Source organism: Collinsella sp. AF15-51, from assembly GCF_003462845.1.
Classification (GTDB): Bacteria; Actinomycetota; Coriobacteriia; order Coriobacteriales; family Coriobacteriaceae; genus Collinsella.
In genome coordinates, this window is sequence record NZ_QRYG01000012.1 from 1 (window position 1) to 57671 (window position 57671).

The following is a 57671-nucleotide window of genomic DNA, read 5'->3' on the forward strand; positions in this document are numbered from 1 at the left end:
CCCCCAAACAGTTAGAGCCATCTAACTATAACACACGAATCATGCAGTAAGATAAGGCTAACCTTATTTTCTTGGCTAAGACGCATCTCTTCGGTTTTGCTTATAACGGTGTGAGTCAGATACTAAGCTGGAGCTGAAGAAGGAGCTTGGCGGACAGGTAGGTCGATACCGGTTCCCGGAACGGTGATCCAGCCAATTACACCAGGGCTCTAGTCATGCAGGTAAACCCAATCCATGACGGGAAATAGGTCCTTTTCTCTAGCTCGACGTCTTTCGGAGCTTGACGATTTGGACTGATGGAGGTGAGAAGTCCCTCACTGCGCCAATACCAGAAGATTGCGCTATAGACATCTCTCCGACCCTTTGAATCACCCCTTTTCACGCCACCCGCTACGAACCCCGGCGGAAACTAGGGAGTGATTAAAAAGGCGACCTGCGGTTTTGCGAATCAATTGAGTCATTCACAAAATCGCGAATTAAGGGCCTGATTCGCCCAAATTGCGCACGAATTGGCCCTTAGGCGGTACGACGCGACACGCATCGACAACACTCGGCCTGGATTAGTCACTGAGCGGGAATAGCGGGAACTGGCTTTTGAACTCGCGTTTTGATACCGTCGAGTACCGCCTGATGCTGTTTCGGCGCCGCCATAGAGTAAAGCCACCAGCGAAATAACGGGAATAAAAGCCTCCGGACCCTCTGGTTCGGAGGCTATCTTTTTGCATATCTGCCTAAAACGACTCCTTGCCAAAGCCCCTTGAGCATCGGGCGGCATTATTGAGTGTGGGCGTTATCGTAGGTATCTTTGATTTCTTCTGGCAAATTATCGGGAATCAGCGCCTTCACTCTATCCTCGTTGCCATCTTGGATTGCCTGCTCGTAGTACCAGCATTTGAACTTCAGCATGTCGAGCGCGCGGTTCATGTTCACGATCTCCGACTCCATGTGGGCCTTGCGCTCCTCGAACATGGCCTTGCGTTTGGGGTATGTTGAGGGACCCTCTGCGCACCATTCCATGAACAGCCGGATGTCCTTGATCTCCATTCCAGCCTTCTTTAGGCATTCGATGACCCGAAGCGCTTCGAGTTCCGTATCGCTGAATCGGCGAATGCCGGATGCCCGCTCCAGCCCCGGGAACAATCCCTGCTTGTCGTAATATCACAGCGTTGAAGCGGGCAAACCGAACATTTCCGCCACCTGTCCGATTGTGTACATGGCTCCTCCGAAACAATGTCGAATTCATTCCTTGACCTAAAGTCAGGTTTAGGTATTACCTTCATTCTCGTCAATGTAAATCGGGAGCGCAAGGGGTATTCCGTAATGGGCAAAACGGTTTTGATAGTTTCTTCAAGTCCACGAAAGAATGGCAATTCCGAGACGCTGGCGGAGGCTTTCGCCAACGGCGCGCGGGAGGCAGGTCACAGCGTTGAGACCGTGCGTCTGCGCGAGAAGCAAATGGGCTTCTGCAGGGGCTGCCTTGCCTGCTTAAAGTTGGGGCGTTGCGTCATCCAAGACGATGCCGTGGAAATTGCCGCCAAAATGCACGATGCGGATGTGCTGGTGTTTGCAACGCCCGTCTACTACTACAGCGTCTGCGGCCAGCTCAAAACCATGCTGGACCGCGCTAACCCGCTTTTTGGCTCCGATTATGCATTCACCGAGGCATATCTGTTGGCGACGGCGGCGGAGAACGGGCGCTCGACCTTCGACGGGGCGAAAAAGGCGATGCAGGGATGGGTTGACTGTTTCTCCCGCTGCACGCTCGCTGGAACGGTTTTCGCCGGCGGCGTGAACGGCGTGGGCGAAATCGCCGGGCATCCCGCTCTGGAGCAGGCGCGGCGAATGGGCATGGGAATCTAGCCGGGCTGTTTGGCCGCGCGGAAACAGATTTGTGCCAAAACTATCGACAGGAGGAAATCGATCATGGCAGTTAAACAGACGGCAGGCAGAGACGCCCTGGGGGAGTTCGCTCCCAAATTCGCACAGCTCAACGACGACGTGCTGTTCGGCGAGGTGTGGAGCCGAGAGAGTGAGCTCTCCCTGCGCGACCGCAGCGTGGTGACGGTGGTTGCCCTGATGTCGCAGGGGCTGACGGACTCTTCGTTCAAATATCACCTGATGTCCGCAAAGAACAATGGAGTGACCAGGACGGAGATAGCGGAAATCCTTACGCACGCGGCGTTTTATGCGGGTTGGCCCAAGGCGTGGGCTGCCTTCCGCATGGCGAAGGAGGTCTGGGCGGCCGACGATGCCGCCGACGCAAGGGCTCAGCACCAAAACGAGATGGTTTTCCCCATCGGTGCCCCCAACGACGCCTTCGCGAAGTACTTTATCGGGCAAAGCTACCTCGCGCCCCTTTCCACCGAGCAGGTCGGTGTCCACAACGTGACGTTCGAGCCCGGCTGCCGCAACAACTGGCACGTCCATCACGCCAAAAGCGGCGGTGGGCAGATCCTCGTCTGCGTGGCTGGTCGAGGGTTTTACCAGGAGTGGGGAAAGCCGGCACAGGAGCTGCGCCCCGGCGACGTGGTCAACATCGCCCCGGGGGTGAAGCACTGGCACGGCGCCGCGCCCGACAGCTGGTTCTCGCATCTCGCGTTGGAGGTTCCGGGCGAGGAGACCTCCAACGAGTGGCTGGAGCCCGTGGGCGACGATGCATACCTTAAAGCGACCAACAAGGAGGCTTAAGCACCGTCGCCCGTCCGCGCCGCCGAGAGCAGCGCGCCCAAATCTGCCTGAATCGCCTCTGCCTTGCTTCCGAGCTGCAGCGGAGCCGAGCCGTTCGAGATGTTGACGCTCAACAGGTGCGCATCCGGCAGCTTTGCGGTCATGCTCCAGAACGGGAGTGTGATGATACCAGGAGTCATTTCGCCCACGCCGAGCTCCAGCAACAGCACGCGGCCACTGCTGCGCTCGCGCACAAAGCGTTCGTATCGTTCGAGGCTCTCGCGCCATGCTCCGCCTTGCAGAAACGTGTCGTCGCGCACCCACGGCACAAGCTGCCAGCCGCAATGCGGGCATCGGGGGATATCCTCGCTGAGGACCTCGAACCCCGCCATGCCCGCGAGCATGCGTTCGACGTAGGGCTCGCGTCGAAGAGCTCGTCACAGCATGGCTGCTTGCACTGAAGGTGCGCGAAGCTTCCCTGATAGTTACAGGTTCTCTCGTCGGGAAACGTCTTCTCGGCCTGGGTGTCCACATTGGTGCTCAGGATGAAGTAGTCCTTATGGCCGATGAGGGACCGTAGGTCGAGATAGGGCTGCGAGGCCAGCTCGCGCAGCATGAAGTCGATGTATCGCGCATAGTATGCCCACTGCTGCTCGAGGCTGGGGTAGAGGTGGTAGAAGCCGTCGAAAAGGCTCTTGACTACTTTCGATTGATGCTCAGTGCCCATTGTATTCGCTACGATTAAACTCGGCACAGGGGATACTGGTTTTCCGTGCGAAAACGCTCATGCCGCTAAATTGAGCGACCGCCTGTACTGCAGCGGGATCATCCGCCCGAGCGATCCCTTAATCCGTCGCCCGTTGCGCCAATCGGCAGAAGCCACGCGTGGACGCTAATCGCTCGAGCGAATCGTCGTCGGTTTCCGTTTAACGATTTCTTTTTCCGCTATTATCTGACCCTCGGACTTCCTCGTGATAGAAGTAGTCCACGATCACCGGATGCCCCTGGGGGACTCTGCCATAAGGCATTTCGTTGTCCACAAAGGGGCAATCGTACTTCTTGGCCATTTCCTCGGCTTTTACTTCAAGCGCTTCAAAATAGCTACGGTTGCGCTTGTTATAGATCTCATCGTAAAGCGGTACGAGATTGGGATGTTTCTCGGCGATATAATCCAGGATCGTTTTTTTGAAACCACCCCGAAGATTGAGATTTTCGAGCCAAAACAAATCGCACCGATCCTTTACTCGCTCAAAAATCATCTCAAAATCCGTGATGCCGGGAAATACCGGGGACACGAAGCAGATCGTACGGATACCTTCGTCATACACCTGCTTCATAGCAGCGATACGACGCTCGATGCTCGACGCGGAGTCCATATCGTTCTTGAAGTTCTCATCCAGCGTGTTGATCGACCATGAAACGGTCACTCGTCCAAGCCTCTTCAGCAGATCGATATCCCGTACCACAAGATCGGACTTTGTGCAGATCAGAATATCTGCATCGCTGCCAATCAGCTGCTCCAGGAGTTTCCTGGTATTCCCGAATCGCTCCTCCTGTGGATTGTAGCCATCCGTCACAGAACCGATAACCACCCGCTGTCCAGCGTATTTCTTCGGATTCTTGATTTCCGGCCAATGCTTCACATCAAGAAAGGTGCCCCATTCCTCCTTGTGTCCGGTAAAGCGCTTCATAAAGGAGGCATAGCAATACTTGCAGGCATGCGTGCAGCCTACATAGGGATTGACCGAGTAGCCGCCTACCGGCAGGCTGGACTTGGTCATGATGTTCTTTGCTTCCACCTCATTGATGAGGATTCCATCGATCACTTCCGCCATGTTCTCTGCACCTCCAGCACTCTTTCGAATTCTTCCGGCAATTCCTGAATCATGTTTTCGTCCCCTATGACAGAGACGAGGTCTTCCTTCATAAACATTGGAATGCCAAGCGCGTGCGCCTGGTCCGTCAAAGACCATGCCCACTCCGGTTCCGTATGAACCTTCCTGCTCTGCGCCCCGGTCATGGTACCGACGACGATCCAGTTGATTCCGGAAAGGTCGACCGTACCGGGATCGTCGAATAGCGGCTCAAAAGTAACGAAGAAGTGATTTGCTTTGACGTTTTTCCGAAGGGCGTCGATACGCCACAGCTCCGCTTTCCTCGTCACCGTAACGCCGAACCATGCGTTTTCCAGGTCGGTATCTAAATCCAGCAAATCGGGTCTCTTGGTCAGGAACAGGAACTGATGCTGTGGATTCTCATGGATCTTTGCAAATACCTCGTCTCGCCATTCCAGCTTCCACCCGGAGAGATCGCTCATGCCGGTAAGGAGAAAGTTCTGCGGGCGTTTCTTTTCCATCATCTTGAGCTTGCTCGGGAAGAACGCAGGATCAGCGAAGTCGTCAATCATATGCCAACGTTTCACATTGTTACGGGCATAGCAATATGGACACCCCACCGTGCAGCCGATGACGATATTCATATTCTGAATCTGATTTTTGATGCAGATGCTCATAACGCCTGCCTACCTGCCTCTCCCGTAAACACGCAATCAGCCTTCCCCACCTTGCGGGCAAAAGCCTCGATATCTTGCTTGCAAGCAGCAGGCTCGCAATCGCTCAAATCGTATGACGTGCCGCCGTTTCGATAGACGGCCCGATGGGAAAACGATCGGCTGACAAGCCCGATGCCGAGCTTCTCGCACAGGGTCATCCGTGCTCCCTTTCAGCTATAAAAAACAGGTGTCTATAAACAGTATCCTTGTTGATTTTCGCAGGGGCAATGAACAAACGCGTGCACCTGTCGATAAACGAACAGCTACTGGACATTGTCAAACGACTCAGATTGGAGAGGCGATGGGAGAAACCAAGATCGACCGCCGGCGGCGCTACACCCTCTCGGTCATACAGGAGGCGTTCTTCGCGCTGCTGGCCGAGGTCGGCTTCGCGAAGATGACGGTGGCGGACATCTGCCGCCGCGCCGAGATCAACCGGGGAACGTTCTATCTGCATTACGAGGATAAGTACGCGCTGCTCGATGCGCTTATCGACGAGGCATTGGCAGCGGCTCCCCCGCTTGAGGGGGTTGAATCGGCAACGCTTTGCCAGCGTCCGCCGGCAGACGACGATTATCGCCTGCTTTATTCGGACAGCGACTCATACGCTCGCGTAGCCCAGCGCGTCATAGAACGCGGAGCGGAGCAGATGGTTCCCTGGGTCATGGAGAAAACAGGGCTTTCACGCGAAGACGCCTTCCTGCTCTTCGTCCACAACGTCCAGGGCAATCTGGCCGTCAACCGCCTGCTCGGCTGGAGACGAGGCCCCGAGTTCACCCATGCCCAGGAGCTGCTCAACGCCTATTCCGAAGGGGGCTTACTGGCGGTATCCGCTCTTCGCGATTCCGATAACCCATCGTGACCTGCGATTCAGGAATACCAGCCTCCGAGCCCTCTCGTTCGGAGGCTGCGGCTAAAACCTCATTGCGCGTCTACCGCTCCGCGTTACTCGCCACCTGCCCGCGCCACCGAGAGCAGGGCGCCCAAATCGGCCTGGATCGCCTCTGCCTTGCTTCCAAGCTGCAACGGAGCCGAGCCGCCCGAGATGTTTACGCTCAAAAGGTGCGCATCCGGCAGCTTCGCGGTCATGCTCCAGAACGGGAGCGTGATGATGCCGGGGGTCATCTCGCCCACGCCGAGCTCCAGCAACAGCACGCGGCGATCGCTGCGCTCGCGCACGAAGCGCTCGTATCGTCCGAGGCTCTCGCGCCATGCCGCACCCTGCAGAAACGTGTCGTCGCGCACCCACGGCACAAGCTGCCAGCCGCAGTGCGGGCATCGGGGGACATCCCCGCTGCGGATCTCGAACCCCGCCATGCCCGCGAGCATGCGCTCGACGTAGGGGCTCGCATCGAAGAGCTCGTCGCAGCATGGCTGCTTGCATTGAAGGTGCGCGAAGCTTCCCTGATAGTTGCAGATCCTCTCGGTGGGAAACGTCTTCTCGACTTGGGTGTCCACATTGGTGCTCAGGATGAAGTAGTCCTTATGGCCGATGAGGGACCGTAGGTCGAGATAGGGCTGCGAGGTCGGCTCGCGCAGCGTGAAGTCGATGTATCGCGCATAGTATGCCCATTGCTGCTCGAGGCTGGGGTAGAGGTGGTAGAAGCCGTCGAAAAGGCTCTTGAAGCCAAAGGCTTGCTGCCAGTCCGCCATTCCTGCGCGCGCCATGCCCGCACGGTTGTAATGGTTGAACCCGGCGGCGCTCGACATGCCCGAGCCGATGCCGACGATGATGGCGTCGGCATCATCGATAAGGCTTCGAAGCCTACGCGCTTCTCTTTCTAGGGGTGGCATCGGGCGATCTCCTCGAAAGCCGGGGCCATATCGCCGTCAACGAGAATCGTCTCGCACGAAGCGTCGGGCGCCATGGCCTGGCCGTAGTTGAACACGATGTAGGTGGCGTGCTCGCAGGCGTTCGCGATCTGGGCGAGCATGCGCTTTATGACGCCGTTGTGCAGTCCCACGCCAAGTTCGAGGATGGCGACCCTGCCGTTGCGATGGGCTTGCACAAGACGCGCGAGCTCGTCGAGCTGGGCCATGGCGAGGGCGTCTGGATGGGCGAGGCACCGCTCGTCAACCGACGTGCGCGTGCTCCCCTCAGTCTCGAGCACGCGCTCCTCGTCGAACCCGGCGCGCGCGAAGTGCCCGTCGATGTTGCATGTGACCACGAAGGTGTCGGCGTGCTCCGTAAGACGCCGCAGCCCGTTCATGAGCGAGCCGGGCTCATATTCGAGATACTCCTTTTGATGGAACCGCTCGGCCCATCGGCGTCGCACGCTGGCATCCGGGGAAGCGAGCCCCTGCAGTATGCAGCCGATGCCGTCTGCCTGGGCGAGGTCCCCGTACGCCTCTTGGAAATGAGCATCGGCGCAGAAAAGGTTGAGCCCCTCCGCCATGTCGAGTCCGTTGCTAGCGCCGATGATGACAAGATCCGCTTCGGCTAGCGCCCTGCCTATGCGAACTGCTTTCGCCGTCTCCATGCGCTACCTCCCCAGCGTCTTGCGCACGTCGGCGAGCACGTCGGCGATGTCGGCGCGAACGGCGAGCCCCCGATCCTCGATCGCGCGGGGGAGAAACTGCGTCTTGTTGTTTACGGCGATGTAGCTGGCCTGCGGTAACTGCGCCGTGAGGGCCCAGAACGGCTCCTGGATAAACGCGGGCGTCATGCGGCCCACACCCAGCTCGAGGAAGAGGATCCTCTGCCGTGCGTGCGCGTCGAGCCAGTCGGACACCTTGCGGTACTGCTCCTCGTAGAGTTCGCCCTGCAGGAAGTTGCCGTAGCCGCGAACCCAGGGGAACGCCTCTGCTCCGCAGTGCGGGCAGCGCGGCACGAGCTCTGTCGGAACCTCCAGACCGTCTCCCATGGCCTCTACCATGTGGGAGACCGGCTCGACCGCGTTCCACACCTCGTCGGTGCAACAGTGGGAGCACTGAAAGAAGCGGTGGTCGCCTTGGATCTCTGCCACTTTCTCCCAGGGATAGAGCTTCACAAACTGCGTGTCCTGGTTGGTGGTGAGCACGAAGAAATCCTTCTCGGCGAGAATGGTGTCGAGGTCCCTGTAGGGCTTGCGCAGCGGGGCGTTGAGCGTGGTGTCGAGGAAGGTGGCGAGGTATCCCCAGCGCGCCTCGGCGGTGGGCCAGCGGTAGAACGACCCCTCGAAAGCGCCCTTGAAACCGTAGCGCTCGGCGAATTTGCCGAAATGCCTGCGATAGGTTGCGTTGTCCTCGTAATAGAAGTCGCCGCCGCCCGCCGCGGAGAGCCCAGAGGCCCCGCCCACCAGCACGCAATCGGCTTCCTCGATCATGCGGGCGAAGTCCCTGATTTGCTGGTCGTAGGGCTCGGGCTCGCGGTCACTCAGCTCATAGGGCGTGCCGCCGCTGCGGTAGGCGGCCTGAAGGGAAAACGATTGGTTGGTGAGCTCGATAACGAGCTGCTCGTACAGGGTCACTGGATACCTTCTTTCAGCTATTATAAACAGGTGTCTATAAAAAGTATCCATGTCGATTTGCTTAAGAGCAATGAACAGCTTCGGCCTGCTGTCGATAAACGAGCGTTTGCCGGGCATTGTCGAGCGTTGCAATTGGAGGGGTAATGGAAGCGGGGAAGATCGATCGTCGCCGACGCTATACACTCTCGGTCATACGGGAGGCGTTCTTCGCGCTGCTGGCCGAGGTCGGCTTCGCGAAGATGACGGTAGCGGATATCTGCCGCCGCGCCGATATCAACCGTGGCACGTTCTATCTGCACTACGAGGACAAGTTCGCCCTGCTCGACGCGCTTATCGACGAGGCCTTGGCGGCGGTGCCGCCGCTCGAGGGAACGGAGGCGGGTGCCCTCTGCCAGCGTCCGCCGGCAAACGATGACTATTATCTGCTCTACTCGGATGACGACGCGTACGCCCGGGTGGCACAGCGCGTCGTCGAGCGCGGCGCCGAGCAGATGGTTCCCTCGATCATGGAGGAGACTGGGCTTTCGCGCGAGGACGCCTATCTGCTCTTCGTCCACAACGTCCAGGGAAATCTCGCGGTCAACCGCCTGCTCGGTTGGAGGCGAGGGCCCGAGTTTGCCCACGCTCAGGAGCTGCTCAGCGCCTATTCCGAAGGGGGCATGCGGGCGGTATCGGCTCGTCACGATCCCCGTAGTTGATTTTAACCGCAGGCCATTTCGGGCAGGCGACGTTGCTATGGCCCCTCTTTGGTTTTCGATGTTGTATAAGGCAATTGCAATCGCCTTGAGCTTCTTTAGGGAACTTGAGCAAGAGATATGGCCTGCTGGCGATTGATTAACCCCATTTGTTTTGGTTACAAGAAAAAATGCTGCGCGCCTGCAGCATGAAGGAGAGGGAATCCTATGAATATCGTTGTATTGAGCGGCAGCCCGCGTAAGGGCGCCAATACCGATACCATGGTCGAGGCGTTTGCCGAGACCGCGCGTGAGGGCGGCAATACGGTCGAGGTCGTCCGCGTTGCCAGCAAGAAGATCGCCGGCTGCTTGGGATGCCAGTACTGCTTCGCCCATGAGGGCGTCTGCGTGCAGAAGGATGACATGGCCAACGTGATTGAGTCGCTGAAAGACGCCGACATGGTCGTCTTCGCTTCGCCTATCTACTGGTTTGATATCACCGCACAGGAGAAGGCTGTCATCGACCGCCTGTACGCCTTCGGTGCTACGGGCTTCCCGTTCACCAAGACGGCCCTTTTACTCGATAGCCACAGCGAGGGCGTCTATGATGCGGCGATCGCTATGTACAAGTCAACCTGCGCGTACTGCAAGTGGGAGGACCAGGGCATTGTCACCATTAGCGGCATGACCGAGCGCGACAGCATGGCATCCTCGCTCAAGTTGAAAGAGGTGCGAGAGCTCGCTCGCAAGCTCGCCTAAGGACAAGAAGAACGCATGGCAATCAGCGTTGGTGGAAATGCTTGCTATCCTTACCAAGAGATAGGGGTGTATTCCCTCAAGTGCCGTATAGAACAATTTTTAAACGCAGAAAAATAACTGAAAACAAATTAATCCGCGTTAAAATATTGTCAAACAGAAGTTCATGAGGGAAGGTTGCGTATGCGTCGCAAGGCAGACGAGCTCCTTAGGGAATGGCGAGACAGGGCTGATAGAAAACCTTTGCTGGTCAAAGGCGTGCGCCAGTGTGGCAAGACCTATCTGCTCAGAACGTACGCTCAGGATCTTTTCGAATCGGTTGTCTACGTTAATCTTGAGAACGACCGGTCGGCGCGAGCGGATTTTTCGGGCGGTCTTGACCCTCATTCGATTGTACGCGCGATCGAGGCTCGTACGGGACAGCGTATCGTGCCTGGCAAAACCTTACTGTTCATTGACGAGATCCAGGCATGTGAGGAAGCGCTCACTTCCCTTAAATACTTTTGCGAAGATGCTCCCGAGTATTACGTTGCGGCTGCTGGGTCGCTTCTTGGGGTTGCCATTAACCATCAGTCGTATTCGTTCCCCGTCGGAAAGACCGACTTGATTGAGATGACTCCACTCGATTTCGAGGAGTTTCTCTGGGCGATGGGGCACGATCAGCTGGTCGACGAGATACGCTCATCATTCGAGTTTATGGGTCCTCTCGCGCCAAGCCTTCATGAAAAGGCGCTTGGGCTCTATCGGCAGTATCTTGTTGTTGGCGGAATGCCCGAGGCGGTCCAAACGTACATCGATGATCAGTCAATCATTGATGTGGCCGAAAAGCATCGGATTATTCTCGACGGATACTCCGCCGACACTAATAAATATGCTGATGAGCGCTTGAGCGCAAAGACGCGTGCGTGCTTCGATTCCATTCCACAGCAGCTTGCCAAAGAGAATCGTAAATTTCAATACAAGGTAGTGCGAGCGGGGGGCAATGCGTCTCTCTTTGGAGATGCTCTCGACTGGCTTGTATTGTCGGGTACGGTGGCGCGCTGCAGCCTAGTCGGGCAGATCGAAAGCCCTTTAGAGGCCTTCGTTAACCCTTCTGCTTTTAAAATCTATCAGGCGGATACAGGGCTGCTCGTCTCCAAGGCCGGTGCTCAACGCGCCGATATTCTTTCCGGTATCGGCGGCACGTTCATGGGTGCACTTACCGAAAACTACGTTGCCCAACAGCTTTCAGCCATGGGCTATCCGCTGCATTATTGGGCGCGAGATAATCGTGCGGAAATCGACTTTGTAGTAGAGAAGCAGGGATGCTTGTCTGCGATTGAAGTCAAGGCGGGAGAGAACACAAGATCTCGAAGCCTGTCCTCACTTAAAAAGACCCATCCGGGCGTGCGCCGAATCAGGCTATCGACTAAGCCCTTCGGAATGAATGATGGGCTGATGTCTGTTCCACTTTATGCGGCATTTTGTCTATAGGGATGATGCTGCTGTAATGCATGGGGCCCGGAGCGCGATGTTGCTGCGCTCCGGGCCCCGCTGCTTAGTTAAACCATGACGGTTTGGCTGCCGTCGTCCTAGTCAAACAGGCTCGGCATGTCGTTTTCTTTCATGAGGGCACCGGCAGAGGGCAGGCTCTGCGCGGTGAACTTCTCGGCCGAGACGCCGGCACCAAGAATCTCCTCGGTCGTGCCGACGGTGGTGACCGAGCGGCCCTTCTTGGCCGTGAAAGCCTGGACGCCCTGCGTGTTGGTGGTCGTCTTGGTCTTGAGCAGCGAGGTGTTGAAGTTCATCAGGCGGTAGTCGCTCGAGACCAGCGCGAGGTCGCGGTCTTCCTTGAGCACCTGCGCATGCAGCAGCTTGCTGCCGCCGTAGATGGCGTTCTTCAGGCGCTTGCGGTTGGTTTTGGTGACGTATCCGGAAAGTGCGACGCGCACCACGCGGCCGTTCTCAAAGACAAACAGCACGTCGGCCTTGTAGTCCTCGGGGTCGATGACCCAGATGACGCTCTCGTCGGGTTCCATCTCAAGATCGGTCGGCAGGTACGAGCCCAGCTGGGCCGACTTGGTGTCCTCAAACGCCGCAACCTTGCACTTGTACACCTGGCTCTTGTTGGTAAAGACCAGCAGCTCGTGGGTGTTGGAGGACAGGAACTCGATAAAGGGTTTGTCGCCGTCCTTGTACTTGAGCGTGGTCGCCTTTTTGAGCACGCGGTCCGTCATCTTCTTAAGGTAGCCATCGCGCGAGAGCATGATGGTGACCGGGTACTCCTCGACCTCGGGCTCCAAGCTTACCTCGATAACCTCATGGGGCTCGATCCTGCCCGTGCGGCGCGGCATCACGTACTTCTTGTTGACCGCGGCCAGCTCGTCGCTGATGACCTTCTTGATGTTCTCCTCGCTGGAGAGGATCTCCTCAAGCTCGGCGATCTCGCCCTCAAGCTTTGCAATGTCCTTGGTGCGGTTGAGGATGTACTCCTCGTTGATGTTGCGGAGCTTAAGTTCGGCAACAAACTCGGCCTGGGTTTCGTCGATGTCAAAGCCCTTCATAAGGTTGGGCACGACCTCGGCTTCGAGTTTGGTGCCGCGGATGATGGCGATGGCCTTGTCGATGTCGAGCAAAATCGCCTCGAGGCCGTGCAGCAGGTGCAGGCGCTCGGACTTTTTGCCAAGGTCAAAGTTAATGCGGCGACGCGTGGACTCAATACGCCACTTGACCCACTCGTGCAGGATCTGGCGCACACCCATAACGCGGGGATAGCCGTCGACCAGCACGTTAAAGTTGCACGAGAACGAATCCTGCAGCGTGGTCGAGCGGTAGAGCTTGGCCATGAGCTTGTCGGGGTCGACGCCGCGCTTAAGGTCGATGGCAATGCGCAAGCCCGAAAGGTCGGTCTCGTCGCGGATATCGGCGATTTCCTTGACCTTGCCCTCCTTGGAGAGCTTGACGATGCGCTCGATGATGACATCGGTCTTGGTGGTGTAGGGAATCTCGTAGACCTCGATGATGCGCTCTTCGGGGATCCAACGCCAACGGGAGCGAATCTGGAAACTACCAAGGCCGGTCTCGATGATCTTCTCCATCTCCTCGCGGCGGTAGATAATGTCGCCGCCGGTCGAGAAGTCGGGCATGGGCATGTACTCGAGCAGGTCGCAGCCGGGATCCTGCAGGTAATGCATGGTGGCAGTGCAGACCTCGTTGAGGTTGAAGCCGCAGATGTCGGACGCCATGGCGACGCCGATGCCCTTGTTGGCCGAGACGAGGATATTTGGGAACGTGGTGGGCAGCAGGCGTGGCTCCTTCATGGCGCCGTCGTAGCTGTCGACGAAGTCGACCGGGTCCTTGTCGATGTCCTTGAAGATTTCGGCGCTGATGGGGGAGAGCTTGGCCTCGGTATAACGCGAGGCGGCGTAGCTCAGGTCGCCCGAATAGTACTTGCCAAAGTTGCCCTTCGACTCCACGAAGGGGGCAAGCAGCGCCTCGTTGCCCGTCGCCAGGCGCACCATCGTCTCGTAGATCGCGGCATCGCCGTGCGGGTTGAGCTTCATGGTCTGGCCCACGATGTTGGCGCTCTTCTGGCGCTCGCCCTTGAGCAGACCCATCTTGTACATGGTGTAGAGCAGCTTGCGATGCGAGGGCTTAAAGCCGTCGATCTCGGGGAATGCACGCGAGACGTTGACGCTCATGGCGTAGGGCATGTAGTTGACCTCGAGCGTCTGCGTGATCGGCTGATCGGTGACCTCGGAGTGCAGGCCGATGACGTTCTCGGCGTTGACCTGTTTTTTCTTTGGCTGGTTCTTCGTCTTCTTCTTTGCCACGATTTCCTCTTGAACTATTTGTGGGCCGTCGTTATCGATTTGCTGCTATTGCAGGTCCAGCTGGTCCAGGTATTCCTTGCCGTGCTCGGAGATATGGCGCTTGCGGCCCGCCTCGTCGTTGCCCAGCAACAGGTTGAACATGGTTTCCATCTTGGTGACGTCCTCGGGCTCCACCTTGATCAGACGGCGCGTCTCGGGGTTCATGGTGGTGAGCCACATCATGTCCGGATCGTTCTCACCAAGACCCTTGGAGCGGTTGATGGAGCACTTCTGGTCGCCGATCTCCTTGAGGATGCCGTTCTTCTCGAGCTCGGTGTAGGCAAAGTAGGTCTTCTCTTTGCAGTTGATCTCGTAGAGCGGCGACTCGGCGATATACACGTAGCCCTCGTCGATAAGTGTGGGCACCAGGCGGTAGAGCATGGTGAGCACGAGCGTGCGGATGTGGTAGCCGTCGACGTCGGCGTCCGTACAGATGATGACCTTGTTCCAGTTGAGGTTGTCCAGGTCAAAGGCACCAAGGTTCTTGATGCGCTTGTCCTTGATCTCCACGCCGCAGCCCAGCACGCGCATAAGGTCCATGATGATGTCGGACTTAAAGATGCGCGGATAATCTTCCTTTAGGCAGTTGAGGATTTTGCCTCGGACGGGCATGACACCCTGGAACTCGGCATCGCGCGAGGTGCGAATGGCGCCTGCTGCCGAGTCGCCCTCTACGATGTAGATCTCGCGACGGCTCTTGTCCTTGGAGCGGCAGTCGATGAACTTCTGCACGCGGTTGGCCATGTCGGTCTTCTGCTGCAGGTTGGTTTTGATGCTCTGGCGAGTCTTTTCGGCGTTCTCGCGCGAGCGCTTGTTGATGAGCACCTGCTCCATGATCTTGTTGGCGGCGTCTTTGTTCTCGATCAGGTAGGTCGAGAGGCGCTCCTTAAAGAAGGCAGTCATGGCCTGCTGGATAAAGCGATTATTGATGGCCTTCTTGGTCTGGTTTTCGTAAGACGTCTGGGTGGAGAAGCAGTTGGTCACCAGTACCAGACAGTCTTGGACGTCCTGCCATTTGATGCCGCTCTCGTTTTTGTTGTACTTGCCCTGTTGCTTAATATAGGCATCGATGGCGCTGGTCAGAGCGCTGCGGGCCGCCTTTTCCGGCGAGCCGCCGTTCTCGAGCCACGATGAGTTGTGGTAGTACTCCTGCATCGTGAGGGTGCGCGAGAAGCACATGCACGCGGTGATCTTTACGTTGTAGTCGGGCAGGTCCTCGCGATCGCGACCGCGACGGTCGGCCTCGATAAAGAAGGGCTCGGTGAGGTAATCGGCACCGACCTTCTCGAGCACGTAGTCCTCAATGCCCTTGGGATAGCAAAAGTCCTCTTCGGAAAACTCGCCATCGTCGCCCTCGATACGCAGACGGAAGGTCACGTTGGCATTGACCACGGCCTGGCGGCGCATGGTCTCGCGATACCAATCGTGGGGAATGCTGATGGAGGTAAAGACCTCAAGATCGGGGCGCCACTTGATGGTGGTGCCGGTGCGGTTCTCGTCGCTGGGCTCAATCTCGAGCGCCTTCTTTTTGGCGCCGACGACCTTGCCCTTTTTAAAGTGCAGGGAGTACTTGTTGCCGTCGCGCCAAACCGTGACGTCCATGTACTCGGAAGCGTACTGGGTCGCGCAGGAGCCCAGGCCGTTGGTGCCGAGCGAGAAGTCGTAGTCGCCGCCCTGGTTATTGTTGTACTTGCCGCCAGCGTAGAGCTCGCAAAAGACGAGTTCCCAGTTAAAGCGCTTTTCGGAAGGGTTCCAGTCGAGCGGGCAGCCGCGGCCGTTGTCCTCTACCTGAATGGAGCCATCGCGAAAGGCGGTAAGGGTGATGAGCTTGCCGTAGCCCTGGCGCGCCTCGTCAACGGCGTTGGACAGGATCTCGAAGGCGGCATGCGCGCAACCGTCGAGTCCGTCCGAGCCAAAGATGACGGCGGGGCGCAGGCGTACGCGCTCCTCGTCCTTGAGCTGACGAATACTGTCGTTACCATAGTTTGCGGTGTTTTTTGCCATGCTCGCTCTCTCGATGCTCCTTTGCTGCGTTTTAGTCATATAGATAGTCAAGGTAGCATAGCCCAGCCCTTGGGCGATTCCACCCAACACGAAATCCATCGAACAATCGTTCGAATTAACGGGTATAGTGTTTAGTGGTAGCGCGGCATTGTTAAACAAATTTGGATACAAACGAATTTTATTTAATAGGGACCTAGTTTTACTAAACAAAATCGAACGATTATGGGTGACACGATTCAGAAATTCGATGAGTTTGCGGATGCCCAATCTTGCTCGGACAAAACCGAGTCGGTTCTGCCCGAGCAAGATGGAATGACGAATCGAAACTGCTATATCCGTATACCGATGACAGATATAGTAGACATCAATTAGTCGATGCAATATATTTCTGGCATGTTGCAACGGATATTTGTCCAATATGACGAAAGGAACTTTATGCCGGGCAAAAAGAACCTCCGCATGAAGGCGGCGCGCGCGGCGGCTGGCCTTTCGCAAGCCGACTTGGCCCAGGCCGTGGGCGTTACACGTCAAACCATCGGCTTGATCGAAGCAGGCGGTTACAACCCTACGCTCAACCTGTGCGTGGCAATCTGCAAAGCGCTGCACGTGACGTTGAACGATCTGTTTTGGGAAGACGAGACCAAAGCCGACCCTAACGCTCTTTAGGAGGCCACTATGAAATATGAAGATCTGAAAATCGTGCAAACGTGGCGTGAATATGCCGGCCCAAAGGATGAACGCCTGGAGGCTGAGAACGCGAAGATCTGCAAGATTGGTTTCGTGCTGCTTTCGTTTGGCATGTTGATGATCTTTTTCTACCAGTTTATAGCTCGACAGGTTGCGTGGGTTCACAGCGACGCCAGTGAAATGCCGCATGGCTTTGCAACGCCGTTCGAGGCAGCCATGTATTCGTGGCTCATTCTCGTGATGTTGATTTGCGCAGGACTGCAAACGCGGAAGGGCTATGTCGATACCAATCGTTTTGGGCAAACCGAGCATCTTCCTGTTGGATATTTTCTGCTTGTCAGCGGTCTTAGCGGCGCAGCGTTCGCGCTTGTTATTGCCGCAATGCGCTGTATCGCTGAGGCGCAGATCGTACCGCTCGAAAGCGTCTTTTGGTTGGCGAACCTGGCCACGGGCGTGTTCTGCGGTGCGACGATTTTCGCGGCCACGTTTGCTGTCCTGTGCGCAACGTTTTTCACGGCGAAAAGACGCCGTGCCAAGCTCGAGGCAGAACTCGACTCCTCAGACGACATTTAATGCGCAATGGGCTGGCTCTGGGTATTCAGAACCAGCCCATTTTGATGTTCGATGAGCCGAGTCGGCGCCTCTCACAAAAGTAACTAGGAGCTAGCGAGGCCTATCCGAATTGTCCTCATTGGCGGTGTCTTTTTCGAGCGCCGTGCGGCGGGCGCTGTAGGCGACAAGGCCGGCACCAACTGCGGCGAGCGCTGCTGCGGCTGCGGTTAGGGGGACGTTGCTGTCGCCCGTGCCCGCAGGCGCGCCCGCTTTTCCGGAGCGCTTGTTATTGCCGTGGTCCTTGCCACTGCCGGAGCTGCTTCCGCCGGAGCCGCCGCCCTCGTCAGTACCGCCGCCACTCGAGCTACCATCGCCGTCTGCTGTCATCGGGGCGTCGTGAAGTCCTGTCGTATCCGCGCTGTCGCATACGCCGACCTGAACTTCTGAGCGTTCGCATGCCGCGTCGGGCACATGAAGCTCGTGCAGAACGGCACTCAGCGCCGAGTTTGCGCCCGGTCGGATCTCCTCGAGCGTTACGGGATCGAGCGCCACCAGATTACGCGCCTTCGCATACAGCGTGACGCGTTTGCCCACTTCGTCGCTCCAACTCTCGGGGATGGCGAAGCTCATGCGGAACTGTGCCGTGCAACCCGGTGCCAGCACGGCGTTGCCGTTGTCGGCTACCAGCGGGTGCGTTGCAAAACGTGCGCCCAGCGTCTCGAGCGCGTACTTTACGTGTGCCATGTCGTTGGCCGAAGCGTCTTCGGCAAGCTCTGGATCGTAGATCGAAGCCATGCGTGCGTTCGCTCCGAATCCGATGGATGCGCTGGAGAACGGCTGGCTGGAGCCCTCTCGGTACAGATCGATTGTGCCGGCAGTCAGCAAAGTGTTGCCGTCGTTTCGCACCGTGACCATGAAGGATTCGCCTGCTGCTCCGGGCACCACCGCGCCCGAGGTAGCGACCGCGCCCGTCGGAGTGGCACACGCCACCAGAGGCACTTCGATGCCGTGCAGCTCTGCCTCGCTCTTCTCCGCGCTCACAATGTGCGTGGCGAGCGCGGAGAGCATGCCTCCCGACGTCAAAAATGTCGTTATCTGATCGACGGGATGGTCCAGCTCGCACATCACGAACGGCTCCGTGAACAGATCGCCTGCCAAGGTGCTGGCGAAGATGCGGAAGTGCTTGCCCATTACTGCTACCGGGTTGCCTTCTTCGTCGTAGGTTTGCCCCACCTTGCCATCGGTGTTCTCTACATAGAGCGCGCACCTGCCGTTGTTGCTTACGCTAAACGATGCCGGGCCACAGCCTGCGGCACCCACGGGCTGCGTTGCAAATGCCGATGCGCCTCGCGTCCAAGTAATATGCTGCAGCTGCTCGTTGACGGTGGCCAAAAAGCCCGAATGTTGTGGCCACGGCACCGCATGGGGCACCGTGGCGTCTGGTGGCATAACGCCCCAGCCCGCAATGGACTGGCCGATCACGGCGTACGATGCGCAGCCGCAACCGTCTGCGGTCTCGTACGCAACGGGCACCACCATTTTGCCGTTGATATTCTCGGGCTCGCTCAGCTCGATACTCGACGGTGCTTGCGGAAAGCGAAGAACTTGGCGGAACGTCAGGCTGTCGCCCAAATCATCCGACCACAGGGTAAAGCATTCCAGCGCAACCTCGGCCTCGCTGCCGAGCGCCTTTTCTGCGGTGGTTCCGCGGCGGTGGAGGTAGGCACCCGACAGGCGTCCGTCGATCAGCGTCTTGCCTACCGTGATGCGCGGGCACTGCAGGCAATGGTAGCCATCCTCTTGCAGGCGGCCGCGCGAGATGCTGCGCCATGACGTATGCGACACAACGCGGATCTCGTCATTACTTATGCGCAGGCGCACAACGGACAGTATGCCGGCTGTGCTTGCCGTATCGAAAAGGGTGTTGTCGCCGGCGGGGCGCTCGCCCGAGACCAGCAGCACGTAGGCGTCCTGGTTTCCTCTTCCGTCCGTATATTCCACCACGTCGAAGTCGTAATCGAATATGCCGTCGCGCTCCACGTCGCCCTCGCCAAACCCAAGGGGAAAGTCCACGGGCGTGGGAGCGGACCACGTGCCGTTTGCCTTTGTGTGCACCACCAGGCGCGAGCGGCCATTGTCGCCGTAGCGCACCGAGGCGATACGGAACAGGCATTCTACGCCGGCAATCATCGTTAGCTTCATGTGGGCTTCGCTGAGCACGCCGGAAAACAGCACGTTGTCGCTCGAGGGTTTTATGCCGCCACGCTCGTCCTCCGACACGCCGGCAGAATTGGCGTTCGGGTCCGCAACGGCGTTCGTTGACTGACCGATGTAGGTGTACTCATACATCGGCGCGGCGTTTTCGTCGTTCTCTACCAGTGCATGGACGAAATGCTCGATCTGTCCCGTGTCTTCGCTTTCTGAATCCGCCTCGAGCTCAATGCGCGTGGCCGCTTGATCCCAATCGCGCACGACAGGCGCGGCATTTACGGCAGTGGCCTTAACCTCGGCGCGTGCGAGCAGCTCGGCGTTGGTGACGATGGTGGCCGATGCGATAAACTGCGGCACACCACCTGCTTCGGCGTTGCCGGCCGAGCCGAAGCAGGCATCCAACGTATAAGGCGTATTTCCACCCAATGCCAGCTCAGAGCGCTGGAGTACATACTGGTCGCCATTGTTCACCGACATATTCCACGAATCGATGAGTGTGGGCCACGACCCCGACCAAGCCTTGGTGGTCCACTTGAACATTACGAACTGGAGTATCACATCGACATCGACGTCTGCACCTACGCGCAGCCGCGGAAGCTGGTGTCCATCTGCCTTTTCGTACCCAATGAACAGTGTGAGGGATGCGGCGCCACGCACAGCGGACGAAGCGACGCCTGCAATGCCGGCTCCAAAGGTGACGGCAAGTCCGATCTGGATGGTGAACGAGCCCGACGTGTTGGAATAGTCGAGCGAAATGTTCTTGAAAAACGCCGCGCCGCTGCCGTGCGTGTGGGCGCCCACGGCGAGCGCCAGTTTTGCCAGCACCCAGGGGTTGACGTTTAGGAAAAACGGCACCGGTCCTAGGGTAAACTGCTCGGTCCAATTGAGGTCGGTTCTTACCTGGAAGAGGGCCTTAATATTGCCGTATGCGGGGTCGTTGTTGTCACCCCAGGTTTTGCCCACCCAATCGTAGGCGAGCGAGCCGTACAGCTGTGTGGCGATATCCATCGTGAACAGCGGCGTGCAATGGTGGCGAAGGAGCTTGGTGTTTCTTGGATCGGTGCCCGAACCGGCACTCATACTTTTGTACTGATTCCACTTCCCCTCCATTTCGTCGAGGTAGCGGTTTGCCTGCTTGGCGCCCGACTCGCGCGGTGACTTCTTCCAGTACTCCGGATCCGGATTGCCCGAATCGTTCATATAGCTGGCTGGTTTGTATCCTCCGCCAAACAGCACGTATCCAGCAAACGAGAAATCGAAGAGGATCGGAAATGTGGGTATCCAGCACGTGAACTTATTGCCGCCGATGCCGGGAAACGCCGCGGGGAAATCAAACGGAGTGACCTCTTGGTCCATGGTAGTGGGGACGATAGTGGTCGAGCCCGATTCCGCCTTTGCGGCCGGCGCGGTGACAACGGCCATGGGGGATGAGAGCGTGTAGGTTTTGCCCTGATAGTCGAGGACAAAGCGCAGCTTGCACCCTTCCTCCAGAAGGCCCGATGCCGCGTCGAGAAACTTGTCTTCGAGTGTGAACGTCGCCAGATTATCCGCGCCTGATGCGCTGGCCTTGATCTGGCCGATCTGCGTGACGGTTTCGGGCGAGCTACCCGTGGCGGGCATTACCTTGTTGATGTGCAGCGTTGCCTGTCCACCCTGTGGCAGATGTGCCTGTACAATAAAGGCATGCGTGTCGGGTTGGTCGTTTGCCGCGTCGTCCTTCGGCAATGCCATGAACGTGGCTTCAGCGTACTGGATGTCCCATTCGTCGAACGTGAGCTGTCGAAAGTACGGCTCGCCGTCGGAAAGCGGACGTGTGGGTGCGGTAATGGCGGTGCCGCCCTGGATACGCGCAAGGGGAATCTCGACATCACGGTAGCCCGCCATGCTAATGGAGATGCCGCCGTTAAAGTCGTACGCGTCAAGGAGCGTTGCCTCGTCCACGTAGCCTTCCGAAAGCGGCGCGACCTCAAAGATGGCGGTGCCTTCGTCATCGGTCGTGGCGGCGAGCTGCTTGCCTGCGGCGTAGCGCGACGTGAGCGTGACCTGCGCTCCCTTGATGGGCATATTCTTGTTGGCGACGTCGACCACGACCACACCAAACATGGTGCGCGAGAGAACGAGCACCCTGAAGGGGTCTTTTTCGTCGGCATAGGCTTCGGTGGGCGCGAACGGCAGCAGGAAGGCATTTTCGCTTCCCGGCACGCGAGGCAACATGATGCTCGCTAGCGAGGACGCTCCGGCAACAAGTAACGAACGGCGATCAAGCATCTTGGGCTCCCATCCCGCAAATATCGGTGGAAATAATCCAATTGTGCGAGAAGGCACCCCGTGGCGGTAGTGCCGTTCAAGGGTCAAAATGTCCAAATTGATCGAGCGAAGCGCCGGGTTCCGGAACGCGTTCGATGCGCTTGGCAGCCCGGTCGCTAACGCAACATGTGCGCGACCAGCTCTGCGCGCGTGCCGATGCCAAGCTTTGCGTATACGCCGGATAGGCGGTTTTTGACGGTGCCCGGCGATACTCCCATATGGCGTGCGATTTCGGCGTTGGTCCACCCACGACAGGCGAGCATGGCCATGGTGAATTCCGTGGTCGTTAGATCGTCGGCCACGTCCTCGCCCGAATCGGGGTTGTGGATGCGCCGCCAGCCGTAGCTGAATCGATACGTGATCTCGATGATGCGAGCGAAATCGTCGGGGTATTGCGATTTTAAGCATGCCTCGATAAGCCCCTGCAAAAGGCCGTGGTGCTCGCCGATGAGCTCGATAAGGCCGTCGGGACGCGCAATGTCCCAAGCGGCTCCGAAGTGTGCCTTTGCGGCGTCGACGTCTTTGAGACTCATGCAGGCCATGGAAGCCGACAGATGCAGGAACAGCTCCGAGATGGGATAACTTCCCTGTTTCATGATCAGGGCGTTTTCCGCCATGCCTAGACTGCGGCCATATTCGCCGCGCAGGTACAGGGCATGCGCCATCACGTAGCTGGCGAACAGGCGCAGGCCTTCGGGCAGATGTGCCGCAAGCGGATAAAACTCTTCGGCAGAATACGGGGAAGGCAAGTGCAGCAGGACGCTCGCGGCGGAGGCGAACAGGATATGCGTGGCGTGGACGGCGGACGGTTCCTCGTCAGTTGGTATATCGAGGATGCCCGCAAGGCAACGGCGGGCATCGGCGATACGGTTGAGCGACAGACTGGCATATCCGCAGATAAGGCATGCGGAATAGCGCAGTGCGGGGTCGGTGGCGTCAAGATAGGGGCGTGCTGTCTCGGCGGCGAGTGTGGCCTGTCCGCGAAAGTACAGCGCTTCTGCCGTGGCAATGGCGCGCGAATCGGGGTCGGAAATGCCTGCAACCGCAGCGTCAATCTGCCCCGGCACAAAGGCAGTGCACATCAACGGCATGGGGATGCGCGGGTAGCCATCGCAGTCCATCTTTCATCTCCCATCAGGTGGCAACACTAGCAGCAATTGTACTCCTGTTGCTCGGGACTGGAATTTGTGGGTATCGCCTACGATTATGCTGAACGCATAAAGGAAGAGTCTATTGGCGATGCTTCCAAGGTGGCTACCGAAGCCTAGCTGACCTTGGGATATAGAAAAACTGCCACCTCTGTAAAAAGCTCTGCCGCAGCGATGAGAAACGGACCTTACTCTGCATATAATGAGGTCATATGACGGTGCGTTTGCATACATGCAACGCACTCCCATCGAACCGAAAAGGAGCTCTGCATGGATCCCAACAAGCGTCCCGACGATATGGTGCGTATCACCACTCCCGAACTTGCCCAGGCGTTCATTGACGAGCAGGTCACTGCAATCCGCGAGCAGATTGGTGACAAGAAGGTCCTGCTGGCCCTTTCCGGTGGCGTTGACAGCTCTGTTGTCGCGGCGCTGCTCATCAAGGCTATCGGCAAGCAACTCATCTGCGTGCATGTGAACCACGGTCTTATGCGCAAGGGCGAGAGCGAGCAGGTCGTCGACGTGTTCCAGAACCAGATGGACGCCAACCTGGTCTATGTGGACGCCACCGACCGCTTCCTCGACAAGCTCGTCGACATCGACGAGCCCGAGGCCAAGCGCAAAATCATCGGCGCCGAGTTTATCCGCGTGTTCGAGGAGGAGGCCCGTAAGGTTGGCGACGAGGTCAGCTTCCTCGCCCAGGGCACCATCTATCCCGACATTCTGGAGTCTCAGGACGGCGTGAAGGCTCACCACAACGTGGGCGGCCTGCCCGAGGACCTGCAGTTTGAGCTCTGCGAGCCCGTCAAGCTGCTGTACAAGGATGAGGTACGCGTTGTGGGTCGCGAGCTCGGCCTGCCCGAGAACATGGTCGAGCGCCAGCCGTTCCCCGGCCCCGGCCTGGGCGTCCGTTGCCTTGGCGCCATCACCCGCGACCGCCTCGAGGCACTGCGCGAGGCCGACGCCATTGTGCGCGAGGAGATCGACAAGGCCGGTCTGACCATTTGGCAGTACTTTGCCGTCGTGCCCGACTTCCGCGCCACCGGCGTGCGCGAAGGCAAGCGCGCCTACGACTGGCCCTGCATCATTCGCTGCATCAACACCGTCGACGTCATGACCGCCGAGGTGCCCGAGCTCGATTGGGCGCTGCTCAAGCGCATTACCGCTCGCGTGACCGCCGAGGTCCCCGGTATTTGCCGCGTTTGCTACGACCTCACGCCGAAGCCCGTCGGCACGGTCGAGTGGGATATACAATCCGTCGCTTGTAGAAAACTATATAGAAGCAGATGGGGAAAGGATAATGGGACACGAACGTCTTGGTTATCTTCCGCAGGAGATGCTCGATGAAGATAAGGAAAAAACAATATACGAATATTTTTCTGAAGAGGAAATATTCTGGGAGAAAACGCCTAAAGAATTGTCTGTTATTGCGGGAAAATTTGGAATGAAAAATGATTTTTTCTACAGTAACCAGACAATGGGTAGTCTTTCAGGAGGCGAAAAAGTCAAGACACAACTTATGAGGCTTTTCATTCGCGATGTTTCTGTGCTGTTGTTGGACGAACCTTCCAATGACATCGACATTGCGACGCTTACATTACTGGAAAAAATCATAAATGACTGGAAGCACATTGTGCTTTTTATTTCACACGATGAAACGCTGATAGAGCGTACTGCCAACATGGTGATACATATCGAGCAGATTATACGAAAAACAAAGGCGAGATATACCGTGGCAAAGCTTCCCTATAGACGCTATGTGGAAGAACGGCTTCATAAATTTGAAATCCAAAAACAGCGGGCACTGAGTGACCGTAGGGAGAAAAAGATTCGCGATGAAAAATATCAAAGAGTTATGCAGAGTGTACAAGGTGCATTAAGAAGTTGTACCAGACAAGCACCGTCTGTTGCCAAAAACTTAAAGGACAAAATGCATACGGTTAAGGCAATGGAACGAAGATTTGAAAAAGAAGATGAAAATATGACTCAGATGCCGGAACAGGAAGAAGCAATCTTTGTCAAATTAGGGGATGAAAACTCACACATTCCCGCAGGAAAAACGGTCATAGAATATGAACTTTCAAAGCTTGTGACTCCGGATGGCAAAAGAATTTTAGCAGAAGGAATTCATTTAAAAATAAAAGGTTCAGAAAAAATCTGTATGATAGGAGCCAACGGGGCAGGAAAAACGACTCTTCTAAAAAAGATAGCGGAAGAACTCCTAAATCGGAATGACATTAAAGCAGAATATATGCCTCAAACTTATGAAGACCTGCTGGATTTGGATGTTACACCGGTTGATTACCTTGATAAAACAGGAGATAAAGAAGAGCGTACAAGAATTAGAACATACCTTGGTTCACTTAAATACACACCAGATGAAATGGAGCATCCGATTCGGGAGTTATCAGGCGGACAAAAGGCGAAAGTGCTTCTCTTGAGGATGAGCTTAAGTGGTGCAAATGTTCTTATTCTGGATGAACCGACAAGAAATTTTTCACCATTGTCCGGTCCGGTAATAAGAAAAATGCTCCGAGAATTTCCGGGGGCTGTCATTAGCATTTCTCACGATAGAAAGTATATTGAAGAGGTGTGCGATAAAATATATCAGCTAAATCCTAATGGATTACAGCTAATTGGTGATTGATAACAAAAAGGATGAAAGACTGACAAATTTCAGGCTTTTAGTGAGTTGGAAAGCATACAAAGATTTGAATTTGGAGGATAGATTATGGTACGTACAGAAGATGCATGTGAAATTATAAAATATGCTTTGCAAAACGAAATTAAAGTATATTTAGATGGCGGATGGGGTGTTGATGCACTTCTTAAAAGAGAATCAAGAATACACAATGATATTGATTTGTTTGTTGAACTGAAACATTATCATGATTATATTTATGTGATTAAGCAGCATGGATTTGAGGAAGTAAATACTGATTATACAACGGATGGTCATACTGTCTGGAAAGATGATAAACAAAGAATCATTGATTTACATTGTTTTGAATTTACAGATGACGGAATTGTTTATGAGGGAGATATATTTCCATCAAAAACTTTTTCCGGTATTGGAAAAGTTGGAGATATAACTGTTTCTTGTATTGAACCATTGAGTCAGGTAATGCTTCATTTGGGATATGAACACGATAAAAATGATGTGCATGATGTGATGCTGTTGTGTGAAACATTTCAAATAGCAATACCAGATGAATATAAGGAAAAGTAAAATTTCAGTTTTGTGTTGAATCTCTAAGCAAAATAGCTTATAATTTGACATGCTACATATAGTTATTATCCACAGTTATCGAGTAGGTGTTATCAATGCCGATAACAAAATGATAACATTAGCTCGTATAGGCAGGATAATATGGATATATCAAATAATCAAAAGAACGAGAAACATTACAGAGAATAATTCCTAAACAAAAAGCGTTAGTCTTTGTAGAGTTTGAGTAAGCTTCTACTCTTTTGGGCGAATTGCATTGATAGAGAGGGGTCCCGCGCAAACGTGTGCGGGACCCCTTTCGTTTTACTGCTCGGTTAACGCTGCGGATCGTTTTGGAAGGCTTACGAGCATGGTGGTCCCGTTCTCGGAACTTACTTCGACCTCTACAGCGCCACCGTGAAGCGCTGCAATCTCCCAAACGAGCGCTAGTCCGAGTCCTGCGCCGCCGTATGCCCTGCTGCGGGATTTGTCTAGACGAAAGAACGGCTGGAAGATGCTCTCTTGGTACTGCTTGGGTATTCCCGGGCCCTGGTCCTCGACTCGCAGGAAAACGCGGCTGTTGTTGTCGCAGATGGAGACGTTGACAGTCGAGCCGGGGCGGCTGTAACGGATGGCATTTTCGACCAGGTTAAACACCAGCCGATAGAGGAGCGTGTCGCTCCCGATTACTAAAGCGTCTCCAGCACAATTGAGGGCCATGCCCTTATTTTCGGCAAGTGGCGCAAGGTCGGTGAGGACCTCTTCGGACAAGGGACCAAGTTCAACATCGTCCTCGCAAGGAACGCTGCGGAGCTCGCTCATCTCGAGCAACACCTTGGTCATCCGCGACATCCGCTCAGTTTGTTCTTGTAGCAGGCCGAGCAGCTCGGCTGTTTCGGGTTGCAAACCGGAGTGCTCGGAGATGAATAGTTCAATCTGTGCCTGCATAAGGGCGAGCGGGGTGCGCAGCTCGTGTGCGGCGTTGCCGGTAAACTGACGCTGTGCAGAGAACCCTTCGTCAAGACGGGCGATCATGTCGTTGAATGAGGCGCTGCATCGCTGTAGCTCGGTGGGTACATCTTTGCTGAGCTTAATTTCGCTTAAGTTGTCAGGCTGCACGCGCTCAACCTGGGCTGCAAAAGCCCGTAGCGGTTTAAGTGCACGGCCGCTCACAAAGTATGCCAGCACGCCGCCAAGTAGCGTGATTCCGGCCGTGATGTACCAGGTTGTCGTGCCAAAAGACTCTTGTGCGTCGTTTACGACGATCGTGACCTTTTCATCGAGGGTCGCTTTCGTTGGGTCGAACGCCTGGGGCGAATCTTCGTCGGTTGCGTTAAAGGCCGAGATGTCGCTGCCGATGGCATCCATGTAGCGCATGCCCGTATAGCCGACCAGGCAGTTCGTCAGCACGCACGCCGCACACGTCAGCAGTGCCGTCATGATCGTTATGCGCCATTGCAGAGAAAGCCCTTTCATTCGCCGTCCTCCATAACGTAGCCCTCGCCGATTCGGTTGCGGATGGGGTCATGTCCCAACGCGCCGCGCAGCTTTTTGCGCAGTGACGAGATGTGCACGCGGGTCGCGTTGCTAAAACTGTTGACACTGGTATCCCATACGTGGTCGATGAGCTCCTCCTGGCTTACCGGTCGCCCCTGGTTGAGCATCAGGTATTCCAAGATGCCGGTCTCCTTGCGTGTGAGGGATAAGGCCTCGTCGCCCACTGAGGCGACGCGCGCCTTGGTGTCAAAGCTCAGCGATCCGCAGGTCAGGACAACATCGCTTTGCGTAAAGCGCCTGAGCGTGAGGCTGCGGATACGTGCTGCCAGCTCGTCAAGATGGAACGGCTTGGTGAGGTAGTCGTTGGCGCCTGCATCGAGTCCCGCTACCTTGTCGGCGACCTCGCCGCGTGCCGACAGCACGAGCACCTTGGTCTCGCAATCGGTAATTCTGAGTTGCCTGAGCACGGTCATGCCGTCGACATGGGGGAGATTGAGGTCGAGCACGACAAGATCAAAGGTCTCGACATCGAGCAGATCGAGGGCCTGTCGCCCGTCGTAGCAGCAGTCGACGCTATAGGCCAAGTTGCGCAGGCTTCGTGCGATCGCATCGCACAGCGCCCGCTCGTCCTCGACGACCAAGATGCGCATAACGTTCTCCTTGCATAGTCATTCACGCTTAACACGGATTTTATAGTCGGTATGGTCCAATGGGTCGCGAAACGAAAGGAGTGGTCAGATTGTTCAAAGCGATTAAGCCTGTGGCGCAGGTGGCTTTGCTGATCGTTGGGGTAGCCATGGTGTGCTTTGGCGTTATGCGCGGCGAGGCGGATGCCGTGCTGGCCAAGGCAATCAGGCTGTGCTTGGAGTGTATCGGAATTGGATAAAAGAAAAAACACTGCATCGCATCTTTTGGCGAGATTCCGCGGATTGATTCAGGCGGCGGCGACGCTTGCGACCAATATTCACCTGCCTAACTTTGCCAAGGGGGGCATCTACCAGGGCGCGGGCAAAGCCGTCTGCGTGCCGGGGCTCAACTGCTACTCGTGTCCGGCGGCCTCGGGTGCGTGCCCCATCGGGTCGTTTCAGTCGGTGGTGGGATCGTCTAAGTTCAGCTTTTCGTATTACGTCACCGGAACGCTCATTCTAATCGGCGTGCTACTGGGACGTTTTGTATGCGGCTTTTTGTGTCCGTTTGGATGGCTGCAAGAGCTTCTGCATAAGATTCCCAGCAAAAAGCTCTCCACGAAAAAGCTCAAGCCGCTCACGTACATCAAGTATGCCGTGCTACTGTTTGCCGTGGTGCTGCTGCCCGTCTTGGTGGTTAACGATGTAGGTATGGGCGACCCGTTCTTTTGCAAGTACATCTGCCCGCAGGGTGTGCTCGAGGGCGCGATTCCGCTGTCCATCATGAATACGGGAATCCGCTCCGCGCTGGGAAAGCTCTTTACCTGGAAGCTCGCGATTCTCATTGTGGTTGCAGTGCTGAGCGTGCTGTTCTACCGCCCCTTCTGCAAATGGATTTGCCCCCTCGGTGCGTTTTATGCGCTCATGAACAAGGTGTCGTTGCTGGGGATCCAGGTTGACCAGTGCAAATGCGTCTCGTGCGGCAAGTGCGCGAAGGTGTGTCAAATGGACGTGGACGTTACGCGTACGCCCAACCATGCCGAGTGCATTCGTTGTGGCAAATGCGTGGGCGCGTGCCCCGTCGATGCTATTAGCTTTCGCTATGGGCTGGGTGTGACGGGCGACAAACCCGCGCAGCCCGCGCAAGCCTGCGAAAACAAATAGGTATCTATATAAGTTTCGATATAAACGGAGGAACCATGAAACTATCAAAAATTGCGGCCTTGTTGATGCTGCCCGTGCTGGCGCTGACTCTCGCGGCGTGCTCTGCCCCCAAGGGCGACGCGAAGGATGCCACGAGCGGCGATGCGCAGATTGCCGAGCTTGTGGCACAAAAGCCGTCGAGCGCCGAGGAGGCGGCCGAGCTGTACCAGCAGCTGCTGCAAAAGGAAAACGAGATCTTTGCGAGCGATAACGCCCTATGGGAAAAGGTATTCAATGCGGCAAATAAAGACTCGGCAATGATTGAGGACGGTAGCAATTACGGCGACTTTTTGCTTGATACCATCGAGGGCGCCAAGGATCAGTTTACGGCTGACGAGCTCAAGACGCTTAAGGCCGGCGCGCAGCAGGTCAAGGAGATCGAGGATAAGCTCATGGCGCTGGAGAAGGAGTTTCCCGGATGCGGCAGCACGCCCGGTGAGGGAGAGAGCGTCGATGCCTCGACCGCAGGCATGACCAACGGCGAGAGCGGGGAGACGAAGTTCCCCAGCTTTAAGGGCAAGGACTTGGACGGCAACGATGTAAACAGCGACGAGCTGTTCTCCAAGAACAAGGTCACCGTCATGAACTTCTGGTTTACCACCTGCAAGCCGTGCGTGGGAGAGCTGGGCGATCTGGAGAAGCTCAACAAGGAGCTTGCCGAGAAGGGCGGCCAGGTCGTGGGCGTTAATTCCTTTACGCTCGATGGCAACAAAGACGAGGTGGCCGATGCTAAGGACGTGCTTTCCAAGAAGGGCGTGACGTATAAGAACATCTGGTTTAAGTCGGACAGCGAGGCCGGAAAGTTCACCTCCAACCTGTACTCGTTCCCGACCACCTACGTGATCGACCAGAACGGCAACATCGTGGGAGAGCCGATCATGGGCGGCATCAACTCCGCTGAGCAGCGCGAGGCGCTCAACAAACTGATCGATCAGGCACTCGCGAAGAGCGAACAGTAGATTCGTGGGACAGACAACTGAAGGGGAGTCGCTGGAAACAGCGACTCTTTTTTCTGCTTCGGGGTAGCATCATGGGTACACGTCGAAAGGGCACGCAGCTTTTCGTGCATTGCCTGAGCGGTGCGCGAAGCAACCAAGCTGTGAGTTTTCTTAAGCGTTCTGGGTATGGCAGTGTCAAGAATATCGGCGGCATAAGCGGCTATACGGGAAAGGTGGTGCGTTAGCTATGAAGGTGGTTATCGTTGGAGGCGTCGCGGGCGGCGCATCGGCGGCGGCACGTTTGCGCAGGCTCGACGAGCAGGCCCAAATTGTCATCTTTGAGCGCACGGGTTTTGTATCGTATGCCAACTGTGGGCTTCCGTACTACATTGGCGGCGTGATAGAAGAAGAGAGTGCATTGACGCTGCAGTCTCCCAAGGGATTTTGGGATCGCTTTCGCATTGCGGTCAAGACGAGTCACGAGGTGTTTGCCATCCATCCCGATTCGCATACGGTCGAGGTTCGCAATATGCTGACGGGCGAGGAATTTGTCGAGACGTATGACAAGCTCATCCTGTCGCCGGGTGCAAAGCCGATTCGCCCTGCGTTGCCGGGCATCGACTCGGATAAAATCTTTAGCCTACGCACCGTTGAGGACACGCTGCGTATTCACAGCTATGTTCGAGAGCGGCGACCGAGCAGTGCCGTCGTGATCGGCGGCGGCTTCATTGGCGTCGAGACGGCGGAGAATCTGTGCGAGCTGGGGCTCCAGGTGACCCTTCTGCAGCGTCCCGTCCAGCTTATGAACAACCTGGATTACGACATGGCGACCCTTTTGCATACCGAGGTGCGTGAGCACGGTATCGATCTGTGCCTCAAGGCCGATGTGACAGGTTTTGAGGAAGTTGATGGCCGCGTTGTCACCCATGTTGCGGGCGATGACCCTATCGGAGCCGATATGGTGCTGCTTGCCATTGGCGTGGCACCTGAGAGCCATCTGGCGCAAGAGGCGGGGCTTGAACTGGGCATCAAGGGGGCTATTGTGGTCAACGACCGCATGGAGACCTCTGCTGCCGACGTGTATGCCGTGGGCGATGCCGTGCAGGTCACGCATCAGGTGACCGGCGAGGACGCGGTCATTTCGCTCGCCGGCCCCGCCAACAAGCAGGGGCGTGTCGTCGCCGATGTCATAGCCGGCATGGACAGCTGCTACCTCGGATCGTTGGGCTCATCGGTTATCAAGGTATTCGACTTGACGGCGGCAAGCACGGGACTATCCGAAAAGGCGGCACACGCGGCGGGAATTGACTGCGACAGCGTGGTCCTGTCGCCCGGTTCGCATGCGGGTTATTATCCGGGTGCAACGCCCATGACCATGAAGGTTGTCTTCGAGAAGCAGGGATTGCGCCTGCTGGGTGCGCAAATCGTGGGCATCGATGGTGTGGACAAGCGTATCGACGTTCTGGCGACTGCCATCCAGGCAGGCATGCGCGGCGATAGGCTTAAGGATTTGGACCTAGCATACGCGCCGCCGTATTCATCGGCGAAGGATCCCGTCAATATGGCGGGCTTTATGATCGAGAACCTCAATCGCGGCATACTGGCGCAGTGGCATTGGGAGGATGAGCCCAACTTGCCACGCGATGGCAGCGTGCAGCTGCTCGATGTTCGTACGGAAGGGGAGTATGAGCGCGGGCATATCGATGGTTTCGTAAACATTCCCGTCGATGATCTGCGCAATCGCCTGAGCGAGCTCGACCGGGCCAAGCCGGTCTACGTGATTTGCCAGAGCGGCATTCGCAGCTACATTGCTTGCCGCATTTTGGCGCAGCATGGCTTTGAGTGCTTTAACTTCTCGGGCGGCTATCGCTTCTTTGCAGCCGTGACTGAGGCTCGCCGCGGCAGCGCTAACGTTATGCCGTGCGGGCTCGAAAAGTAGCGCGCATTGGAATGTGACAAAGTGACAGCCTCTTTGTCGCATCGGGGATGTTATATGCGGGATGGTGCGCCATGCGGCGTGCTGTCCCGTTCGTTTTTTGGCGCGGTTCGTTACATTCCTCACTGGTATCGGCCAAAAATGAGGATAGAGTAGGACAAACGCGCCGAACGTGAACGGCGGGGGAGCGGGCGAGCGCGCCCGCGCGAGAGAGGTTGCCGTCCATGCTGGATCTCAGAGTTATTTGCAAAAGGTACGTTACGCAGTCGTTTACGCAGGTAGCGCTCGACAGCGTAAGCCTGTCTTTTCGCGATAACGAGTTTGTAGCCATCCTGGGTCCCTCGGGTTCGGGTAAAACTACGATGCTCAACGTCATTGGTGGACTCGACCATTTCGATTCCGGCGACCTGCTGATCGATGGCATCTCGACCAAGGATTTCAGCGACCGCGATTGGGATGCCTACAGAAACAATCGCATTGGCTTTGTGTTTCAGAGCTACAACCTCATTCCGCACCAGAGCATTTTGGAAAACGTGGAGCTGGCGCTTACGCTCACGGGCGTGGGACATGCCGAGCGCCGCCAGCGTGCGCGTAAGGCGCTCGAGACGGTTGGTCTGGGCGAGCACGTTGACAAACGCCCGAACCAGCTTTCGGGCGGGCAGATGCAGCGCGTGGCCATTGCCCGCGCCTTGATCAACGACCCCGAGATTGTGCTGGCTGACGAGCCGACCGGCGCCTTGGATTCAACGACGTCCGTGCAGGTTATGGATTTGCTCAAGGACGTTGCGCGCGATCGTCTGGTCATCATGGTCACGCACAATCCCGAGCTGGCGTACCAGTACGCCACGCGCATCGTCAGCCTGGCGGACGGCAAGGTCACCGACGATTCCGACCCCTTTGATGTGGCCACGGTCGCACATCGCGAGGCAAAACCCACGCGCAAAACCTCGATGAGCTTTATGACGGCGCTGGGGCTTTCTGCCCGAAACCTCATGACCAAGAAGGGCCGTACGGCCATGACTGCCTTTGCAGGTTCGATTGGCATTATTGGCATCGCGGCGATTCTGGCGCTCTCCAACGGCGTAAACGGCTACATCAAAAAGGTCGAGGAGGACACGCTCTCAAGCTACCCGCTTACGATTTCCAAACAAGATTACGACCTGTCGTCTATGATGGGCGGACAGGGGGGCACGGATGAGGAGGCGTCCAAGGGCGAGGACTCGTCCGATGGCGCTACCGGCGGCAAGGCTCAGGGGACCGATAAGATCCCTGTGGTCACGGCCGTAAAGGACATGTTCGCAAGTGTTAAATCTAACGATATGACGAGCTTTAAGGCATGGCTTGACGACGGCGGCAACGGTATCGACAAAGAGGTCAACGCTATTCAGTATGGTTACGGCGTGACGCCGGTTGTCTATCGTTCGAGTAAGGGCGACGAGAAGCCCGTTCGCCTTGTTCCCAACGCTATGACCGAGGCCATGAGCGGAGGCGCGAGCTCGGCGGCAACGGTGAGCATGGATTCCATGGGAACGTCGGTCTTTAACGAGATGATTGACGACCAGAGCCTGCTCGACAGCCAGTACGATGTCGTTGCCGGCCATTGGCCTACGTCCGCCAACGAGGCCGTGATGGTGCTTTCGAGCCGCGGAACGGTGGGCGACTACACGCTCTACAGCATCGGCGCGCTGGATATCGATGAGCTCAACGACCTGGTTAACAGTGCCATGACGGCCGACGGCAAGGTCAAGACGCCCAAGACCGGCAGCGACTTTACCTACGACGATGCACTGTCCACGACGTTTAAGGTGTTGTCGCCGGCCGATGCCTATCGCAAAAACGAAGAGACCGGCATGTGGACTGACATGTCTGGCGACGCCGACTTTATGAAAGCCAAGGTTGCCGACGGTATTGACGTGCGCATTGTGGGCGTGGTGCGACCCAACGAGGCGGCAAACGCGAGCGCATTGTCCCCGGGCATTGCCTATACGCATGCGCTGACTCGCCAGCTTATGGAGCGTGCCGCCGATTCGCAGATTGTGCAAGAGCAGCTTGCCCACCCCGAGACGGATGTCTTTACGGGCAAGTCTTTCGACGAACTGCAAGGCGAGGCCAAGCAGGGCGTGGATCTGGGCAGTATGTTCAGCGTGGACGAGGCGACGCTCAAAAGTGCGTTCTCGTTCGATGCATCTGCGCTCTCGGGCGCGGCGGGCGGTGTCGACCTTTCTGGTATCGATTTGTCCGGGCTGAACATTGACCTTTCGGGCGTTGGTAAGGACATCGACTTTAGTGACATCATGGCCAAAGCGCCGGCCCCCGATTTCTCGGGTATCTTTGACGGTCTGGAACTTACGCCCGAGCAAATGCAGCAGGTGGGAACACTAGCCAACCAGCTGTTTGAGGGCTTTTTGCAGTCTGATCAGTTTAAGGCACTGACGCCCGATGATCTTAAGGACGCGTCAAAGCTTGCTGCCGCATTCTCGTCGTATCTTGAGAATGATGCCGCAGCCCAGCAATGCCTGGCTCAGCTCAGGGCGCTGGGCGGCGATGCCCTGGCCGAGCGCCTGCAGCAGGCGATGGGCGACTATGTGCAAAAGCAGCTGGCTCCGTATCTGCAGCAGGCTATGGACCAGGTCATGAAGACGATCAGCGAGCAGATAGCGTCGACGGTATCGTCCCAGCTCAAGGCGGGCGCGGCAGGGCTCATGGGCCAGATGGCGACGCAGATGTCATCGAGTTTTGCCAACCTGGCGAGCGCTATGCGTGTGGATGCGAGCGCCTTTGCGCGTGCCATCCATTTCAACATGGACGCCGAGGACCTGAGTTCGCTCATGATGAGCTATGCCAAGGCGTCGAAGCTCACCTACGACAACAATCTGACCACGTTGGGCTATGCGGACGAGGCGGACCCTATCTCGGTCAAGATTTTCCCGCGCGACTTTGAGGCCAAGGAGCGCGTGCTCGATTACATCGATGCGTACAACAAGCAGGTCAAAGCTGCTGGACACGATGAGCAGGCAATCTCGTACACCGACTACATGGGCATCATCATGGGCTCGGTAACTGACATCGTGAACACCATCAGCTTGGTACTCATCGCATTTGTGAGCATCAGCTTGGTCGTCAGCTCCATCATGATCGGCATCATCACCTACATCAGCGTACTGGAGCGTAAAAAGGAGATTGGCATCCTGCGCGCGATCGGCGCGTCAAAGCGCAACGTGGCCAACGTATTTAATGCCGAGACCTTTATCGAAGGCCTCATTGCCGGCGTCTTTGCCATTGTCGTCGTGGTGGCCGTGAGCTTTCCGGTTAATGCCTGGGCGCTTGCGGCCAAGCAGGTGCCCAACCTGATGAGCCTGCCCGTTCAAGACGCGCTGATGCTCATTGTAATTTCGGTGCTGCTGACGGTCGTTGCCGGCCTGCTGCCGGCTCGCAGCGCATCCAAGAAAGACCCTGTGGAAGCCCTACGCTCCGAATAATGTGACAAAGGGACAGTCCCTTTGTCACATTGGGTGGCTAGCTCGTTTTGCCCATCAATGTGATACGGATGCTTGGATGGGTGTACTCGTCAAATTCATCCTCGGGATCCGTGTCAAACGAATAGTACGTTTTGATGGGGTTGTCACTCGTCCTGATGGAGATTCTCTCGTAGAGCGAACCGTTCAAAAAAGCCTGCCTAAACTCTTCGGGGAGCTTTTGCGGTGCTAGGAGCTCGGGACTCACGGTCTTGACGTCTACGGTTTGGACGACAGAGGAAAGTTCGTCCAAGTCGAGCTCGATGCGGGCGAGGTTGTCCTCAAGGCTCGCGTCGGGGTCGATCTCTGCCGCGTAGCTCACTTCCGTGAGCGTTCCCTTGTTGTCAAAATCCAGGTACGTATAGGTCTTCTGGGCATCGGAGTCGCCGTCGTGCAGATAGCCGCGGACGTGATAGCCGTAATCTTGATATCGCTCGTAGGGGTCATCGGCGGACACGTACTCGCATGAGGGCTCTAATGCCTTGCGTGCGATGGCGATCTGCTCGGCCGCGGCCGCGGCGTTCTCCTGCATCTCGATGTTTCCCTGCGCCAGCTGCGGGATATAGGCGCCGCACACGATCGCGAGGGGCAGCGCCACAAGCGCGACGACCCACTTCTTTGCACGGGGGACAGGCACGCCACAGGCCTCTGCCATGGCCCTTGCGTTGGCGAAGCTTTCGGCAAGCACGTCTGCCGCGGTGGCGACGGCGCCTACGGCAGCGGCGACTTCTGCCGCGCCGCCCAGGTTGCGTGCGGTCTCGTTGTCGCTGTTCTTGAGCAGGCGTGCGGCGGCCTGCGTGCCAACAACGCCTGCGATTTGTGCCGAGCGGTCTTTCTCGCTCTGCTCGATGGCGAGCCGGTTCTGCATTTCCTTCCACTGCTTGCCGCGCATGCCAAAACGCGGCGCGAGGGCACAGTAGCAGAATATGACGAGCTCGATGGCGGTGAGCACCAAGGCGGTCATCATGCCCGTCTCTTGGAAGCCTTCGTGATGGAAGACGATGTCGTCGATCATTTCGAAAGGAATAATCAATAAGGGCAGCACGAATGCCATGGCAAGCGCCGCGCCGGCAACCTTGGGACAGATGCAGTATCGCTGGATGCGCTTACGTTCTTGTTCGGAAAGTGTTGCCATGGCTGATCCTTGGTGTCGTAACGGTCGTTGCGGCGCATGGGGCGCGGGGCGCATCAGTTTGAGCTAGCGCTGGATAAGAACATAGAGCAAGATGCTCATCGCGATGAGCAAGAAGCCTGCGATGTTAAACATCAGTGTGGCAAAGTTGCCCACGATGGGGCGTTCGACATAGCTTTTGTCTGGGTTGCTGGGGTTGTAGTACACGGTCATTTGGCTACCGAGGGGCCAAAGCTGCTCCGCGAGGGTGCCTAGGCGGGCGATGGGGCCTGTCTGCACGTGCAGCCAGCCCTTGGCGTCTTCGTAGGCGGTGGCTTGCGTGCGGATGGGGAGTCCCGACAAGCTTTTGGTCTTTATGCCACGGAATTGTTTTTTCGCGCGGTATTGCGTGCCGTCGACGGTGTATTCCAAAACGGGATTCATTCTGCCTTCACCCATAAAGCGATGGTCGATGACCGTTCCCATGGTCACGGCGGTACAGGCCTTGGCTTTCTTGCGGGCGGCGGCCTTCATGAGCGCGCTCACTCCGATAAGCAGGATGCCGATGCCCCCAACCAAGATGAGCGCGAGCAGGGATATCTGCGACGTGGTCACGGCGTTCTCCTTTGGCGCGATACCGTCATATGTGACCCAGTATAGAGAATCCCGCCATCGATGAGCTATTGCGGGGGGGGGTCAATTCTGAATGTGACAAATGGACTGTTCCTTTGTCACATCGGGGACTGCGGAATCGAGGTCTAATACTTTTCCCGAGAAGTGAACGAGTGAAAACGGACTCCCGAAACATCGACACTTTTGGCGTGCAATTTCCTGCGGTTTTGCCAGTCAAATCCTGCGGTTTTGACGCCTAAAAATGTCAATGCTTCGGGGGTCCAAATACAGCCGTTCACTTCTCGGGAAAAGTATTAGACCTCGAAATATGGGCGGCGTTCGCGAACGGCAACTAGCTTGCGTCCGGTAGCCGGCACTTGGGGCAAAGGGACTGCCCTTTTGCCCCTTCACCATTGCATCGTATCTGGTGTGGAAAAAATATCGCCTGCGTTCTCGCGCCTGCGAAGAGTTCCTGAACCGCTTGAATGGGATGTGACAAAGGGACTGTCCCTTTGTCACATTGATTTGAGAGTGGATGTTGATGAATTTATCGCTGGCCCCTATGGAGGGGATTACCGGGCATGTGTTCCGTCGCGTGCATGCGGAGTGCTTTGGCGCACTCGATTGTTATTACACGCCGTTTTTGCCGCCGCCGCGGGTGGGCAACCGCTTTGGTGGCAAGGCGTTTAAAGAGGTCGATCCTGCCAATAACCAGGGGCTTAACGTAGTACCTCAGCTGATGTCCAAGAATGCGGACGAGTTTGTGTGGGCGGCGCAGGTGCTCGCCGAGATGGGGTACCGCGAGGTCAATCTCAACCTTGGCTGCCCCTCGGGTACGGTTGTTGCCAAAGGCAAGGGTTCGGGCTTTCTGCGCAACCTGGATGAGCTCGAGGTGTTCTTGAGCGACGTGTGCGAACGCTCACCCTTGCCGGTGTCGGTCAAGACCAGGCTGGGGTTGGAAAGCGATGACGAGTACGAACGCGTGCTCGACCTCTATTGCCGCATGCCGCTGGCAGAGCTGATCGTGCATCCGCGCGTGCAAAAGGACCGTTATACGGGCTCGCCGCGTAAAGAGTTTTACGGCGAGACGTTGGAGCGGGCGCCGTTTCCCGTGGCCTATAACGGCGACATCTTTGATCTTGAGGACATGGATGCGCTGGTGGGGGCCTATCCCGGAACACGCCACGTAATGTTGGGGCGCGGCTTGCTCGCGAACCCCGCGCTGGCTCGCATGGTTAAGGGCGGCCCTGCTGCCACGGCCGCTGAGCTGCAGCGCTTCCACGACATGCTGTTTGCGGCCTATGCGGACGAGATTGGGGACAACGCGGTCTTTCGCATGAAGGAGTGGTGGTTCTACGCCAAATGCGCCTTCGCCGATCCCGCGACCGTTCACAAGCTCGTTCGCAAGACCAAAAAGGTCGATGAATACCGCGCTGCTGTCGAGCGCGTCTTTCGCGAGCAGCCGCTTGCGCCTGTTGCCCGCTTTTGTGGCTACTAGTCGTTGGGGACGTTCTTTAACGACTAGTCATTCAAGAACGTCCCCAATGACTAGATTGAAAAGCTGTACGTCAGCATCCAAAGATGTCGGAAAATGTCGACTTTGGATGCTGGCGTACATGTTTGGTTCGTATGGGTTCGGCTCGGTTGGCGCGAACTGGCCGCAGTGCGCGTGCTAGAGCAGGTTCTTCTGCACCCACGCGATGATGTCGCTCGACTCGTAGAGCGGTTTACCGTCGATGAACAGGCAGGGAACCTGGCGCTTTCCGCCGACGGCGATGAGTGTCTGCTCGGCATCGGGGTCGGTCGAGATATTGCGCTCGGGGATGGTCACGCCGTTATCGGCCAAAAAGCGCTTGACCTTTATGCAATACGGGCAGCCGGTCATAACGTAGAGCACGAGTTCGTGATCAGTAGCCATGGTGTCTCCAATCGGTTGAGGTTTCGGTTGAGATACCCAAAGCCGCCGCAGTCTATGCGCGATCCATTGATGACTCGATGGCATGGACCAGAAACGCCGTGGCTCCGGTGCCGCAGGGCTTGTCGTAGTAGTCGATAAAGCGCTGATCGGCAAGATAGCCGTGGGCGAGGCCCAGGTATGCTTCGTCTTGGGGCTCGTGTCCCCAGTTAAGGCCAATCCATCGACGGTGCATTGCTACAAGCTTGCGGGCCTCGCTGCCTTCCGGTTCGCCATCGCCCATGGCAATCGAGAGCTGGCCCAGAACAGCGCGTTCAAGTTCCTTCATGTCGTTCCATGTCTCGGGGTCCATGCCCAGCAGTGCCTCGTTTGCTGCATCGACAGCCTCGTCGCCATAGCGCGCCCGCGCCTCGGCGCCGAAGCGCTCCTCGTTTTCCTGCACGGCGCGCCAGCGCTCCAGCTGCGGCAAGACGGCACCCATGAGTGAGACGGCCTCGTCGAGCGACATGCCGGTGTTTTGTGCCAGGCGCGGGGCACAATCCTCGATCATTGCCTCCATCGTGGTGTCGTAGGTGTACTTGCCGTGCTCGTAGCACCACTTGCAGTAATGGTCGGTCGTGGCGCCCGTGGCGTCGGTGCCGCAGTCGTTGGGCGTGAGTATCATGCCGCAGCTCTGACAATAGTGCTCGGGCATTTCGAGCAGGTGGGACAGCGGTTCTCCGGTTATGGCGGCAATGAGCTTCATCATGTCGATGCCCGGTGTGACTTCGCCGCGTTCCCAACGGCTGACGGCTTGGCGTGTGACGAAGAGCTTGGCGGCGAGTTGCTCTTGGGTAAGATGATGGGCGCGACGGACAGCAATGAGCTTTTCTGCGAAGGCCATAACGGCTCCTTTCTGCTGGTTGTTGGCTTTAAGCATACGCGGCGGCAGGTGCCCTTCCAAGCAACCGTTGGTTGCGCGACGGGGGCTGCGGCGAAGAATTGCGTACAACGTCCCACGCCTCCATGCCGTACAATGACCGGCATGGAACCTATTGCACACATACATACCGATCTGCCGCAGAAGTTCGGCATTCCGCGCAACAGCTTTTTGGCGCCCCATTTGCAGGGACGCATCGTCTTTGAACCGGAATTTGCCTCCAACGCAGCAGTTGAGGGTCTGGATTCCTTCTCTCACCTATGGTTGCTCTGGCGCTTCGAAAACGGCACGCCCGGCGGCACGGCTAAGGACATAGCCGCCGATGCCAAAAAGCAGGACAGGTCCGGAACTAATGCCAAGTGGTCGAAAACCGTGCGTCCGCCGCGTCTGGGCGGAGCCGAGCGTGTGGGCGTCTTTGCCACGCGCAGTCCGTTTCGCCCTAATCCCATCGGTCTCACCTGCGTCAAGCTTGATCGTGTCGAGCTCACCGACGATGGTCCCATCATCCATGTGTTGGGGGCCGACCTGCGCGACGGCACGCCCATCTACGACATTAAGCCCTACATTCCGTTTGCGGATTGCCATCCGGATGCGACCGGCGGCTGGATTGAGGATGCGCCGTGGCAAGAGCTCGACGTCGAGTTTCCGCAAGCGCTGCAGGATATGGTCCCGCCTACAAAGCTTCCTGGCTTGGTTGAGGTTCTTCGCCAGGATCCGCGCCGCGCGGGCAGCAAGCACGAGCCAAACCGTGTTTATCACTTGGCCTTCGCCGGGCTCGACATATCTTTTACGGTCGATGAAACCCGGCTAACCGTAGTCGCCGTCAACGACGCGCAAGACTAATCAGCCATTCGTCCGCACCCGTCAAATTAAGAGCCAAACCCCATGCCAAAACCGCCCATGCTGGTGGACAATAACGCCTACCAAAACAATCCGCTTTGCATGGGAGCCCAGGATGAAATACGACTTTACTTCGCTTATCGACCGCCACGGCATGGACTCCATCGCCGTTGATTCTTGGGGTGAGATCCCCGGCATGGCTCCAAACGCACCCGACGAGGGCTTCGATCGCATTCCCATGTGGGTGGCGGACATGAACTTCGCCACGGTGCCCACGGTCCAGGAACACATCATTCAGCGTGCCCAGCACCCCATGTTTGGCTACTTTGATCCGCGTGCCGAGTACTCTGACCGCATCATCGAATGGCAGAGCCGCCGCAATGGCGTCGAGGGTCTGCGCCCTGAACATATCGGTTACGAAAACGGCGTGCTGGGCGGTGTTGTGTCGACGCTGCGCGCGTATGTCCAGCCGGGCGATGCGGTGCTGGTCCACAGCCCCACCTACATCGGCTTTACCAAGTCTATCGAAGCCGCGGGCTATCGCATTGTCCACAGCCCGCTTAAGCTCGACGACCAAGGCGTGTGGCGTATGGACTATGAGGACATGGAGCGCAAGCTCGCCCAAAACCACATCCATGCCGCGGTGTTCTGCTCGCCGCACAATCCCTGCGGGCGCGTATGGGAGCGCGACGAGATCGAGCGCGCCATGGACATCTATCGCCAGCATGATTGCGTGGTGATCTCGGATGAGATTTGGTCCGATATCATCCTGCCGGGTCACAAGCATATCCCGACGCAGTCGGTGAGCGAGGATGCCCGCATGCGCACGGTTGCCCTTTATGCGCCCAGCAAGACGTTTAACCTGGCGGGCCTGGTCGGCAGCTACCACATCGTCTATAACGAGACGCTGCGCGACCGCGTGTGCGCCGTGTCCGACAAGACTCACTACAACGAGATGAACGTCCTCTCCATGCATGCGCTTATCGGTGCCTATCAGCCTCAGGGCTATGAGTGGGTGGACGAGCTCAACCAGGTGCTTGCCGGTAATATCGAGTGCTTCTGCGATTACGTTGACGAGCATTTTGCGGGCGTGTCCTATTCGCGTCCGCAAGGCACGTACATGGTGTTTCTGGACTGCACCGAATGGTGCCGCGAGCATGGCCGCGATATTCAGTGGCTGCTCGACGAGGGGGCGCGCGTGGGCGTGGGGTATCAGGACGGCCGCCCGTTCCACGGGCCCTGCCACATTCGCGTGAATCTGGCGCTGCCGCTTTCGCGCGTAAGGGAGGCGTGCGACCGCCTGGACCGCTACGTTTTTGGGGTATAGGGGGCGCTCGATTCGAGTGCTGCCCCATGTGCCCACGCCGTCAAAATGTGTGGGCACATGGGGCGCAGAGGGTAGCGAGCGCGTTTTCCGCATTCGCTACTTTTCATGAATCTGCTTGCCGCAAAGATGTTCAATCGAAATCTCGTAGAGCTGGACGCCCTTTATGTCTTTGGCGATCTCCTCCTCGACTTCTTCGGCAGAAGGGTAGTACTTAAGCGCGAGCTGACGGACTTTGTCCGCGATAAACGCGGGCGCTTCATCTACCAGGCGACAACGACCAAAGACAACGGTACTCATAACGTAGGGAGCCCAGTCGCCGTCCTTGTACCACACGTTGCCGTAAACGGTAAAGCAGACTTTATCATCATGCCTGAGTGAATCGACCTTGTGGCCAGCCTTGGCGCCATGGAAATAAATCTTGTCGTGCTCGGCGTCAAAGAAGTAGTTGACGGGAATGGCATAGGGGTAGCCATCATCGCCGTTGACGGCAAAGACGCCGCGCTTGCAGGTAGCGAGCAGTTCGCGCGCTTTCTCGTCGGTGATGGCGCGTTTCTTTCGACGTAAGGGCCTAAACATCGTTGGCTTCCTTTCTACTGCGCATGGTGGTTGAGCACAAACTATAGCGAAACAGCCCCGTTTTTCTTGATACAGGCGAGTATGTTTTTGAGCTTGCTAAAGTCGAGCGGTTTGGGCAGATGGGCGTTCATGCCGGCGTCGTGTGCCGCCTTGGCGTCTTCGGCAAAAGCGTTGGCGGTGAGCGCGATGATGGGGATGTCGGCCGCATCGGCCTTTTCGCTCAGGCGGATCGCCCGGGTTGCCTCGTAGCCGTCCATGCCCGGCATCATGATGTCCATCAGGATTGCATCGAAGCTGCCGGCGGGACGACCAACATATAGATCGACCGTTTCGTTGCCGTCGGCGGCGCGAGTCACGACGATGCCTTCGCTTTCGAGCAGAGCTTGGGCAATCTCGGCATTGAGTTCGTTATCTTCTGCCAAAAGGACGTTCATGCCGGCGAGCGAGCAGCTGCTTACCTGCGTGTCTGCACATTCTTTTATCTGAGGGTTCTTGTCGATATCGAGCGGAATCCGGACGTCAAACGTACTCCCCACGCCAACCTCACTCGAAATCTCAATCGTGCCGCCCATCATATCGATGAGCGATTTGACGATAGACATGCCAATGCCGGTTCCTTGGAACTTGCTGCGCGCATCGTCGCCTTCCTGGGCAAACGGCTCGTAAATGTGCGTCAAAAACTCGGGCGTCATACCAATGCCGGTATCCGAGACGCTAAAGCAAAACACGGCGTGCTCGTCGTCGACCGGTTTGATGGTCGATGAGAACGTGACGGTGCCTCCGTGCTTGTTGTACTTGATGCTGTTGTCGAGCAGGTTGACAAGGATCTGCCGAATATGGGTGGGGCTGCCGATCATATATTGGTCGACAGCGTAGGGCTCGCTGGTGTCGAGCATGGTTATGCCGCGGTCCGATGCGCGGAGCTTGCACAGTACGAGCGCATTGTCGCACAGCTCTTTAAGGTTGAATGATTCGTGCTCGAGCGTCACTTTGCGCTCCTCGATCCTGCCCATCTCGAGGATGTCGTTAATCAGTGACAGCAGGTGATTGGCGGCAACGCGCGCCTTGGCGCGGCTTTCGCGGGCGACCTGCATGTCGCCTTCTCTCAATTCCTCAATTTCGATAAGGCCCAGGATGCCGTTGAGCGGCGTGCGGATGTCGTGGCTCATGCGCGTGAGGAAAGCGGTTTTGGCGGCATTGGCGGCATCGGCTTTCTGCCGTTCCTCCTGTGCGCGGTAAAGCGACCAGACAAGGATGACGATGCCGGTGAGCAAAATGCAGATGACGACTGCCGCAATGACGATGCGGTTGCGGTAGAGAAGTCGGAACGCATCCGATTCTTGCGCCGAGTACGATGTGGGGAAATAGCTGTTTGCAGAGAGCGATTCACCTGCATTGACGATGCCCTTATTGATGATTCCCAGCAGCTCGGGCTTGCCGCGCGAAATTAAACACGATAGTTGCGCCGTGTTGGTGAGTTCCTGTGTTTCGAAATCCTCGATGTCGTAGGTGTCGCGGAGAGTTTCCAGGCGCGTGCTGGGGACAATGATGCAACGTGCCTTCCCCTCATTGAGGGCTTTGAGCACCTCGCCGTCATTCGAGTACTCGGTTACTGTTGCGTTCGGGAAGAGACTTTCGAGCTCAAAACGGTTAACGATTGTGCTCTTTGTACAAGCGATGTTCTTAAGGTCGCTGTTCAGGTTTTTGCCACTGTGAATGGCGGTCAGCGAAACCGTTCCCATCGAGTTTGACTGGATGACTCCTGTCTGCTCGGCGAGCCAGTAGTCGCGAAACAATGGCAGGGCGACATCGATGGTTCCGTTGGAAAGGGCTTTGATCATTTGCCTGTTGTTCGAGAGTGCGATTGTTTTGACCGTAATACCAAACTTGTCGTGCAACGTCGTTGCAAGCGAGGCGAGCGATCCTTCCATCTCGCCGTCGTCATTTTGCGTGCAGTAGGGAAGTTGGTTTTTAAGATAGCCGAGCGTGATGGTATTGCCGTTTGCTTTGAGCCAGGTGGTCTCGGGGCCGGTGAGCGATGACGAGCCACTGTTTTGGGTCGAGTAACTCGATTTGACTTCCTCGTTATAGCGCGGGTTATCGCGGGCGATGGTCGTCATGGCGGCGTTGATGTCGTTCATCAGATCGGGGCGGCTTTTGGGAACGGCAAAATAGTAGTCGCTCGAGCCTACGTAGAACATGGGTGACGCATCGGGCGACGAAATGGTATCGTTCATGATGACGGCGTCGACCTCGCCGTCTGCAAGCGCCTCAAAGAGGGCGCTGCCGGTGTCGATTTCTTTATAGGTGCAGGTGACGCCTTCGTCGGCGAGCCACTGCTGGCCGACGATAGTTTGCATAACGCCAGAGTTGCAGCCGATGGTGAGGCCTTGGAGCGCCTGGGGGTCACCCTTGGCCAGATCGTCGCGGTCGGGCCTGGCGTAGATGTAGTAGCGCTCGGTGCCCTCGGGGTTCGAGGAAAAGAGCAGCTTCTGCTCGCGTTCTGCCGAATACGAGATGTTGGGCATGAGGTCGATTTCGCCTGCTTCGAGCATGTCCATAAGCTCGGAGAAGGTGCCGCTAACGTATTCGTATTGCCAGCCCTTTGTGTAATACGAGAGGGTCTGGAGGTACTCGTAGCCCCACCCCGAGAGTCGCTCGCCCGGCATGCCTTCCTGGAAGCCTTTGTTGTTGACGAGCCAGCCAACGCGGACCGTCTTGACCTGCTGGTCGGAGTCGGCGGCAAAGGCGGGGGCGGGCATGACGGCGCTCAGTATGGCGAGCGCGGCAAGCGCGACCGCCAGGGTGCGATATAGAGCCAAGCGAAGGACGGCGGAAGGTTTCACATGAAATCCTATCGAGTTGAGACAGTTTCGCATAAGGATACCAGCTCAGCCTGCCCATTCAGCCGCCGCACCGCTAAACGGTTAGGTAGTCATTGGGGACGTTCTTAACTGACTAGTCGTTTAAGAACGTCCCCAATGACTAGTTCCGTTTGCGGGGGAGGCGTGGGACAATACCGAGCGAATGTGATTGGGCGTCTGGGAAAAGGGGTCGCGATGAACAAGTTGAGGACGCTTGCCGACGTGTTGCGCCAGGCTGGCTTTGCACGCATCACGGGCCTGTTTCTCGTCTTCTATCTGCTGTGCTCGACGGCCGTCTGGCTGTCCGAGCCCACGACCCTTACGTTTGGCGACGGCCTCTGGTTTAGCTTTGAGACCGTATCGACCATCGGCTTTGGCGATATCCCGGCCGAGACGCCGGTTGCCCGCGCTATCACTGTCGTTTTGAGCGTCATCAGCATCTTCTACATCGCCATGCTCACGGGCGTGGCGGTGAACTACTGCAATACGCTCATCAAGATGCGCCAAAAGGACACCATGGCGCGCTTTATGGATGATCTTGAGCATTTGGAAGAGCTCGATCGTGACGAGCTTGCCGACCTATCGCGCCGTGTGCGCGAATATCGCCGACGCCAACGCTAGAACGGGCGCCGCGCGTCACGATGAGGGGGACTAAATATGAATATCACGGTATACCTGGGCGCCAGCGTTGGTAACGACCCAGCATTTTTGCCTGCGGTGCAAGAGCTGGGCAACTGGATTGGCTCCAACGGGCACGCGCTGGTATACGGCGGGTCCAAATCGGGCCTGATGGGTGCGCTCGCCGATAGCGTACTCGATGCCAGTGGACACGTGACTGGCGTGGAGCCGAGCTTTTTTATCGAGGCCGAGTTTCAGCACGATGGCATCGACGACCTCATCGTGACGAGCGACATGGCCGAGCGCAAGGCCAAGATGATTGAGCTCGGTGACGCGTTCATCGCCTTTCCCGGTGGGACGGGTACGCTCGAGGAGATTGCCGAGGTCATGTCGGCCGTGTCGCTGGGGCATCTGAGTGCGCCGTGCATCCTGTACAACCTCGGGGGCTACTACAACGACCTCAAGGCGTTGCTCGAGCATATGATCGATAAGGGCCTATCGAGCCCGCAGCGCCAGCAGGGGATTTACTTTGCCGATAACCTGCACCAAATCGCATCGATTATCGACAACTAGGCCTCGGGCCTGCCGCGCGTGCGGCGCCCAACGGTGTCGTTCGCGGCGCAGATGGTTAGCCCGCCCGCGCCGTGCCCGCCCTACAATAAAACGTAACTATGTCGACTTTGACCGCGGGAGGACCCGATGGATAACCTTGCCAAACCCACAAACCGCGCGCTGTTTTTAGTGAGCGTTGCCGTGACCGGTGCGTTCGCAGGTGCCGCGGTCTGGCTGTTCTTTTTCGCGATGGAGCACGGCATCGACTATCTATGGACCGAGATTCCGCACGCGCTGGGCGTCGCTTCGCCCGAGCTTGCCAGTGGCCCGTTTGGCTTTTTGCCGTACCCGTTTTTTGTCTGCCTGTTGGGCGGCCTGCTGATCGGTCTGTACGAAAAGCTTACGGGCACCAAGACCGATGACCTCAACCAGGTGATGGCTAAGGTTAAGCAAGACGGGCGCTACCCGTATGACAACCTGGGCAAGCTTTCGCTCGCGGCGTTGCTGCCGCTGCTGTTTGGCGGAAGTATTGGACCGGAGGCCGGCCTGACCGGTGTTATCGCGGGTCTGTGCAGCTGGGTTGGCGACCGCATGCGTCGCTTCGGCGCCGAGTTTAGGGAGCTTACGCTGCTGGGTACCCAGGCCGCGTTGACGGCGCTCTTCACCGCACCCGTCTTTGGCTTTGTGGCGCCGCTCGCCGGTAGCGCTGACGGCGACGAGGACCCCGCATCCGATGAGATCACCATCAAGCTCCCCAAGGCGCAAAAGACTGTGGTCTACGGCATTGCGATTGCCGGCGGTCTGGGCACCTATCTGCTGCTCGGCCAGCTTATGGGTGGCGGCATGGGCATGCCGAGGTTCGAGGCTGCCGAGGTGGGCAACCTGGAACTTGTCTGGCTCATTCCGCTGGCGTTGGTCGGCACCGTATGCGGTTGGCTGTACTTTGTCTCCGAGCATGCAAGTGAGGCGCTGTCCCATACAATAGGGGAGCGCCCCGTCGTCAAGGCCATGCTGGCTGGTCTGGCGCTCGCCATCTGCGGCACAGTTCTGCCTTATACCATGTTTGCCGGTGAGACCCAGGCCGACGTACTTATGGAGACCTACCTCACCATCCCCGCCGGTGTGCTCATCGCGACCGGTCTTGTTAAGGCCATGCTGACACCCGCCCTCATCAACATGGGCTGGCGCGGCGGCCACTTCTTCCCGGTTATCTTCTCGGGCGTAAGCCTGGGCTACGGCCTTGCCATCCTCACCGGCGCAGATCCGGTCTTTTGCGTCGCCGTCTGCACGGCATCGACGATGGGCGCCGTTATGCGCCAGCCTGTTATGGTTGTGGGCCTGCTGCTCATGTGCTTCCCACTCAAGGGTATCGTTTGCATGATCATCGCGGCCGTCATCGCCGCCGGCATTCCGCTGCCCAAGCCGCTGCGCAAGTAGCACGGTAGCGCGCGGGCAATACAAACATCTCAAGCCCGGTGTGGGCGCTGTGTCACGGATTTGCGGGTGGACTGAATCTCGCCTGGCACCGACGCTACTTCCAAATCGCGAGCGCGGCGGTGCCCAGCACGATGAGGAAAAGGCCGATGGCGCTTCGATGCGACAGCTTTTCGTTGAAGGCCAGTCGTGCGAACAGCACCGATACGACAATCGATAGTTTGTCGATTTGCACGACGACGCTCACCTGGCCTGCAGCGATGGCGTAGTAGTACAGCAGCCACGACGCGCCGGTCGCAATGCCCGATGCCGCAAGAAATGCGAGTTCGCGCGGGTCAATGCGCGCGACCTGCTCCAGCTTTCCCTTGGCAGCCACGATTGCCCATGCCATAACAAGTACCACACAGGTGCGGATTGCCGTGGCCAGGTTTGACTCGACACCTTCGATGCCGATCTTGGCGAGGACGGAGGTGAGTGCCGCGAACACGGCGGCGCCGAGGGCGTAAGCGAGCCAGGCTCGGTCTTGCTTTTGCTCTGCGCCGACGGACTGCTTTTTCTCGATCATCAAAAACGTGCCGAGCGTGATAACTGCGGTTCCCACGAGCTTGACCGCCAGGTTGCCTGTCTCACCAAAAAGCACTATGGCGATCAGCACGGCGAGCACGGTGCTCATCTTGTCGACGGGTACAACCTTGTTGACGTCTCCGATGCTGAGCGCCTTAAAGTAACAGATCCACGAGGCGCCGGTGGCGAGTCCCGAGAGGGTGAGGAATAGCCAGGCTTTGGCGGGAATGGCGCCGATTGCTCCGATGGATCCAGAAATGCCCGCCATTGCCCAGGCAAATACGAGCACCACGCAAGTACGGATGGCGGTTGCAACGTCGGAGTCGGTGTGCCTGATGCCGCATTTGGCCAAAATGGATGTGATGCCGGCAAAGAAAGCTGATGCAAATGCTGCTGTAACCCACGACACGGGTTGAGCGCCTCCTCATAAAAGACCGCGCCAGATCTGCGGCGCATGCCCGATGATACCGCGCTTGCCTACAGGTCGCGTGCTCGATAGACCTTGGTACTGATGGCGCAACTCAGTGCAAAGAGCACGAGGGCCAGTACGGCAATTCCTGCGCACAGGCAGCCGAGGACGGCGGGATCGGGATTCGCCCCAGCAATCGACATGAGCCAGTTGCTGATGGGGTTGGAGGAGCTCAGTGTGGCCATGGCGAGGCATCCGAGCAGGGCAAACAGGCCGACGGAAAGGCGCAGCGCCTCCATGTGTCCAAATCGAAAGAATAACGGCTGCGCCAAAAACACCATCATGAGGGAGATGAGCATCGATGCGGCGGAGGCTATTGTGGTCTCAAAGACGAACTGTCCCGTCGAGGGCATACCCGTGTGATCGAAGAACGGAAGGGTGATGATGCTCAAAAGCGCGCCGGCGCACGCCATGACGGCTGAAAAGACAATGATGCTCAGGTAGCGTGCGCAGATGATGTCTTTGCGCGAGATGGGCAGCGTTGCCCGATAGCGCTCCCATCCGTTTTGATTGTCGAAGCCGGCCAGCGAGCTCATAACCATGATGGGCGACATGGCACTGACCGCGCAGGCGCCGGCGCTCATGCCGGAATCGCCATCCGATGCGTTGGCGAGGGTCAACACGACGAAGATGAACAGGCCGACGCCCGCGATGCTTGGGACAAGCGAGCGAACGATGGCGAGCTCGGACATAAAGGCGCGTTTCATTTCGAAGCTCCTTTCAGCATGAGGCGCAGGTAATCATCAATGGTTGCCCGGTCGCAGGGAATCTCGGGGAAGGCCTCGAGCGCCTCGTGACGGTTGGGCACGAGCACGTCCACGCTATAGGCGTGGCGGGCGGCATGGGCGCCTTCGACGCAAGCCATGAGCTCGGACGCCTGCGCCTGCGTGCAATGGGCGATGCCGGCGCGGTCGGTAATGTCCTCCCGCGGCAGGTCAAATACAATCGAGCCGTTATCGATGCAGATGACGCGGTCGGCGGCGCGATCGAGGTCGGACGTAATATGGCTCGAGAGCAGCACGCTGCGCTGGCCGTCGGAAACAAAGGCGAGCAGCTCGTCAAGCAGCTCTTCGCGTGCCATGGGATCGAGGCCCGCGGTGGCTTCGTCCAAAACGAGCAGCTTGGCATGGTGGCTGAGCGCGCAGGCGAGCTGCAGCTTCATGCCCATGCCGCGGGAGAGGTCCTTGACCTTCGTCTTGGGATCGAGGCCAAATCGGTCGATGAATCCGGCGAACGTTTCACAGCTCCACGTGGGGTACGCCGGGCCTACGAGCCTCTCGACCTCGCCCACCTTGAGCGTGGAGGGGAAGGGACACGTGTCCAGGACAAGCCCGATGCGGGAGCGCAGGTGGCGCTGCGTCTCGTCGGGCGCGTATGTATCGCAGCGCTGTCCAAGCAGATGCACCTCGCCGGCATCGAGCTTTATAAGCCCAAGCGCGGCGCGAATGGTCGTTGTCTTGCCGGCGCCGTTTGCGCCCACAAAGCCGACGATCTGGCCGGGTTCCACAGCGAGCGTGACGTCGTGGAGGGAAAAGCGGTCGCTCACACGGCGCGATACACCTTTGAGTTCTAAAAGGTTTTGCATGGTATAGCCTTTCTTGCAGATGGCTACTGCATGGTTTCGGGGGCTACCAGGTCGAGCATCTCGTGTAGTTTGCCGCGCGTGACGCCTAGGGTTTCGGCTTGCGTTGCTGCCTGTGCGAGCAGCTTTTCGATATGACAGAGCTGGTTTTCGCGCAAGAGCTCCTGGTTGCCCTCGGCGACAAAACAGCCCTTGCCCTGCACGGTGCAGATGAAGCCGAGTTGCTCCAGGTCGGCATAGGCGCGCTTGGTGGTGATGACGCTCACGCCCAGGTCGCTCGCCAGCGCGCGGATGCTGGGGAGTTTGGCTCCCGCAGCGAGCGTGCCCGAAAGGATCTGAGCTTTGACTTGCGAGGCTATTTGCTCGTAGATGGGCTTGTCGCTCGAATTGGATAGGATGATGTCCACAGCGGCTCCTTAGCTGTTGGGCTACACGTGTATATACCCGGTAAGCACAGTATATATACACTATGTACAGTTACGCAAGAGACAAATTCGGATTGGGCCGGCTACCCAGGCCCCAACTGATGAATTTGTCCTGATAGGTGCCCTATGGCGGGATTTCGCGGCTACAATGGTGCGGTTACAACGACGTAATGCACTCAATGCAAGAAAGGATCCGCATGGCAAGCCTGTCGGATGAAATCTCGTCGCGCCGCACGTTCGCGATTATCAGCCACCCGGACGCCGGTAAGACCACGCTTACCGAGAAGCTGCTGCTCTATACCGGCAGCATCCAGACTGCCGGCTCGGTCAAGGGCAAGAGCTCGGCCAAGCATGCCGTCTCGGACTGGATGGACATCGAGAAGGAGCGCGGTATTTCCGTTACCTCCTCGGTGCTGCAGTTCACCTACAACGGCGCCTGCGTCAACATCCTCGATACCCCCGGCCACCAGGACTTCTCGGAGGATACCTACCGTACCCTTATGGCCGCCGACGCCGCAGTCATGGTCATCGACGGCGCTAAGGGCGTCGAGGCCCAGACCAAAAAGCTCTTTAAGGTCTGTACGCTGCGCCATATTCCCATCTTTACCTTTGTGAACAAGCTCGACCACGAGGCTCGCGATCCGTTTGAGCTCATGGAAGAGATCGAGAACGTCCTGGGTATCAATACGTATCCCATGAACTGGCCGATCGGCAGCGGGCGCAACTTCCGCGGCGTGTTCGATCGTCAGACCCGTCGCGTCATTGCCTTTGAGGGCGACGGCCACGCCAACGCCACCAAGAAGGTCGCCGAGGTCGAGGCCGAGCTGGGCGATCCGGCCATGGACGAGCTTATTGGCGAGGAGAACCACAAGAACCTGATGGACGACATCGAGCTGCTCGATGGCGCCGGTGACGAGCTCGACCTGGATGCCGTGGCCTGCGGCAAGCTGAGCCCGGCGTTCTTTGGCTCGGCACTCACCAACTTTGGTGTGGAGCCCTTCCTTAAAGAGTTCCTGCGTCTGGCCCCGACGCCGCGCGCCTATACCGATACACTCACCAGCGAGCCGGTCGCGCCCGCCGAGAACGACTTTAGCGGCTTCGTGTTTAAGATCCAGGCCAACATGGACAAGAACCATCGCGATCGCATTGCCTTTGTGCGCATTTGCTCGGGCAAGTTCGAGCGCGGCATGGATGCCTTCCATGTGCAGGGCAACCGCAAGCTCAAGCTGGCTACGGGCACCTCGATGATGGCCGACGATCGCGCCATCGTGGACGAGGCGTACGCCGGCGACATCGTGGGCCTGTTCGATCCCGGTATCTTTAGCATCGGCGACACCGTGTGCTCCGGCAAGCGCCACGTGCAGTATCCGCAGATCCCGACGTTTGCCCCCGAGATGTTTGCCCGCATTACGCAGGTCGACACGCTCAAGCGCAAGCAGTTTGTGAAGGGCATGGAGGAGCTTGCCCAGGAGGGCGCCATCCAGATCTTCCGCGAGCTGGGTGCCGGCATGGAGAGCGTCATCGTGGGCGTGGTCGGCGTGCTGCAGTTTGAGGTACTCGAGCGCCGCCTCAAGGCTGAGTACCGTGTCGAGGTTCGTCGCCAGCCGCTGCCCTATACGGACATTCGCTGGATCCAAAACGACTCCGACACCATCGATATCCCGGGTCTTTCGCTCACGCGCGACACGCTGCGTGTCGAGGACATGCGCGGCGGCAAGCTGCTGCTGTTCACGAGTCCGTGGAATGTTGACTGGGCGACCGACCACAACCCCGACCTTGTCCTGTCGGAGTTTGGCAACGTAACGTTTTAGTGCACCGGCGCGGTGGCCCTGCGGGGCTGCCGCACCGTTTGCTTGCCTGCCGCCGCGTGAGCGGCTATCATACCCACCGTCGCCTCAAGACCGTGGCGGCCGAGCAGTTCGGGTCCGATATCCTGCTCGTTAAACCTAAAACCAAAGGAGTACATAATGATCAAGAAGGTCATGGAGGACTACAAGGTCCTGTTGCGGAGCATTCCCGCGGCAACGGTTTCGCTGTTTTTCGTGAGCGTCATCATGATGAACCTGCTGGCCAACAAAGAGCTTATCAGCCTACCGTATCTGGCACTCGATTGCGGCTTTGTGGTGAGCTGGGTCTCGTTTTTGTGCCAGGACATGATCTGCAAGCGTTTTGGCGCCAAGGCATCCATCAAAATCTCTATCCTCGCGCTGGCGGTCAACCTGGCCGTAAGCCTGTGCTTTTGGCTGTGCTCGCTCACGCCCGGCATGTGGGGCGCCTACTATGACACGGGCATGATCGAGGTCAACACCGCCCTTAACGCCACCATCGGCGGCACCTGGTACGTGGTGTTTGGATCTTCGCTCGCCATGCTCGTCTCTGCCGTCGTTAACTCCACGCTCAACCAGTCGCTCGGCCGTATGCTCAAAAAGAATAACTTTGCGAGCTTCGCCTTCCGCTCCTATGTGTCCACGGGTGTTGGCCAGTTTATCGACAACCTGGTCTTTGCCATTGTGGTGAGCCACACGTTCTTTGGCTGGACCTGGGTGCAGGTTCTTATGTGCTCGCTGACCGGCGCTGTTGCCGAGCTGCTGTGTGAGGTCTTCCTGAGCCCCGTGGGCTACAAGGTCGTGCGTGGCTGGGAGCGCGAGAATGTGGGCGCCGAGTACCTCGAGCGTCACGCAACCGCCTAAGGAGCAAGTATGCGGGTTTTGATCACGGGTGCCTCGGGCGGTATCGGAGCCGCGTGCGTGCAGCGTTTTTTGGACGAGGGCCACGAGGTCGTGGGCTTTGATTTGCTGCCGGCGGCAGTCGAGCACGAGCACTATCGCCATCTGATCGTCGATGTCCGCGAGCCGGACTCGTTTCCGGACGAGCTTGAACCCCAGGTGATCGTGAACGTTGCCGGCACGCAGGATTCGGCCGACGATATTGCCGCCAACCTGTGCAGCACCATCAACGTGACCGAGCGCTATGCCTTTGTGGGGGAGGGGCTTGCCGCCAAGCCGGCGCCGGCCATTACATCCGTGGTCAATGTGGGGTCGGCGAGCGGGCATACGGGATCGGAGTTTCCCGCCTATGCCGCCAGCAAGGGCGGCGTTATCGCCTACACCAAGAACCTTGCAAACCGCTTGGCGCCGCAGGCCATCGCCAACAGTGTGGACCCGGGCGGCGTTATCACGCCGCTCAACCGTTGCGTGATGGAAGACGAACACCTGTGGAACCAGATTATGGAGCTCACGCCGCTTAAGCGCTGGGCCACCGCCCAAGAGATCGCCGAGTGGATCTACTTTGTGGGCGTGACCAACCGGTTTATGACCGGGCAGAGCCTGCTGATCGATGGCGGAGAGGCCGGCCGCGCACAGTTTATCTGGCCCGAGTAACAAGACGCGCCCGATGGCAAGATTGCCGTCGGGCGCGTTTTTGATGTATCGATTTTTAGCCGAGGCTAGTCCAGTTGACGGGGGTCGAGCCGTATTGTTCGAGCAGCTCATTGGCAGCAGAGAAGGGGCGCGACCCCATAAAAGCGGGGAGTTCTGCCGTGGCACGGTTTGCCGAAAGTGGCGAGGGGTGCGTGGAGGCTAAGCAGTACTTGCCGGTTGCCTTGCCCGCGCCAGTCGCGGCGAGCTTGCCCTCGACCATCTGCTGGGCAAAGCGGCCCCATGCCAAAAAGACGACCGGTTGGGGCAGCTGGCAGCAACGTTCGATAACGTAGTCGGTAAGCGTGCTCCAGCCCAGCTTAGCGTGTGAGTTCGCGGCATGCTCGCGCACGGTGAGCGTGGTGTTGAGGAGCAGGGCGCCCTGTTGTGCCCAGGGGGTTAGGTCTCCCGTGGCGGGGATGGGGCAGCCCAGATCGGCGTTGAGTTCCTTATAGATGTTGCGCAGGCTCGGCGGCAGCTTGGCTTGCGTCGCGGGGACCGAGAACGACAGCCCCATGGCCTGGTTGGGTCCGTGATAAGGGTCTTGCCCCAAGATGACAACCTTGACCTGGTCGGCCGGCGTGTAGGCGAGGGCATTGAGGATGTCGTCTTGTGCCGGGTAGATAGTCTGCTCGGCACGCAAAAGGGCGATGCGCTCGAGCAGCTGGTTCGTCGTGTCACGTACCGGCTGCGGCGCATCGCCCAACCAAGTTGCTATGTTGCGGTCGCGAGTTACAGCGTCCATGGAACTCCTTTATGGCAGATGCTCTGTTGGCATCTATTGTAAAGGCGCACCGGTTACCTTTATGCCGCGGCTGCAGGGGGAGTGGGGTTTACGAGACGTGCTCGGGCGCTGCCGCCATATGAGCATGTCCATGTGCGCGAAGGCGCGGAAGCTCGACAGTTGCCACCATGACGCCGGTGAGGATGAGGGCGGCGCCAAAGAAGGCGATGGGGCTCAGGACCTCGCCGACCAGGAAGAACGAAAAGACGGCGGAGCAGACCGGCTCGAGCGAGAAGGCGAAGCCAGTGGTTTCGGCAGGTACATGGGGCTGCACGAGCGTCTGGGTGATAAAGCCGTAGGCAGAGCAGATGAGTGCGAGCGCAACGATAACGACGATCTCGCTCGGCGTGCTGGGAAGCGTGAAGCCGCCAAAGGTAAATGCGGCGATACCCGAGAACAAGCCGCCGAAGCCCAGCTGCCAAACGCCCAGAGCCAGCGGATCGACTTCTTCGACAAAGCGCTTGGCGATGATAATGTGGCCGGCATAGATAAAGGCCGAGAGCAGCATGATGATCGCGCCGGGATTCAGGCTGGTAAAGTCGGCGCCCGAGAGCAGCAACATGCCGCAGGTGACGATGGCGGTGCCGATGAGCACCTTGCGCTCGGGAGCGCGACGCAGCAGGGCCGCGTTGGCAAACGGCACGATTACGACCGTCAGGCTTTGCAAAAAGCCGGCGGTGGAGGCGGAGGTGAGGCTGGAGCCCAGGCACATGCAGGTGATCTCGGTTGCCATGATGGCGCCGATGATGGCGGCGCGGACCATCAGGTCACGGTTGATGCGCACCGCGTGCTTGTGGAAGAGCAGCAGGCAGGCCACAAAGGCGATGATGCAGCGCAGCGCGACGATGCTCGTGGCGTTCATGCTGTCCATGCCGATCTTCATGAGGGGGTACGAAAAGCCCCATGCGATGGGAACGGAAAATGAGAGCGCGATTGCTTTTTTGCGATCCATGGGACTCCTTTTGTTACAGAACGGTTTCGCAAAAAGGATTCTGCGCCCAGATGTGGATGTAGTAAAGCGAATGTATCTTCAGTATAATTAAGAAATACTAATGCTACTAGAAAAAGTGCTGGCAAAACGTTTTACGGCTACATCGATGTGGAGGCACGATGGCATCGCGGTATCAGATTGTTTGTATGGTGGTCGATCGCGGCAGCCTGAAGGGCGCGGCCGACGAGCTGGGCTATACGCAAAGCGCGGTGAGCCAGGCGGTCAAGGCGCTCGAACGCGAGCTGGGCACCACGATTATCGAGCGCGGCAAGCAGGGCGTCTCGCTTACACGCGACGGCAAGCAGTATCTGCCGTATCTGCGCCAGATCGTAACTGCCGAGGCCGAGCTCGAGGGCAAGCGCCAGGAGTTGCTGGGGCTTTCATCGACCGACATTCGCATTGCGACGTTTACCAATGTGAGCCGTACTGTGTTGCCGCGCGTGATCCGCGACTTTGGGGCCCTGCATCCGGGCGTACGCTTTACCCTCAAGCAGGGCGATTACACGCGCAACGCCCAGTGGGTGCACGATGGCGTGGTTGACTTTTGCTTTACGGCACGCGGATTTACCACGGGGCTCGAGAAGCGCGTGGTTTATCACGACGAGTTGGTGGCGCTGTTGCCGGCCGCCCATCCGCTGGCGGCAAAGGAAAAGGTGACACTCGCCGACCTGGCGTCCGAGCCGTTTGTACTGCTGGATGAGGGCGAACAGAGTCTGGTGCTCGATGCATTCGCAACGCACGGGCTGTCGCCGCACGTGACGAGTGAGGTCACCGACGACTACACCATTATGGCGATGGTGGAGGAGGGGTTAGGCGTGAGCATGCTCTACCGTCGTACCGTTGAGGGCATGCAGGCCGATATTCGCGTGCGTCCCATCGTGCACGCCCCCTC

The 57671-nt window shown here is 57.7% G+C and carries 51 protein-coding genes and 1 pseudogene (1 of these 52 running past the window's edge); 26 read left to right on the forward strand and 26 right to left on the reverse strand.

Annotation, left to right across the window (positions count from 1 at the left end):
* Window positions 1–774 precede the first annotated feature (774 nt).
* Window positions 775–1146 (reverse strand): annotated as a pseudogene (locus DWW51_RS06655) (MerR family transcriptional regulator); the annotation flags it as partial.
* Between the two features lie 174 nt (window positions 1147–1320).
* Between DWW51_RS06655 and DWW51_RS06660 the strand changes: the two are divergent.
* Window positions 1321–1860: a flavodoxin family protein gene (locus tag DWW51_RS06660; protein WP_117563601.1), complete on the forward strand. Its 540-nt coding sequence runs from the start codon at window positions 1321–1323 to the stop codon at window positions 1858–1860.
* Between the two features lie 63 nt (window positions 1861–1923).
* Window positions 1924–2688: a carboxymuconolactone decarboxylase family protein gene (locus tag DWW51_RS06665; RefSeq protein WP_055251066.1), complete on the forward strand. Its 765-nt coding sequence runs from the start codon at window positions 1924–1926 to the stop codon at window positions 2686–2688.
* Here the strand turns inward: DWW51_RS06665 and DWW51_RS06670 are convergent.
* The 4 genes from DWW51_RS06670 to DWW51_RS06685 all read right to left on the reverse strand — a co-directional run bounded on the left by DWW51_RS06670 (window position 2685) and on the right by DWW51_RS06685 (window position 5376).
* A complete protein-coding gene (locus DWW51_RS06670; RefSeq protein ID WP_147344043.1) occupies window positions 2685–3059 on the reverse strand; it encodes a hypothetical protein in 375 nt (124 codons plus the stop codon). The genes DWW51_RS06665 and DWW51_RS06670 overlap by 4 nt on opposite strands.
* A 534-nt stretch (window positions 3060–3593) precedes the next feature.
* The gene (locus DWW51_RS06675; RefSeq protein WP_117641083.1) at window positions 3594–4502 is read right to left on the reverse strand and encodes a radical SAM mobile pair protein B; all 909 of its coding nucleotides are present in this window, start codon (window positions 4500–4502) and stop codon (window positions 3594–3596) included.
* A complete protein-coding gene (locus tag DWW51_RS06680) occupies window positions 4490–5179 on the reverse strand; it encodes a radical SAM mobile pair protein A (RefSeq protein ID WP_055252677.1) in 690 nt (229 codons plus the stop codon). Before DWW51_RS06680 ends, DWW51_RS06675 begins: the two co-directional genes overlap by 13 nt.
* On the reverse strand, window positions 5176–5376 hold the full coding sequence (locus DWW51_RS06685) for a hypothetical protein (RefSeq protein WP_055252679.1): 201 nt from the start codon (window positions 5374–5376) through the stop codon (window positions 5176–5178). Before DWW51_RS06685 ends, DWW51_RS06680 begins: the two co-directional genes overlap by 4 nt.
* A 143-nt stretch (window positions 5377–5519) precedes the next feature.
* Here DWW51_RS06685 and DWW51_RS06690 point away from each other — a divergent pair, with 143 nt between their 5' ends.
* Window positions 5520–6080, forward strand: coding sequence for a TetR/AcrR family transcriptional regulator (locus DWW51_RS06690; protein ID WP_117583300.1), 561 nt, complete (start codon window positions 5520–5522; stop codon window positions 6078–6080).
* Between the two features lie 83 nt (window positions 6081–6163).
* Here the strand turns inward: DWW51_RS06690 and DWW51_RS06695 are convergent, their stop codons facing one another.
* The 3 genes from DWW51_RS06695 to DWW51_RS06705 are packed head-to-tail and all read right to left on the reverse strand — an operon-like array spanning window position 6164 to window position 8718.
* Window positions 6164–7012, reverse strand: coding sequence for an NAD-dependent protein deacetylase, SIR2 family (locus DWW51_RS06695; protein ID WP_117773945.1), 849 nt, complete (start codon window positions 7010–7012; stop codon window positions 6164–6166).
* A complete protein-coding gene (locus tag DWW51_RS06700) occupies window positions 7000–7698 on the reverse strand; it encodes a hypothetical protein (protein WP_117640844.1) in 699 nt (232 codons plus the stop codon). Before DWW51_RS06700 ends, DWW51_RS06695 begins: the two co-directional genes overlap by 13 nt.
* A gap of 3 nt (window positions 7699–7701) precedes the next feature.
* Window positions 7702–8718, reverse strand: coding sequence for an NAD-dependent protein deacetylase (locus tag DWW51_RS06705; RefSeq protein WP_117758303.1), 1017 nt, complete (start codon window positions 8716–8718; stop codon window positions 7702–7704).
* 92 nt (window positions 8719–8810) lie between these two features.
* On the opposite strand from DWW51_RS06705, the gene DWW51_RS06710 reads away from it, so the two are divergent.
* From DWW51_RS06710 to DWW51_RS06720, 3 genes are all read left to right on the forward strand, one after another.
* Window positions 8811–9365, forward strand: a complete 555-nt coding sequence (locus DWW51_RS06710) for a TetR/AcrR family transcriptional regulator (protein WP_117583297.1) — start codon at window positions 8811–8813, stop codon at window positions 9363–9365.
* A 204-nt stretch (window positions 9366–9569) separates the two neighbouring features.
* Complete coding sequence (locus tag DWW51_RS06715; RefSeq protein WP_117773946.1) at window positions 9570–10100, forward strand: flavodoxin family protein; 531 nt, start codon at window positions 9570–9572, stop codon at window positions 10098–10100.
* A gap of 180 nt (window positions 10101–10280) precedes the next feature.
* A complete protein-coding gene (locus DWW51_RS06720; protein ID WP_117773947.1) occupies window positions 10281–11570 on the forward strand; it encodes an ATP-binding protein in 1290 nt (429 codons plus the stop codon).
* Between the two features lie 98 nt (window positions 11571–11668).
* Here DWW51_RS06720 and DWW51_RS06725 read toward each other — a convergent pair whose 3' ends face one another.
* Together DWW51_RS06725 and DWW51_RS06730 are read right to left on the reverse strand one after the other, a co-directional pair.
* Window positions 11669–13909: a DNA gyrase subunit A gene (locus DWW51_RS06725; protein WP_117773948.1), complete on the reverse strand. Its 2241-nt coding sequence runs from the start codon at window positions 13907–13909 to the stop codon at window positions 11669–11671.
* Between the two features lie 45 nt (window positions 13910–13954).
* Window positions 13955–15952 carry a type IIA DNA topoisomerase subunit B gene (locus tag DWW51_RS06730; protein ID WP_117773949.1) on the reverse strand — a complete coding sequence of 666 codons (1998 nt, stop codon included), beginning with the start codon at window positions 15950–15952 and terminating at the stop codon, window positions 13955–13957.
* 435 nt (window positions 15953–16387) lie between these two features.
* Between DWW51_RS06730 and DWW51_RS06735 the strand changes: the two genes are divergently transcribed.
* Together DWW51_RS06735 and DWW51_RS06740 are read left to right on the forward strand one after the other, a co-directional pair.
* Entirely contained in the window at window positions 16388–16618 is a 231-nt protein-coding gene (locus DWW51_RS06735) for a helix-turn-helix transcriptional regulator (protein WP_117773950.1), read from the forward strand.
* Window positions 16619–16627: 9 nt separating this feature from the next.
* Window positions 16628–17212, forward strand: a complete 585-nt coding sequence (locus tag DWW51_RS06740) for a hypothetical protein (protein WP_117773951.1) — start codon at window positions 16628–16630, stop codon at window positions 17210–17212.
* Window positions 17213–17302: 90 nt separating this feature from the next.
* Here the strand turns inward: DWW51_RS06740 and DWW51_RS06745 are convergent, their stop codons facing one another.
* Together DWW51_RS06745 and DWW51_RS10300 are read right to left on the reverse strand one after the other, a co-directional pair.
* On the reverse strand, window positions 17303–21670 hold the full coding sequence (locus DWW51_RS06745) for a hypothetical protein (RefSeq protein WP_117773952.1): 4368 nt from the start codon (window positions 21668–21670) through the stop codon (window positions 17303–17305).
* A gap of 155 nt (window positions 21671–21825) precedes the next feature.
* Window positions 21826–22830 carry a helix-turn-helix transcriptional regulator gene (locus DWW51_RS10300; protein WP_197032202.1) on the reverse strand — a complete coding sequence of 335 codons (1005 nt, stop codon included), beginning with the start codon at window positions 22828–22830 and terminating at the stop codon, window positions 21826–21828.
* Between the two features lie 297 nt (window positions 22831–23127).
* Between DWW51_RS10300 and guaA the strand changes: the two genes are divergently transcribed.
* From guaA to DWW51_RS06765, 3 genes are all read left to right on the forward strand, one after another.
* Window positions 23128–24204 carry a glutamine-hydrolyzing GMP synthase gene (guaA, locus tag DWW51_RS06755; RefSeq protein ID WP_117773953.1) on the forward strand — a complete coding sequence of 359 codons (1077 nt, stop codon included), beginning with the start codon at window positions 23128–23130 and terminating at the stop codon, window positions 24202–24204.
* On the forward strand, window positions 24158–25504 hold the full coding sequence (locus DWW51_RS06760; RefSeq protein ID WP_231501597.1) for an ATP-binding cassette domain-containing protein: 1347 nt from the start codon (window positions 24158–24160) through the stop codon (window positions 25502–25504). Before guaA ends, DWW51_RS06760 begins: the two co-directional genes overlap by 47 nt.
* 84 nt (window positions 25505–25588) lie before the next feature.
* Complete coding sequence (locus DWW51_RS06765) at window positions 25589–26086, forward strand: nucleotidyltransferase domain-containing protein (RefSeq protein WP_009247521.1); 498 nt, start codon at window positions 25589–25591, stop codon at window positions 26084–26086.
* Between the two features lie 303 nt (window positions 26087–26389).
* On the opposite strand, the gene DWW51_RS06770 is transcribed toward DWW51_RS06765, so the two are convergent.
* Window positions 26390–27541, reverse strand: a complete 1152-nt coding sequence (locus DWW51_RS06770; protein WP_117773954.1) for an ATP-binding protein — start codon at window positions 27539–27541, stop codon at window positions 26390–26392.
* Entirely contained in the window at window positions 27538–28212 is a 675-nt protein-coding gene (locus DWW51_RS06775; RefSeq protein WP_117773955.1) for a response regulator transcription factor, read from the reverse strand. The genes DWW51_RS06770 and DWW51_RS06775 overlap by 4 nt, the downstream gene beginning before the upstream one ends.
* Window positions 28213–28301: 89 nt before the next feature.
* On the opposite strand from DWW51_RS06775, the gene DWW51_RS06780 reads away from it, so the two are divergent.
* From DWW51_RS06780 to DWW51_RS06800, 5 genes are all read left to right on the forward strand, one after another.
* On the forward strand, window positions 28302–28448 hold the full coding sequence (locus DWW51_RS06780) for a CD1871A family CXXC motif-containing protein (protein WP_197032205.1): 147 nt from the start codon (window positions 28302–28304) through the stop codon (window positions 28446–28448).
* The gene (locus DWW51_RS06785; RefSeq protein WP_117773957.1) at window positions 28441–29352 is read left to right on the forward strand and encodes a 4Fe-4S binding protein; all 912 of its coding nucleotides are present in this window, start codon (window positions 28441–28443) and stop codon (window positions 29350–29352) included. Before DWW51_RS06780 ends, DWW51_RS06785 begins: the two co-directional genes overlap by 8 nt.
* 35 nt (window positions 29353–29387) lie before the next feature.
* A complete protein-coding gene (locus tag DWW51_RS06790) occupies window positions 29388–30350 on the forward strand; it encodes a redoxin domain-containing protein (protein ID WP_089572830.1) in 963 nt (320 codons plus the stop codon).
* A 226-nt stretch (window positions 30351–30576) separates the two neighbouring features.
* Complete coding sequence (locus tag DWW51_RS06795) at window positions 30577–32268, forward strand: FAD-dependent oxidoreductase (RefSeq protein WP_117773958.1); 1692 nt, start codon at window positions 30577–30579, stop codon at window positions 32266–32268.
* A 221-nt stretch (window positions 32269–32489) separates the two neighbouring features.
* A complete protein-coding gene (locus DWW51_RS06800; RefSeq protein ID WP_117773959.1) occupies window positions 32490–35744 on the forward strand; it encodes an ABC transporter ATP-binding protein/permease in 3255 nt (1084 codons plus the stop codon).
* Between the two features lie 37 nt (window positions 35745–35781).
* Here DWW51_RS06800 and DWW51_RS06805 read toward each other — a convergent pair whose 3' ends face one another.
* Both DWW51_RS06805 and DWW51_RS06810 read right to left on the reverse strand, forming a co-directional pair.
* Window positions 35782–36915, reverse strand: coding sequence for a hypothetical protein (locus DWW51_RS06805; RefSeq protein ID WP_117773960.1), 1134 nt, complete (start codon window positions 36913–36915; stop codon window positions 35782–35784).
* Between the two features lie 63 nt (window positions 36916–36978).
* Window positions 36979–37506, reverse strand: a complete 528-nt coding sequence (locus DWW51_RS06810; protein WP_117583287.1) for a DUF3592 domain-containing protein — start codon at window positions 37504–37506, stop codon at window positions 36979–36981.
* Window positions 37507–38044: 538 nt separating this feature from the next.
* Here DWW51_RS06810 and DWW51_RS06820 point away from each other — a divergent pair.
* Window positions 38045–39001 carry a tRNA-dihydrouridine synthase gene (locus DWW51_RS06820; protein WP_117773961.1) on the forward strand — a complete coding sequence of 319 codons (957 nt, stop codon included), beginning with the start codon at window positions 38045–38047 and terminating at the stop codon, window positions 38999–39001.
* Between the two features lie 174 nt (window positions 39002–39175).
* On the opposite strand, the gene DWW51_RS06825 is transcribed toward DWW51_RS06820, so the two are convergent.
* Both DWW51_RS06825 and DWW51_RS06830 read right to left on the reverse strand, forming a co-directional pair.
* A complete protein-coding gene (locus DWW51_RS06825; RefSeq protein ID WP_117773962.1) occupies window positions 39176–39421 on the reverse strand; it encodes a glutaredoxin in 246 nt (81 codons plus the stop codon).
* 52 nt (window positions 39422–39473) lie between these two features.
* Window positions 39474–40301 (reverse strand): TipAS antibiotic-recognition domain-containing protein, encoded by an 828-nt coding sequence (locus DWW51_RS06830; RefSeq protein ID WP_117773963.1) that lies wholly within the window; start codon window positions 40299–40301, stop codon window positions 39474–39476.
* 141 nt (window positions 40302–40442) lie between these two features.
* Between DWW51_RS06830 and tsaA the strand changes: the two genes are divergently transcribed.
* Together tsaA and DWW51_RS06840 are read left to right on the forward strand one after the other, a co-directional pair.
* The gene (tsaA, locus tag DWW51_RS06835; RefSeq protein ID WP_231501598.1) at window positions 40443–41180 is read left to right on the forward strand and encodes a tRNA (N6-threonylcarbamoyladenosine(37)-N6)-methyltransferase TrmO; all 738 of its coding nucleotides are present in this window, start codon (window positions 40443–40445) and stop codon (window positions 41178–41180) included.
* Window positions 41181–41292: 112 nt separating this feature from the next.
* Window positions 41293–42504, forward strand: coding sequence for a MalY/PatB family protein (locus tag DWW51_RS06840; RefSeq protein WP_117773965.1), 1212 nt, complete (start codon window positions 41293–41295; stop codon window positions 42502–42504).
* A 96-nt stretch (window positions 42505–42600) separates the two neighbouring features.
* Here the strand turns inward: DWW51_RS06840 and DWW51_RS06845 are convergent, their stop codons facing one another.
* On the reverse strand, window positions 42601–43080 hold the full coding sequence (locus DWW51_RS06845; protein WP_117773966.1) for a pyridoxamine 5'-phosphate oxidase family protein: 480 nt from the start codon (window positions 43078–43080) through the stop codon (window positions 42601–42603).
* A gap of 41 nt (window positions 43081–43121) precedes the next feature.
* A complete protein-coding gene (locus DWW51_RS06850) occupies window positions 43122–45926 on the reverse strand; it encodes a transporter substrate-binding domain-containing protein (protein ID WP_197032204.1) in 2805 nt (934 codons plus the stop codon).
* 213 nt (window positions 45927–46139) lie between these two features.
* On the opposite strand from DWW51_RS06850, the gene DWW51_RS06855 reads away from it, so the two are divergent.
* From DWW51_RS06855 to DWW51_RS06865, 3 genes are all read left to right on the forward strand, one after another.
* On the forward strand, window positions 46140–46565 hold the full coding sequence (locus DWW51_RS06855) for a potassium channel family protein (protein ID WP_055252221.1): 426 nt from the start codon (window positions 46140–46142) through the stop codon (window positions 46563–46565).
* Between the two features lie 36 nt (window positions 46566–46601).
* Complete coding sequence (locus tag DWW51_RS06860; protein WP_117773968.1) at window positions 46602–47135, forward strand: TIGR00730 family Rossman fold protein; 534 nt, start codon at window positions 46602–46604, stop codon at window positions 47133–47135.
* Window positions 47136–47261: 126 nt separating this feature from the next.
* Window positions 47262–48551 carry a chloride channel protein gene (locus tag DWW51_RS06865; protein WP_117773969.1) on the forward strand — a complete coding sequence of 430 codons (1290 nt, stop codon included), beginning with the start codon at window positions 47262–47264 and terminating at the stop codon, window positions 48549–48551.
* 94 nt (window positions 48552–48645) lie between these two features.
* On the opposite strand, the gene DWW51_RS06870 is transcribed toward DWW51_RS06865, so the two are convergent.
* The 4 genes from DWW51_RS06870 to DWW51_RS06885 all read right to left on the reverse strand — a co-directional run bounded on the left by DWW51_RS06870 (window position 48646) and on the right by DWW51_RS06885 (window position 51570).
* On the reverse strand, window positions 48646–49521 hold the full coding sequence (locus DWW51_RS06870) for an EamA family transporter (RefSeq protein WP_117640579.1): 876 nt from the start codon (window positions 49519–49521) through the stop codon (window positions 48646–48648).
* Between the two features lie 68 nt (window positions 49522–49589).
* Window positions 49590–50288, reverse strand: coding sequence for an ABC-2 transporter permease (locus DWW51_RS06875; RefSeq protein WP_117773970.1), 699 nt, complete (start codon window positions 50286–50288; stop codon window positions 49590–49592).
* Window positions 50285–51127: an ABC transporter ATP-binding protein gene (locus tag DWW51_RS06880; RefSeq protein ID WP_369832567.1), complete on the reverse strand. Its 843-nt coding sequence runs from the start codon at window positions 51125–51127 to the stop codon at window positions 50285–50287. Before DWW51_RS06880 ends, DWW51_RS06875 begins: the two co-directional genes overlap by 4 nt.
* Before the next feature lie 62 nt (window positions 51128–51189).
* On the reverse strand, window positions 51190–51570 hold the full coding sequence (locus DWW51_RS06885) for a GntR family transcriptional regulator (protein WP_117773972.1): 381 nt from the start codon (window positions 51568–51570) through the stop codon (window positions 51190–51192).
* A gap of 215 nt (window positions 51571–51785) precedes the next feature.
* On the opposite strand from DWW51_RS06885, the gene DWW51_RS06890 reads away from it, so the two are divergent.
* The 3 genes from DWW51_RS06890 to DWW51_RS06900 all read left to right on the forward strand — a co-directional run bounded on the left by DWW51_RS06890 (window position 51786) and on the right by DWW51_RS06900 (window position 54968).
* Window positions 51786–53399 (forward strand): peptide chain release factor 3, encoded by a 1614-nt coding sequence (locus DWW51_RS06890; protein ID WP_117758269.1) that lies wholly within the window; start codon window positions 51786–51788, stop codon window positions 53397–53399.
* Between the two features lie 156 nt (window positions 53400–53555).
* Entirely contained in the window at window positions 53556–54278 is a 723-nt protein-coding gene (locus DWW51_RS06895; RefSeq protein WP_231501599.1) for a VUT family protein, read from the forward strand.
* 9 nt (window positions 54279–54287) lie between these two features.
* The gene (locus DWW51_RS06900; protein WP_117773973.1) at window positions 54288–54968 is read left to right on the forward strand and encodes an SDR family NAD(P)-dependent oxidoreductase; all 681 of its coding nucleotides are present in this window, start codon (window positions 54288–54290) and stop codon (window positions 54966–54968) included.
* Window positions 54969–55023: 55 nt separating this feature from the next.
* Here DWW51_RS06900 and DWW51_RS06905 read toward each other — a convergent pair whose 3' ends face one another.
* Both DWW51_RS06905 and DWW51_RS06910 read right to left on the reverse strand, forming a co-directional pair.
* The gene (locus DWW51_RS06905; RefSeq protein ID WP_117773974.1) at window positions 55024–55749 is read right to left on the reverse strand and encodes a uracil-DNA glycosylase; all 726 of its coding nucleotides are present in this window, start codon (window positions 55747–55749) and stop codon (window positions 55024–55026) included.
* An 88-nt stretch (window positions 55750–55837) separates the two neighbouring features.
* Window positions 55838–56740, reverse strand: a complete 903-nt coding sequence (locus DWW51_RS06910) for a DMT family transporter (RefSeq protein ID WP_117773975.1) — start codon at window positions 56738–56740, stop codon at window positions 55838–55840.
* 158 nt (window positions 56741–56898) lie between these two features.
* Between DWW51_RS06910 and DWW51_RS06915 the strand changes: the two genes are divergently transcribed.
* Window positions 56899–57671: the 5' portion of a LysR family transcriptional regulator gene (locus DWW51_RS06915; protein ID WP_117773976.1), read on the forward strand. It continues 94 nt past the right edge of the window; only the first 773 of its 867 coding nucleotides appear in the window; it begins with the start codon at window positions 56899–56901; its stop codon lies off the right edge, out of view.

Bases quoted from the DNA above. Each gene is read 5' to 3' on its own strand.
- DWW51_RS06795 (WP_117773958.1), top strand. From the start codon at position 30,577: ATGAAGGTGGTTATCGTTGGAGGCGTCGCGGGCGGCGCATCGGCGGCG.
- DWW51_RS06745 (WP_117773952.1), bottom strand. From the start codon at position 21,670: ATGCTTGATCGCCGTTCGTTACTTGTTGCCGGAGCGTCCTCGCTAGCG.
- DWW51_RS06900 (WP_117773973.1), top strand. From the start codon at position 54,288: ATGCGGGTTTTGATCACGGGTGCCTCGGGCGGTATCGGAGCCGCGTGC.
- DWW51_RS06680 (WP_055252677.1), bottom strand. From the start codon at position 5,179: ATGAGCATCTGCATCAAAAATCAGATTCAGAATATGAATATCGTCATC.
- tsaA (WP_231501598.1), top strand. From the start codon at position 40,443: ATGGAACCTATTGCACACATACATACCGATCTGCCGCAGAAGTTCGGC.
- DWW51_RS06860 (WP_117773968.1), top strand. From the start codon at position 46,602: ATGAATATCACGGTATACCTGGGCGCCAGCGTTGGTAACGACCCAGCA.
- guaA (WP_117773953.1), top strand. From the start codon at position 23,128: ATGGATCCCAACAAGCGTCCCGACGATATGGTGCGTATCACCACTCCC.
- DWW51_RS06705 (WP_117758303.1), bottom strand. From the start codon at position 8,718: ATGGATACTTTTTATAGACACCTGTTTATAATAGCTGAAAGAAGGTAT.
- DWW51_RS06760 (WP_231501597.1), top strand. From the start codon at position 24,158: ATGGGACACGAACGTCTTGGTTATCTTCCGCAGGAGATGCTCGATGAA.
- DWW51_RS06720 (WP_117773947.1), top strand. From the start codon at position 10,281: ATGCGTCGCAAGGCAGACGAGCTCCTTAGGGAATGGCGAGACAGGGCT.
- DWW51_RS06855 (WP_055252221.1), top strand. From the start codon at position 46,140: ATGAACAAGTTGAGGACGCTTGCCGACGTGTTGCGCCAGGCTGGCTTT.
- DWW51_RS06790 (WP_089572830.1), top strand. From the start codon at position 29,388: ATGAAACTATCAAAAATTGCGGCCTTGTTGATGCTGCCCGTGCTGGCG.
- DWW51_RS06800 (WP_117773959.1), top strand. From the start codon at position 32,490: ATGCTGGATCTCAGAGTTATTTGCAAAAGGTACGTTACGCAGTCGTTT.
- DWW51_RS10300 (WP_197032202.1), bottom strand. From the start codon at position 22,830: ATGGACTGCGATGGCTACCCGCGCATCCCCATGCCGTTGATGTGCACT.
- DWW51_RS06730 (WP_117773949.1), bottom strand. From the start codon at position 15,952: ATGGCAAAAAACACCGCAAACTATGGTAACGACAGTATTCGTCAGCTC.
- DWW51_RS06665 (WP_055251066.1), top strand. From the start codon at position 1,924: ATGGCAGTTAAACAGACGGCAGGCAGAGACGCCCTGGGGGAGTTCGCT.
- DWW51_RS06805 (WP_117773960.1), bottom strand. From the start codon at position 36,915: ATGGCAACACTTTCCGAACAAGAACGTAAGCGCATCCAGCGATACTGC.
- DWW51_RS06710 (WP_117583297.1), top strand. From the start codon at position 8,811: ATGGAAGCGGGGAAGATCGATCGTCGCCGACGCTATACACTCTCGGTC.
- DWW51_RS06820 (WP_117773961.1), top strand. From the start codon at position 38,045: ATGAATTTATCGCTGGCCCCTATGGAGGGGATTACCGGGCATGTGTTC.
- DWW51_RS06890 (WP_117758269.1), top strand. From the start codon at position 51,786: ATGGCAAGCCTGTCGGATGAAATCTCGTCGCGCCGCACGTTCGCGATT.
- DWW51_RS06775 (WP_117773955.1), bottom strand. From the start codon at position 28,212: ATGCGCATCTTGGTCGTCGAGGACGAGCGGGCGCTGTGCGATGCGATC.
- DWW51_RS06735 (WP_117773950.1), top strand. From the start codon at position 16,388: ATGCCGGGCAAAAAGAACCTCCGCATGAAGGCGGCGCGCGCGGCGGCT.
- DWW51_RS06715 (WP_117773946.1), top strand. From the start codon at position 9,570: ATGAATATCGTTGTATTGAGCGGCAGCCCGCGTAAGGGCGCCAATACC.
- DWW51_RS06770 (WP_117773954.1), bottom strand. From the start codon at position 27,541: ATGAAAGGGCTTTCTCTGCAATGGCGCATAACGATCATGACGGCACTG.
- DWW51_RS06675 (WP_117641083.1), bottom strand. From the start codon at position 4,502: ATGGCGGAAGTGATCGATGGAATCCTCATCAATGAGGTGGAAGCAAAG.
- DWW51_RS06765 (WP_009247521.1), top strand. From the start codon at position 25,589: ATGGTACGTACAGAAGATGCATGTGAAATTATAAAATATGCTTTGCAA.
- DWW51_RS06830 (WP_117773963.1), bottom strand. From the start codon at position 40,301: ATGGCCTTCGCAGAAAAGCTCATTGCTGTCCGTCGCGCCCATCATCTT.
- DWW51_RS06660 (WP_117563601.1), top strand. From the start codon at position 1,321: ATGGGCAAAACGGTTTTGATAGTTTCTTCAAGTCCACGAAAGAATGGC.
- DWW51_RS06740 (WP_117773951.1), top strand. From the start codon at position 16,628: ATGAAATATGAAGATCTGAAAATCGTGCAAACGTGGCGTGAATATGCC.
- DWW51_RS06905 (WP_117773974.1), bottom strand. From the start codon at position 55,749: ATGGACGCTGTAACTCGCGACCGCAACATAGCAACTTGGTTGGGCGAT.
- DWW51_RS06865 (WP_117773969.1), top strand. From the start codon at position 47,262: ATGGATAACCTTGCCAAACCCACAAACCGCGCGCTGTTTTTAGTGAGC.
- DWW51_RS06845 (WP_117773966.1), bottom strand. From the start codon at position 43,080: ATGTTTAGGCCCTTACGTCGAAAGAAACGCGCCATCACCGACGAGAAA.
- DWW51_RS06825 (WP_117773962.1), bottom strand. From the start codon at position 39,421: ATGGCTACTGATCACGAACTCGTGCTCTACGTTATGACCGGCTGCCCG.
- DWW51_RS06700 (WP_117640844.1), bottom strand. From the start codon at position 7,698: ATGGAGACGGCGAAAGCAGTTCGCATAGGCAGGGCGCTAGCCGAAGCG.
- DWW51_RS06895 (WP_231501599.1), top strand. From the start codon at position 53,556: ATGATCAAGAAGGTCATGGAGGACTACAAGGTCCTGTTGCGGAGCATT.
- DWW51_RS06840 (WP_117773965.1), top strand. From the start codon at position 41,293: ATGAAATACGACTTTACTTCGCTTATCGACCGCCACGGCATGGACTCC.
- DWW51_RS06685 (WP_055252679.1), bottom strand. From the start codon at position 5,376: ATGACCCTGTGCGAGAAGCTCGGCATCGGGCTTGTCAGCCGATCGTTT.
- DWW51_RS06910 (WP_117773975.1), bottom strand. From the start codon at position 56,740: ATGGATCGCAAAAAAGCAATCGCGCTCTCATTTTCCGTTCCCATCGCA.
- DWW51_RS06875 (WP_117773970.1), bottom strand. From the start codon at position 50,288: ATGAAACGCGCCTTTATGTCCGAGCTCGCCATCGTTCGCTCGCTTGTC.
- DWW51_RS06670 (WP_147344043.1), bottom strand. From the start codon at position 3,059: ATGGCGGGGTTCGAGGTCCTCAGCGAGGATATCCCCCGATGCCCGCAT.
- DWW51_RS06690 (WP_117583300.1), top strand. From the start codon at position 5,520: ATGGGAGAAACCAAGATCGACCGCCGGCGGCGCTACACCCTCTCGGTC.
- DWW51_RS06695 (WP_117773945.1), bottom strand. From the start codon at position 7,012: ATGCCACCCCTAGAAAGAGAAGCGCGTAGGCTTCGAAGCCTTATCGAT.